The 56933-nt window shown below is 66.9% G+C and carries 54 protein-coding genes and 1 pseudogene (1 of these 55 running past the window's edge); 24 read left to right on the forward strand and 31 right to left on the reverse strand.

The genetic code is table 11. The features are described 5' to 3' along the window. Positions 1–82: 82 nt before the first annotated feature. Complete coding sequence (locus tag AC4ELH_RS09660) at positions 83–1585, forward strand: HNH endonuclease signature motif containing protein (RefSeq protein ID WP_448446578.1); 1503 nt, start codon at positions 83–85, stop codon at positions 1583–1585. Between the two features lie 129 nt (positions 1586–1714). Here AC4ELH_RS09660 and AC4ELH_RS09665 read toward each other — a convergent pair whose 3' ends face one another. The 4 genes from AC4ELH_RS09665 to AC4ELH_RS09680 form a co-directional block, all read right to left on the reverse strand. Next, positions 1715–3964 carry a molybdopterin-dependent oxidoreductase gene (locus AC4ELH_RS09665; RefSeq protein WP_498884258.1) on the reverse strand — a complete coding sequence of 750 codons (2250 nt, stop codon included), beginning with the start codon at positions 3962–3964 and terminating at the stop codon, positions 1715–1717. 90 nt (positions 3965–4054) lie between these two features. Further along, positions 4055–4543, reverse strand: coding sequence for a transcription antitermination factor NusB (nusB, locus tag AC4ELH_RS09670; RefSeq protein ID WP_498884260.1), 489 nt, complete (start codon positions 4541–4543; stop codon positions 4055–4057). A 2-nt stretch (positions 4544–4545) separates the two neighbouring features. Further along, positions 4546–5109: an elongation factor P gene (efp, locus tag AC4ELH_RS09675; protein WP_029107488.1), complete on the reverse strand. Its 564-nt coding sequence runs from the start codon at positions 5107–5109 to the stop codon at positions 4546–4548. Positions 5110–5133: 24 nt separating this feature from the next. After that, positions 5134–6219: an aminopeptidase P family protein gene (locus AC4ELH_RS09680; protein ID WP_064960464.1), complete on the reverse strand. Its 1086-nt coding sequence runs from the start codon at positions 6217–6219 to the stop codon at positions 5134–5136. A 33-nt stretch (positions 6220–6252) separates the two neighbouring features. On the opposite strand from AC4ELH_RS09680, the gene AC4ELH_RS09685 reads away from it, so the two are divergent. Next, a complete protein-coding gene (locus tag AC4ELH_RS09685; RefSeq protein ID WP_064880459.1) occupies positions 6253–6822 on the forward strand; it encodes a B-4DMT family transporter in 570 nt (189 codons plus the stop codon). 56 nt (positions 6823–6878) lie between these two features. On the opposite strand, the gene aroB is transcribed toward AC4ELH_RS09685, so the two are convergent. From aroB to AC4ELH_RS09740, 11 genes and pseudogenes are all read right to left on the reverse strand, one after another. Next, complete coding sequence (gene aroB, locus AC4ELH_RS09690) at positions 6879–7958, reverse strand: 3-dehydroquinate synthase (RefSeq protein ID WP_064929967.1); 1080 nt, start codon at positions 7956–7958, stop codon at positions 6879–6881. Positions 7959–8151: 193 nt separating this feature from the next. Then, positions 8152–8670, reverse strand: a pseudogene (locus AC4ELH_RS09695) (shikimate kinase); the annotation flags it as partial. Beyond that, positions 8670–9878, reverse strand: coding sequence for a chorismate synthase (gene aroC / locus AC4ELH_RS09700; protein ID WP_064887074.1), 1209 nt, complete (start codon positions 9876–9878; stop codon positions 8670–8672). The gene aroC and the pseudogene AC4ELH_RS09695, both read right to left, overlap by 1 nt. Before the next feature lie 61 nt (positions 9879–9939). After that, complete coding sequence (locus AC4ELH_RS09705) at positions 9940–10302, reverse strand: hypothetical protein (RefSeq protein ID WP_064887066.1); 363 nt, start codon at positions 10300–10302, stop codon at positions 9940–9942. An 82-nt stretch (positions 10303–10384) separates the two neighbouring features. Then, positions 10385–10810, reverse strand: coding sequence for an A24 family peptidase (locus tag AC4ELH_RS09710; protein ID WP_448446568.1), 426 nt, complete (start codon positions 10808–10810; stop codon positions 10385–10387). Positions 10811–10861: 51 nt separating this feature from the next. After that, positions 10862–11740, reverse strand: coding sequence for an LLM class flavin-dependent oxidoreductase (locus AC4ELH_RS09715; protein ID WP_448446566.1), 879 nt, complete (start codon positions 11738–11740; stop codon positions 10862–10864). A gap of 24 nt (positions 11741–11764) precedes the next feature. After that, positions 11765–12580, reverse strand: coding sequence for a shikimate dehydrogenase (locus AC4ELH_RS09720; RefSeq protein WP_448446564.1), 816 nt, complete (start codon positions 12578–12580; stop codon positions 11765–11767). Beyond that, complete coding sequence (locus AC4ELH_RS09725; protein WP_064887063.1) at positions 12570–13814, reverse strand: endolytic transglycosylase MltG; 1245 nt, start codon at positions 13812–13814, stop codon at positions 12570–12572. Before AC4ELH_RS09725 ends, AC4ELH_RS09720 begins: the two co-directional genes overlap by 11 nt. Further along, positions 13807–14325: a Holliday junction resolvase RuvX gene (gene ruvX, locus AC4ELH_RS09730; RefSeq protein ID WP_055113549.1), complete on the reverse strand. Its 519-nt coding sequence runs from the start codon at positions 14323–14325 to the stop codon at positions 13807–13809. The genes AC4ELH_RS09725 and ruvX overlap by 8 nt, the downstream gene beginning before the upstream one ends. Positions 14326–14329: 4 nt before the next feature. Beyond that, positions 14330–17020, reverse strand: a complete 2691-nt coding sequence (alaS, locus tag AC4ELH_RS09735) for an alanine--tRNA ligase (RefSeq protein WP_448446562.1) — start codon at positions 17018–17020, stop codon at positions 14330–14332. 108 nt (positions 17021–17128) lie between these two features. Further along, the gene (locus AC4ELH_RS09740) at positions 17129–17518 is read right to left on the reverse strand and encodes a secondary thiamine-phosphate synthase enzyme YjbQ (protein ID WP_110777841.1); all 390 of its coding nucleotides are present in this window, start codon (positions 17516–17518) and stop codon (positions 17129–17131) included. Positions 17519–17645: 127 nt separating this feature from the next. Between AC4ELH_RS09740 and AC4ELH_RS09745 the strand changes: the two genes are divergently transcribed. After that, on the forward strand, positions 17646–18266 hold the full coding sequence (locus tag AC4ELH_RS09745) for an antibiotic biosynthesis monooxygenase (RefSeq protein WP_498884265.1): 621 nt from the start codon (positions 17646–17648) through the stop codon (positions 18264–18266). 89 nt (positions 18267–18355) lie between these two features. Next, positions 18356–18664 carry a GlsB/YeaQ/YmgE family stress response membrane protein gene (locus AC4ELH_RS09750; protein WP_064887059.1) on the forward strand — a complete coding sequence of 103 codons (309 nt, stop codon included), beginning with the start codon at positions 18356–18358 and terminating at the stop codon, positions 18662–18664. Positions 18665–18731: 67 nt separating this feature from the next. On the opposite strand, the gene AC4ELH_RS09755 is transcribed toward AC4ELH_RS09750, so the two are convergent. Next, on the reverse strand, positions 18732–20069 hold the full coding sequence (locus AC4ELH_RS09755; protein ID WP_064887058.1) for a replication-associated recombination protein A: 1338 nt from the start codon (positions 20067–20069) through the stop codon (positions 18732–18734). Positions 20070–20099: 30 nt separating this feature from the next. After that, positions 20100–20933, reverse strand: coding sequence for a DUF3097 domain-containing protein (locus AC4ELH_RS09760; RefSeq protein ID WP_448446558.1), 834 nt, complete (start codon positions 20931–20933; stop codon positions 20100–20102). A 57-nt stretch (positions 20934–20990) separates the two neighbouring features. Here AC4ELH_RS09760 and AC4ELH_RS09765 point away from each other — a divergent pair, with 57 nt between their 5' ends. Continuing rightward, positions 20991–22307, forward strand: a complete 1317-nt coding sequence (locus AC4ELH_RS09765; RefSeq protein ID WP_498884267.1) for a serine hydrolase domain-containing protein — start codon at positions 20991–20993, stop codon at positions 22305–22307. On the opposite strand, the gene AC4ELH_RS09770 is transcribed toward AC4ELH_RS09765, so the two are convergent. Genes AC4ELH_RS09770 through AC4ELH_RS09780 form a run of 3 tightly spaced genes read right to left on the reverse strand, consistent with a single transcriptional unit; the run spans position 22294 to position 26949 of the window. Continuing rightward, positions 22294–23319 carry a zinc-binding metallopeptidase family protein gene (locus AC4ELH_RS09770; RefSeq protein ID WP_448446554.1) on the reverse strand — a complete coding sequence of 342 codons (1026 nt, stop codon included), beginning with the start codon at positions 23317–23319 and terminating at the stop codon, positions 22294–22296. The genes AC4ELH_RS09765 and AC4ELH_RS09770 overlap by 14 nt on opposite strands. Further along, entirely contained in the window at positions 23312–24241 is a 930-nt protein-coding gene (locus AC4ELH_RS09775; protein WP_448446552.1) for a transglutaminase family protein, read from the reverse strand. The genes AC4ELH_RS09770 and AC4ELH_RS09775 overlap by 8 nt, the downstream gene beginning before the upstream one ends. After that, on the reverse strand, positions 24238–26949 hold the full coding sequence (locus AC4ELH_RS09780) for a circularly permuted type 2 ATP-grasp protein (protein ID WP_498884270.1): 2712 nt from the start codon (positions 26947–26949) through the stop codon (positions 24238–24240). The genes AC4ELH_RS09775 and AC4ELH_RS09780 overlap by 4 nt, the downstream gene beginning before the upstream one ends. A 134-nt stretch (positions 26950–27083) precedes the next feature. Between AC4ELH_RS09780 and AC4ELH_RS09785 the strand changes: the two genes are divergently transcribed. Continuing rightward, positions 27084–27803, forward strand: coding sequence for a GAP family protein (locus AC4ELH_RS09785; RefSeq protein ID WP_448446548.1), 720 nt, complete (start codon positions 27084–27086; stop codon positions 27801–27803). A 13-nt stretch (positions 27804–27816) separates the two neighbouring features. Here AC4ELH_RS09785 and AC4ELH_RS09790 read toward each other — a convergent pair whose 3' ends face one another. From AC4ELH_RS09790 to AC4ELH_RS09800, 3 genes are read right to left on the reverse strand one after another with little or no spacing between them, the layout of a single operon-like run. Further along, positions 27817–28728, reverse strand: a complete 912-nt coding sequence (locus AC4ELH_RS09790) for a DUF389 domain-containing protein (RefSeq protein ID WP_064960753.1) — start codon at positions 28726–28728, stop codon at positions 27817–27819. An 18-nt stretch (positions 28729–28746) separates the two neighbouring features. Then, positions 28747–30096 (reverse strand): DUF4253 domain-containing protein, encoded by a 1350-nt coding sequence (locus AC4ELH_RS09795; RefSeq protein ID WP_498884273.1) that lies wholly within the window; start codon positions 30094–30096, stop codon positions 28747–28749. Continuing rightward, positions 30093–30581, reverse strand: a complete 489-nt coding sequence (locus tag AC4ELH_RS09800) for a winged helix-turn-helix transcriptional regulator (RefSeq protein WP_276029082.1) — start codon at positions 30579–30581, stop codon at positions 30093–30095. Before AC4ELH_RS09800 ends, AC4ELH_RS09795 begins: the two co-directional genes overlap by 4 nt. 81 nt (positions 30582–30662) lie before the next feature. Here AC4ELH_RS09800 and AC4ELH_RS09805 point away from each other — a divergent pair, with 81 nt between their 5' ends. After that, the gene (locus AC4ELH_RS09805; protein ID WP_498884458.1) at positions 30663–31850 is read left to right on the forward strand and encodes a thiolase family protein; all 1188 of its coding nucleotides are present in this window, start codon (positions 30663–30665) and stop codon (positions 31848–31850) included. Positions 31851–31926: 76 nt separating this feature from the next. Here AC4ELH_RS09805 and AC4ELH_RS09810 read toward each other — a convergent pair whose 3' ends face one another. Continuing rightward, on the reverse strand, positions 31927–32388 hold the full coding sequence (locus AC4ELH_RS09810; protein ID WP_448446543.1) for a nitroreductase family deazaflavin-dependent oxidoreductase: 462 nt from the start codon (positions 32386–32388) through the stop codon (positions 31927–31929). A gap of 84 nt (positions 32389–32472) precedes the next feature. Beyond that, positions 32473–34272, reverse strand: coding sequence for an aspartate--tRNA ligase (gene aspS / locus AC4ELH_RS09815; protein WP_498884275.1), 1800 nt, complete (start codon positions 34270–34272; stop codon positions 32473–32475). 119 nt (positions 34273–34391) lie between these two features. Between aspS and AC4ELH_RS09820 the strand changes: the two genes are divergently transcribed. Together AC4ELH_RS09820 and AC4ELH_RS09825 are read left to right on the forward strand one after the other, a co-directional pair. After that, a complete protein-coding gene (locus AC4ELH_RS09820) occupies positions 34392–35288 on the forward strand; it encodes an oxidoreductase (RefSeq protein WP_498884460.1) in 897 nt (298 codons plus the stop codon). A 36-nt stretch (positions 35289–35324) separates the two neighbouring features. Next, complete coding sequence (locus tag AC4ELH_RS09825; RefSeq protein ID WP_448446541.1) at positions 35325–35828, forward strand: SRPBCC family protein; 504 nt, start codon at positions 35325–35327, stop codon at positions 35826–35828. 4 nt (positions 35829–35832) lie between these two features. Here AC4ELH_RS09825 and AC4ELH_RS09830 read toward each other — a convergent pair whose 3' ends face one another. Then, positions 35833–37308, reverse strand: coding sequence for a carboxylesterase/lipase family protein (locus AC4ELH_RS09830; protein ID WP_498884277.1), 1476 nt, complete (start codon positions 37306–37308; stop codon positions 35833–35835). Between the two features lie 74 nt (positions 37309–37382). On the opposite strand from AC4ELH_RS09830, the gene ypfJ reads away from it, so the two are divergent. The 8 genes from ypfJ to AC4ELH_RS09870 all read left to right on the forward strand — a co-directional run bounded on the left by ypfJ (position 37383) and on the right by AC4ELH_RS09870 (position 44856). After that, a complete protein-coding gene (ypfJ, locus tag AC4ELH_RS09835; RefSeq protein ID WP_064885379.1) occupies positions 37383–38276 on the forward strand; it encodes a KPN_02809 family neutral zinc metallopeptidase in 894 nt (297 codons plus the stop codon). Next, positions 38269–39903: a DUF885 domain-containing protein gene (locus AC4ELH_RS09840; RefSeq protein ID WP_448457973.1), complete on the forward strand. Its 1635-nt coding sequence runs from the start codon at positions 38269–38271 to the stop codon at positions 39901–39903. Before ypfJ ends, AC4ELH_RS09840 begins: the two co-directional genes overlap by 8 nt. Positions 39904–39923: 20 nt before the next feature. Next, positions 39924–40448, forward strand: a complete 525-nt coding sequence (locus AC4ELH_RS09845; protein WP_448446534.1) for a DinB family protein — start codon at positions 39924–39926, stop codon at positions 40446–40448. Between the two features lie 83 nt (positions 40449–40531). After that, entirely contained in the window at positions 40532–41413 is an 882-nt protein-coding gene (locus AC4ELH_RS09850) for an RNA polymerase sigma-70 factor (RefSeq protein ID WP_498884462.1), read from the forward strand. Beyond that, on the forward strand, positions 41413–41859 hold the full coding sequence (locus AC4ELH_RS09855) for an SRPBCC family protein (protein WP_448446532.1): 447 nt from the start codon (positions 41413–41415) through the stop codon (positions 41857–41859). The genes AC4ELH_RS09850 and AC4ELH_RS09855 overlap by 1 nt, the downstream gene beginning before the upstream one ends. Before the next feature lie 32 nt (positions 41860–41891). Then, positions 41892–42482: a TetR/AcrR family transcriptional regulator gene (locus AC4ELH_RS09860; protein ID WP_498884280.1), complete on the forward strand. Its 591-nt coding sequence runs from the start codon at positions 41892–41894 to the stop codon at positions 42480–42482. Beyond that, a complete protein-coding gene (locus AC4ELH_RS09865; protein WP_498884282.1) occupies positions 42479–44038 on the forward strand; it encodes a flavin-containing monooxygenase in 1560 nt (519 codons plus the stop codon). Before AC4ELH_RS09860 ends, AC4ELH_RS09865 begins: the two co-directional genes overlap by 4 nt. Then, positions 44035–44856: a mycofactocin-coupled SDR family oxidoreductase gene (locus tag AC4ELH_RS09870; protein WP_498884284.1), complete on the forward strand. Its 822-nt coding sequence runs from the start codon at positions 44035–44037 to the stop codon at positions 44854–44856. The genes AC4ELH_RS09865 and AC4ELH_RS09870 overlap by 4 nt, the downstream gene beginning before the upstream one ends. Before the next feature lie 76 nt (positions 44857–44932). On the opposite strand, the gene AC4ELH_RS09875 is transcribed toward AC4ELH_RS09870, so the two are convergent. Next, the gene (locus AC4ELH_RS09875) at positions 44933–45832 is read right to left on the reverse strand and encodes an acyl-CoA thioesterase (RefSeq protein WP_498884286.1); all 900 of its coding nucleotides are present in this window, start codon (positions 45830–45832) and stop codon (positions 44933–44935) included. Between the two features lie 14 nt (positions 45833–45846). Continuing rightward, the gene (locus tag AC4ELH_RS09880) at positions 45847–46680 is read right to left on the reverse strand and encodes an LLM class flavin-dependent oxidoreductase (RefSeq protein WP_064885363.1); all 834 of its coding nucleotides are present in this window, start codon (positions 46678–46680) and stop codon (positions 45847–45849) included. A gap of 91 nt (positions 46681–46771) precedes the next feature. Here AC4ELH_RS09880 and AC4ELH_RS09885 point away from each other — a divergent pair, with 91 nt between their 5' ends. The 4 genes from AC4ELH_RS09885 (at position 46772) to AC4ELH_RS09900 (ending at position 51221) form a co-directional block, all read left to right on the forward strand. After that, positions 46772–47410, forward strand: a complete 639-nt coding sequence (locus AC4ELH_RS09885) for a TetR/AcrR family transcriptional regulator (RefSeq protein WP_498884289.1) — start codon at positions 46772–46774, stop codon at positions 47408–47410. Between the two features lie 112 nt (positions 47411–47522). Further along, positions 47523–48752 (forward strand): amidohydrolase family protein, encoded by a 1230-nt coding sequence (locus AC4ELH_RS09890; RefSeq protein ID WP_498884290.1) that lies wholly within the window; start codon positions 47523–47525, stop codon positions 48750–48752. Between the two features lie 37 nt (positions 48753–48789). Continuing rightward, entirely contained in the window at positions 48790–49950 is a 1161-nt protein-coding gene (locus tag AC4ELH_RS09895; protein ID WP_498884292.1) for an acyl-CoA dehydrogenase family protein, read from the forward strand. After that, positions 49947–51221 (forward strand): acyl-CoA dehydrogenase family protein, encoded by a 1275-nt coding sequence (locus AC4ELH_RS09900; RefSeq protein ID WP_498884294.1) that lies wholly within the window; start codon positions 49947–49949, stop codon positions 51219–51221. Before AC4ELH_RS09895 ends, AC4ELH_RS09900 begins: the two co-directional genes overlap by 4 nt. Before the next feature lie 112 nt (positions 51222–51333). On the opposite strand, the gene AC4ELH_RS09905 is transcribed toward AC4ELH_RS09900, so the two are convergent. Beyond that, positions 51334–52344, reverse strand: coding sequence for an Rv2578c family radical SAM protein (locus AC4ELH_RS09905; protein ID WP_498884296.1), 1011 nt, complete (start codon positions 52342–52344; stop codon positions 51334–51336). A gap of 174 nt (positions 52345–52518) precedes the next feature. Between AC4ELH_RS09905 and AC4ELH_RS09910 the strand changes: the two genes are divergently transcribed. Continuing rightward, the gene (locus AC4ELH_RS09910) at positions 52519–52812 is read left to right on the forward strand and encodes an alpha/beta fold hydrolase (protein WP_498884298.1); all 294 of its coding nucleotides are present in this window, start codon (positions 52519–52521) and stop codon (positions 52810–52812) included. Positions 52813–52982: 170 nt separating this feature from the next. On the opposite strand, the gene AC4ELH_RS09915 is transcribed toward AC4ELH_RS09910, so the two are convergent. Next, entirely contained in the window at positions 52983–54137 is a 1155-nt protein-coding gene (locus AC4ELH_RS09915) for a hypothetical protein (RefSeq protein WP_498884300.1), read from the reverse strand. A gap of 143 nt (positions 54138–54280) precedes the next feature. On the opposite strand from AC4ELH_RS09915, the gene AC4ELH_RS09920 reads away from it, so the two are divergent. Then, the gene (locus AC4ELH_RS09920; RefSeq protein WP_498884302.1) at positions 54281–55717 is read left to right on the forward strand and encodes a hypothetical protein; all 1437 of its coding nucleotides are present in this window, start codon (positions 54281–54283) and stop codon (positions 55715–55717) included. Between the two features lie 15 nt (positions 55718–55732). On the opposite strand, the gene AC4ELH_RS09925 is transcribed toward AC4ELH_RS09920, so the two are convergent. Further along, positions 55733–56158, reverse strand: a complete 426-nt coding sequence (locus AC4ELH_RS09925; protein ID WP_498884304.1) for an Rv2576c family protein — start codon at positions 56156–56158, stop codon at positions 55733–55735. 255 nt (positions 56159–56413) lie between these two features. Here AC4ELH_RS09925 and urtA point away from each other — a divergent pair, with 255 nt between their 5' ends. After that, positions 56414–56933, forward strand: the start of a protein-coding gene (gene urtA / locus AC4ELH_RS09930) for an urea ABC transporter substrate-binding protein (protein ID WP_448446508.1). It continues 749 nt past the right edge of the window; only the first 520 of its 1269 coding nucleotides appear in the window; it begins with the start codon at positions 56414–56416; the stop codon falls past the right edge of the window.

Here is a 56933-nt window from a genome sequence, read left to right on the forward strand (position 1 = left end):
CCTCAATGATCTACCTCTGCCTCGGCGGCCTGAACCCTCAACTACCCACAAGAACATGAGGAGTAGCACTAGTGTTCGATACATGAAGGTCGGGTTGGCGCAGAACCGGGGCGCGGCACAGACCGCGTTGGCCGACCACCTGGCCGCGACCACGACGCTCCTCGATGTCGATTTCACCGGGTTCGACACTGCGGAGTTACTGGCTATCCAGTCCGAGCGCGAGCGGCAGGCCCGCGCGCAGGCGACGGTCGATCACCGCATCCAGTCGGCGCTGACGGCTCGGACCAGTCCACGCGAGATCGGCGGAAAGTCATGGACTGACGTCCTTGCCACCCGGATGCGGATCAGCCGCAAGGAAGCCTCGCGCCGAGTGGCCGCGGCCGCAGATCTCGGGCCCCGATATGGCCTCACCGGCGAGGTGTTGGAGCCCACGCTGCCTGCATGCGCGGAGGCGCTTCGGTCAGGGTCGATCAACACCGAACACATCACGATCATCCGCCACACGGTGGCGGAAGCGGAAAAGTACGTCGGCCCAACCGAACTCGCCTCCATCGAGTCGGACCTGGTGGCCGCGGCGACCCGCGACACTCCCGAAACCCTCAAGGCCGCTGCCGACAAACTTCTGTACCTGCTGAACCAGGACGGCGATAGTCCCGATGTCGCAGCACACCTGCGTGGGCTGCGTATCGGCAAACAAGATGCCGACGGACTGGTGCACGTGCAGGGCTGGCTGGACCCCGAGACTGCGTCGTATCTGACCACCGTCACCGGCGTGTGGGGCGCACCGGGCATCAACAACCCCAATGACCCACAACCGGTCCACAACCCGACACCCAACCCACTGGACATTCCAGATGCCCCCGATGCCGAGGCCGCTGACGTTGAAGCCGAGCCCGAAGCGGCTGCCGCCGGCACCACCGCCACATCGCCAGACCAGCATGCTCAGCAAGAGCAGCAGGCCGCCGCCGACCGCGACACGCGAACCCAGGCGCAACGCAACCATGACGCACTCAAAGCCGCGCTGCGCGAACTACTGATGTCCAAACGGCTGGGCCAGCACGGTGGCCTCCCGGTCACCGTGGTCGTCTCCACCACCCTGGCCGAACTGGAAGCCGGAGCCGGCATCGCCGTCACCGGGGCGGGCATCCGGATGCCGATGACAGACCTCCTCCGGCTGGCATCGCACAGCTACCACTACCTCGTCGTCTACGACCACCACACCGCCGAACCGCTCTACATGGCCCGCACCAAACGATTGGCCACGAAAGCGCAGCGGCTCCTGCTCTACAACCGAGACCGCGGATGTACCCGCCCGGGTTGCACCGCACCGGCAGACTACTGCGAGGCGCACCATGCCAAAGCCGACTGGCGACACGGCGGACGCACCGACGCCCCCGCCCTCGCCCTGAGCTGCGGTCCTGACAACCGCCTCGTCGGACTGGGCTGGACCACCAGCGTCGACCCCGACACCGGCCGCATCCACTGGCATCCACCGCCGCTGATGGACACCGGCCAAGACACCCTCAACCACCACTTCCACCCCGAAGAACTATTGATACCCCCGGACGAAGCCGCTGACGGGTAGAACCGGCCCGCTTATCGCAACCACGCTGACGCACAAAGTGATTGAGTCCGCGGCTCGTCCCTCGCCGCTAGATCGTCGTCCGGCTGGGCCTGACTTGCCGCACTCCTCAGCGCAGCTCGTCCCTCGCCGCTAGATCGTCGTCCGGCTGACTGTCACCGGGATGCCATTGAGCGCACCATTACCGGACGGCTCGTCGATGAAATCCGGCAGCGACAGGATGTTGGTGTTCACCCCGGGTGCGGCGTTGGCGACGCCGAGTCGGGTACCGGGCTGGCCGTGTCCCCAGCCGTGCGGCATGGACACCACACCGGGTTTGATCGCGTCGGTCACCTCCACGGGCACCACGATCTTGCCTGCGGTCGACGCCACTTCTGCGGCGTCGCCGTCGGAGATACCGCGCTCGGCGGCGTCGCGGCTGTGCATCAGCAGGGTGCACCGGTCTCGGCCCTTCATCAGCGAGCCGACGTTGTGCAACCAGGAGTTGTTGGAGCGCAGATGTCGCCGGCTGACCAGCACCAGATCGTCGGAGGCGCGATCCAGTCGCTCGGCCAACCGGGGCAGGTCGTCGAGCAGGTATTGCGGTGCAATCCGGATCTTCTTGTCAGAGGTGCCGAGCACCTCGGGCACCCGGGGCACCATCGGGCCGAAGTTGATTCCGTCCGGATGGGACTTGAGCTTCTCCAATGTCAGGCCGTCCGGGTTCTCGCCGTACCGGTCGCCGAACGCGGCGGTCCGCAGCGTCAGATCGAGCATGCGTTCCGGCCCGCCGTGGTCGTAATGCTTACGGATCTCGGCGCCGTCGAGCCCCTGGGTGAAGCACAGGTAGTCGAACCAACCGTCGTCGAGCGCGGCGACGTCGACGTCCTCGGCCGCAGTGCCGGTGCACAACCCGGTCAGCCGGATCAGGATCTCCCATTCCTCGGGAGCATCTGGGTCTTCGCGATGGAACACCGGCGGCGAGTAGCGCGCGAAGCTGTTGATCGCCGCACCCAGCAGCAGATCGGCGGAATGGGGCTGCTCCAGCGCCGAGGCACCGGGCAGGATCACATCGGCGTGCTTGGTGGTCTCGTTGAGCCACAGATCCACCGAGATCATCGCGTCGAGCTGCGGCAGCGCCTCGTCGAGCTTGTCGCCGCCCGGAGTGGACAGCACCGGGTTTCCGGCGACCGTGATCAGCGCCTTTAGTTGCCCCTCGCCGGGAGTGACGATCTCTTCGAGCATGCACGACACCGGGACCTGGCCCATCACCTCTTTGGCTCCGCGCACACGAGTGCGGTAGCGGCCGAAGTTCGGCGCCCCGTCCTCCAGGCCCGGGATCGGCTGACTGGTGACGGTCCACGCGGTCGGGGTGGCGAACATGGAGCCGCCGGGAGTGTCGAAGTGGCCGGTGACGATGTTGACCACATCCACCAGCCAGCTGGCCAGGCTGCCGAACTCCTGGTTGCAGGTACCGATCCGGCCGTAGACCACTGCGCGCGGTGTGCCCGCCAGTTCACGGGCCAGACCTCGAATCCGCTCTGCATCGATACCTGTTGCGGCAGAGACTTTTTCGGGTGACCATTCGGCCACCACCTGTTGCAGCGTCGACACCCCGTCGAGGTGGCGCTCCAGGTCGCCGAGGTTGACCAGGTCTTCGTCGAACACGGTGTGGACGATCCCGAGCAGCAGTGCCGCATCGGTGCCGGGCGTGATCGGCAGCCACTCGTCGGCCTTGGCGGCGGTGGCGGTGCGCACCGGGTCGATGACGATCACCTTGCCGCGCTTGCGGATACCGCCGATGATGCCCATCACGTCAGGCGCGGCCAGCAACGAACCCTGTGACGCCGCGGGATTGGCGCCCATCACCACCAACAGATCGGTGCGCTGGATGTCCGGGGTCGGGAATGCCCACCAACTGCCGTACATCAGGTGCGACGAAAGATTCTTCGGCCACTGGTCGATGGTCCCGGGCGAGTAGGTGATCGGCATCCCGGACAGGCCGAGCAGGACAGCCGAATAGCGCGACAGTGAGAACGAGTGCGCCAGTGGGTTGCCGGTGTACGCCGCGACCGCACCGACGCCGTACTTCTCGATGACGGGCGCGAGCAGTTCGGTGCAGCGGCGGAACGCGGTGTCCCAGTCGACCTCGTGCCACTGGCCGTCGATCTTGATCATGGGCCGGCGGATCCGGTCCGGGTCGTCGTGCAGCGCGGCCAGCGACGCGCCTTTCGGGCAGATGTGCCCCGCGCTCCACTCGTCGGACTTGTTGGGCCGGACGCTCGCCACCAAACCGGCGGAGACCTGAATCTCCAAGCCGCACATTGCCTCACACAGCGGGCAGGCGTGGAGATGCAGGCCGTCCTCGCCGATATCCGCGATACTTCCCGGCTCATGTCCCATCAGCGGCCTCCGATGTTGTTACGTGTGACCACACACGTAACAACATCGTGGCACCGAACGACGCCGGTATCCCGTTGTTCGGGACAGCTACTACTGCTCGGGGCGATCCTGAGCCGCGCCCTGCACGGCCGCGGCGGCAGCCCGGATCTGCGGGGTCACCAGCATCACCTGCCCCAGAACGCCATTGACGAAGCCGGGTGACTCATCGGTGGACAGCTCTTTGGCGAGCTCGACGGCTTCGTCGACTGCCACCGGCTCGGGAACGTCCTCGGCATGCAGCAGCTCCCAGACGGCCACCCGCAGGATGGCCCGGTCCACGGCGGGAAGTCGCTCCAACGTCCATCCCTGCAGATGCGCCGAGATGAGTTCGTCGATGTGGGCGGAGTGCTCGGTGACGCCGCGCGCCACCGACACCGTGTAGGGGTTGAGCGGGGTGACGTCGGGCTGATCCTCGGCCAGCGCGGCACGGCCGTCGGCCACCGCCTCCGGCGTCAGACCGCGGGCCTCGGCCTCGAACAGCAGGTCGACGGCGCGCTTGCGGGCCTGGTGACGGCCCCGGTCGCCACGGCGATCAGGCATGCTCAGCCATTCACGCGGCCGAGGTAGCTGCCGTCGCGGGTGTCGACCTTCAGCTTGTCGCCGGTGTTGATGAACAACGGAACCTGGATCTCGGCACCGGTCTCCATGGTGGCGGGCTTGGTGCCGGCGCTCGAGCGGTCACCCTGCAGGCCCGGCTCGGTGTGGGACACCTCGAGCTCGACGGACACCGGCAGTTCCAGGTACAGCGGAACACCGTCGTGGAAGGCGATCTGCACGGGCAGGCTCTCCAGCAGGAAGTCGGCCAACCGGCCGACCAGCGCCTCGGACAGGGGATGCTGGTTGAAGTCTTCGGAATCCATGAAGACGAAGTCGCTGCCGTCGCGGTACAGGTAGGTGGCGTCGCGCCGGTCGACGGTCGCCGTCTCCACCTTCACGCCGGCGTTGTACGTCTTGTCGACGACCTTGCCGGACACCACGTTCTTCAGCTTCGTCCGCACGAAGGCCGGACCCTTGCCCGGTTTGACGTGCTGGAATTCGACGATCTGCCACAGCTGTCCGTCGATCTGCAGGACGAGCCCGTTCTTGAAGTCGGCAGTCGATGCCATGAGGGTGTAGCTCCTAAGCTTTTGTCACAAAATGGCCAGTTCCTTGGGGAACCGGGTAAGCAGGTCGGGTGCCGACTCTCCGACGACCAGGGTGTCCTCGATCCGGACACCGCCGCGATCGGGCAAGTAGACACCAGGCTCAACGGTGACCGCAGAGCCAGCAAGCAGTGTACCGGCGGCAGCGGCATTGATTCCCGGCGCTTCGTGGATCTGCAGCCCGACACCGTGTCCGAGTCCGTGGCCGAAGTTGTCGCCGTACCCGGCATCGGCGATGACCTGGCGTGATGCGGCGTCCACCGCGCTCAGCGACACTCCCGGGGCCAACGCGTCGCACCCCGCCTGCTGCGCGGTGGCCACCAGCCCATAGATGTCGCGCTGCCAGTCGGCCGCCGGGCCCAGCACGAACGTGCGCGTCATATCGGAGTGGTAGCCGGCGACGAGCGCACCGAAATCGATCTTCACGAAGTCACCCGCGGCCAGCACCGCATCCGTGGGCCGGTGGTGCGGGATGGCGGAATTCGCGCCCGCCGCCACGATCGTCTCGAACGACGGGCCGTCGGCGCCGTGATCGAGCATCAGGGCCTCCAGCTCGTTTCGAACCTCGCGCTCGGTGCGGCCGGGACGCAGGCCACCACGCTCAAGCAGGTCCATCAGCGCCGCGTCGGCGGCCTCACAGGCCAACCGCAGCATCGCGATCTCCCCCGCGTCCTTGACCTCACGCAGCGCCTCGACCGTGCCCGCCGCGCGGATCCACTCGACCGTGTCGCCGGCAGCCTTCTTCAGCGCCGCATAGGCGTCCACGGTCACCACATGGCTCTCGAAACCCAACCGCAGGGCACCGGCGCGGGCGGCGCGCCCGGCCAGATGCGACCCACATGCCCGCTCGATGACCACTTCGGCGTCCGGAGACTGCTGCGCGGCCTGCGTGCGGTAGCGCCCATCGGTGGCCAGCACCGGCACGACATCCTCGGCGAGGATCAGCAGGGCCGCATTCGACCCGGTGAATCCGGACAGATAACGCACGTTGACCAGGTCAGTTACCAACATCGCGTCCAGACCCCGCTCGGCCAGTCGACGCCGCAGTCGGTCCCTGCGCTGGGAAATAGTCACGGTCTGTGACGCTACTCGCTACAGTGTGCCCCCATGAGCAAGTGGTTACTGCGCGGAGTGGTGTTCGCAACAGCGATGGTCATCGTGCGCTTACTGCAAGGAGCACTGATCAACGCCTCGCCGGGTAATGCCACCTGGTTCAGCCTGGGCCTGGTCACGTTGTTCGGAATCGGCGTGCTGATCTGGGGCCTTCTCGACGGCCAGAGCGACGCGCGCGCCAATCCGGATCCGGATCGTCGTGCCGACATGGCGATGACCTGGCTGATCGCCGGCCTGTTCGCCGGCGTCGTCAGCGGCGCCGTGGCGTGGTTCATCGGCCTCTTCTACAAGAGCCTCTACACCGACGCGCTGCTCAACGAGGTGACCACGTTCGCGGCGTTCACCGCCCTGCTGACGTTCCTGCTCGGCGTGGCAGGCGTGACGGTGGGCCGCTGGCTGGTGGACCGCAAGGCTCCCCCGCAGCCCCGCCAACGTCACCACGGCCTGGCCGCAGAAGACCGCGCCGACACCGATGTGTTCGCCGCCGTGAGCGCCAACGGCGCCACCGAGAGCACCGACGACACCACCCAGGCCATCGAGTACCCCGAGCAGCCCAAGCAGTAGCCGGTCCGCTGCCCACAAGGGCAGAACGAGAATTCAGTCGCGAGTGGCGCGGGCGATCAGGCCCGCGCCACTTCTGCGTATGCGGCCGCCAACAGTGACGGATCCGGGCCTTCCAGCCGGCCCGGCTTGGCGAGCCCGTCGAGCACGACGAACCGCAGCACTCCCGAGCGGTTCTTCTTGTCGCCCGCCATGTAGTCCATCAGCTGGGGCAGCGCGTCGCCGTCGTAGCTGACAGGCAACCCGAGTGCGGTCAGCACCGAGCGGTGCCGCTCGGCGGTCTTGTCGTCGAGACGGCCGGCCAACCGGCCCAATTCGGCCGCGAACACCAATCCGACCGACACGGCGGCGCCGTGGCGCCACTTGTACCGCTCGCGGCGCTCGATGGCGTGTGCGAGGGTGTGGCCGTAGTTGAGGATCTCGCGCAACTGCGATTCGCGCTCGTCCGCAGCAACCACCTCGGCCTTGACCGTGATGGCCCGACGGATCAGTTCGGGCAGGACGGTTCCGGATGGATCCAGGGCCGCTTCCGGATCGGCCTCGATCAGATCGAGGATCACCGGGTCGGCGATGAAACCGGCCTTCACGATCTCCGCCATACCGGCGATGATCTCGTTGCGCGGCAAGGTCTCCAGCGTTGCGAGGTCCACGAGGACCGCTGCCGGCTGATGGAACGCGCCGACGAGGTTCTTGCCGGCGTCGGTGTTGATCCCGGTCTTGCCACCCACCGCCGCGTCGACCATGCCGAGCAGCGTGGTGGGTACGTGCACGATGTCGACACCGCGCAGCCAGGTGGCCGCAGCAAAGCCCGCGACGTCGGTGGCCGCTCCCCCACCGAGGCTGACGACGGCGTCCTTGCGGCCAATACCGATGCGCCCCAGCACTTCCCAGATGTAGCCGACGACGGGCAGCTCCTTGCCCGCCTCGGCATCCGGAATCTCGATGCGGTGAGCATCAATTCCCTTGTCTGCCAGGTGTTGCCGGACAGCTTCGGCGGTCTGGGTCAGCACGGGCTGGTGCAGGATCGCCACCTTGTGACGGCCCTCGAGCGTGTTTCCCAACTCGCCGAGCAAGCCGGTTCCGATGATGACCGGGTAGGGCCGGTCCACCAGTACCTCGACGATTACCGGGTCAGTCATCATGTCGCTCCGCGTTGCGAGCGGCCAGGGCCGCGGGGGTGGGTATGGCTGCAGATTCAGTATTGGAAGAAGTGGACGGGGTCTTACCGCCCGTGGCCTCGGAACCCGACGAGGACTGCGAGGAAGCCGCACCACGCCGCCACGGCGGCCGACGCCGGCGCCGCTTGGTGGTCCGCGCCGAGGGTTGGGACTGTTTCTGGGGCTGCGGGTTTTCCAGTCGCGTGACAATGGTGCGCACGACCGCGCCGGGATTGCGACGGTTGGTGTTGATCCGCATGGTCGCGACGCGACGGTAGAGCGGCACCCGCTCGGACATCAGGGCGCGGTACTTCTCGGCCCGGTCGGGCCCGGCCAGCAGGGGACGGACGGTGGAACCACCGGTTCGGCGGACCCCCTCGGCGGCGCTGATCTCCAGGTACACGACGGTGTGCCCGGCAAGGGCCGCTCGCACTCCCGCGGTGGTCACGGCGCCGCCGCCCAGAGACAGCACACCGTCGTGGGTGGCCAGCGCCGAGCGGATGACCTCTTCCTCGATACGGCGGAACTCTGCCTCGCCGTCGGTGGCGAAGATGTCGGCGATCGTGCGGCCGGTGGTCTCCTCGATTGCGGCGTCGGTGTCGAGCATCGTGAGGTTCAGCGCCTTGGCCAGCCGGCGGCCGATCGTCGACTTGCCCGAACCTGGCAGGCCGATCAGTACCGCCTTGGGGGCCATCAGCCCAGGGCCTGCGCCGCCGGCTCGCGCTCGGCGACGGCCCGCAGGTAGGCGTCGATGTTGGCGCGGGTCTCGGTCAACGAGTCCCCACCGAACTTCTCCAGCACCGCGCGGGCCACCACGAGCGCCACCATGGTCTCCACCACCACACCGGCGGCAGGCACCGCGCACACGTCGGACCGCTGGTGAATGGCGACGGCCTCTTCACCAGTGGCCATGTCGACGGTGGCCAGCGCCCGCGGGACGGTCGAGATCGGCTTCATCGCGGCGCGGACCCGCAGCGCCTGGCCGTTGGTCATGCCGCCTTCCAGACCTCCGGCCCGGTTGGTCGAGCGCAAGACCCCGTCGGGGCCGGGGTACATCTCGTCGTGGGCGACGCTGCCTCGCCGGCGCGCGGTCTCGAAGCCGTCGCCGATCTCCACGCCCTTGATCGCCTGGATGCCCATGACTGCGGCGGCCAGTTGGCTGTCGAGTCGGTTGTCACCGCTGGTGAACGAGCCCAACCCGATCGGCAGACCCGCGACGACGACCTCGACGACGCCGCCGAGGGTGTCACCGTCCTTCTTGGCGTCCTCGATCTCGGCGATCATCGCGGCCTCGGCGTCCTTGTCGAAGGCCCGGACCGGGCTGTCGTCGATCGCCTCCAGGTCGGAGAACTGCGGCGGAGGTCCGTCGTAGGGCTTTGACGCGCCGATGGAGATGACGTGCGAGACGACCTCCACGCCGAGCGCAGCTCGCAGGAAGGCACGGGCCACGGTGCCGGCCGCCACGCGCGCCGCAGTCTCGCGGGCGCTGGCGCGTTCCAGCACGGGGCGGGCATCGTCGAAGCCGTACTTGAGCATGCCCGCGTAGTCGGCATGGCCCGGTCGCGGACGGGTCAGCGGGGCATTGCGCGCTGCACCTTCTGCGGCAAGCTCGGCTTCATCGACCGGGTCCGGAGACATCACCGTCTCCCACTTGGGCCATTCGGTGTTGCCGATCTCGATGGCGATCGGCCCGCCCAGGGTGGTGCCGTGACGCACCCCGGCCAGCATGGTGACCTGATCCTTTTCGAACTTCATCCGGGCACCCCGGCCATAGCCGAGTCGACGACGCTTGAGCTGCGCCCCGATCTCCTCGGAGGTGATGGGCACGCCGGCAACCATCCCTTCGAGCATGGCCACCAGGGCGCGGCCGTGGGATTCACCAGCTGTGGTCCATCGCAACACGGCTGTCATTCTCCCACGTCGGGGTTTGCCTCCCGAAATCCGTGGTCACTCGTGACACGACCTACCGCTGTTGCGGCTGCTGCGATCCGTTTTGGTGCCGGCCGTACTGGTACCACCACTGTGCGTAGGCCTGCGCCTGTTCGACTTCCTTGCGCAGGGTGGACCGCGCACCCGCGTTGCTCAGCAACGAGAGCCAGTTCATGAACAGGATCGACAGGAAGCTCCACCAACCCAGGACGAGATTGTGCCGCTGGGCGCTGGTCAACGCGGCCTCGCACTGTTCGGCGGTTCCGGTCACCACGCGGGTCTGGTTGAACCACAAGACCAGCAGACCGGTGTGCCGAGTCGTCTCCACTCGGAACACCGGGACCGTGGGCGGCGGCGGATACTGCGGCGCGGCCTGCTGCCAGTGTGGTTGTGACACGCGAACCCCCCGGGACGACTGATTACCGGTGATGAGCGTAACCACGGAATTCGCGGGTCATTCGCACCAATTCGGCCGTCGGCTACACCAGCACCAGAGCGACCGCGACGGCACTGGCCGCGCACATCGACGGTCCGTGCGGCACGGTGCGGATACCACGCATGGCTGCCCAGAGGGCCAGGCCCGCGGTGAGCAGGGGTGCGGCCAGCGCGGCGAGCAGCCACACATCGATACCGAACGCACCGGTCATCGCCCCCATCCCGATGGCGAGTTTGACGTCTCCCCCGCCCAGCGACCGGGGCGCCACCAGGTGCATCACCAGATACAGCACAGACAACGCCAGCGCCCCGGCCAGCGCGGCGCCACCGCGCCCGGCCACCGCCGCCACAACCGTGATCAGTACCGCGCCCGGCAGTGTCAGCCAATTCGGCAGCCGGCGTTCCCGGACGTCGTAGCCGCTCAGTGCAAGGAGCCAAACCACCACGACGGCGGCTATCCCTACCCCCATCAGTCGAGGCTAAGCGCGGCCGCCGGCCCACCAACGCGCTTCTTTTGCGGGTCATCCCGCGCGCAGCGCGGTCCCCACCGCACCCGCCGTTTGGGCGAAGCTGTCGAAATCGACGTCTGACCCCAACGGCTGGAGCACCACGGTCTGGGCGGCGTAACCGGCGATACCGGCGACGATCTGGTCGACGGATCCGGCGACGCCGTATCCGGCTGCCAGACCACGCTTGGCGGCCTCCTCGTCGAGACGTCGCCGTCCGTCCGCACCCGGAACACACGCCAGGTACTGCACAGCCGCGAATTCCGTCGCACTGTCCCGCTCGGCCAGCCCGGCAGCGACATGACCGAGCGATTCACCCGCAGAGTCCGGCGTGTTGGTGCTGTCGATGATCACACCGTCGGCGATCTCGCCGGCGAGCCGCAGCGTCTTCGGCCCGGTACCGCCGATGAGCAACGGAACGCGTTGAGGCGGAACCCAATCCAGTTGCACATCATCGAGATGCACGAAGCTGCCGCCGGTACTGACCGATTGGCCGGCGAGCAGTCGCCTGAGCGCAGTGTGGTATTCGCGCAAGAGCGTGAGCGGTGACGGCACCGCGGCCCCGGCCTGGCGCATCCAGGCCTGCACGCCGTGACCGATACCCACCCGGACGCGGCCGGGGTAGACCGTGGCCAGGGTCGCGAGCTCCATCGCGGTGGACACCACGTTGCGCAACGGTGCCGGGAGCACGCCGATCCCCACGGTCAGCGTGTCGCTGCAGGCGAGCGCAACCGCGGCCTGCGCGATGCCGCCCTGCATGAAACAGTCTTCCCACAGCCAGAGTTCGTCGATACCGGCTCGTTGTGCGGCAGCCGCGGTGCGGGGCAGGCTCTCGGGTGAGCGGTCGGGTCGGAACACCACACCGACACGGGGCGGTTGGCCTGTCTGGATCATGTTCGCCACCCTACGAGCGAGGGCTCAGCCCAGTGCGGCGCGCATCGCCTCTTCGGGAGCGGGCATCCCGGTGAACTGTTTCACCTGAGCGAAGGCCTGGTTCAGCAGCATCTGCAGCCCGTTGATCGCCTCGCCGCCCGCCGCCTCGACAGCTTTGGCCAGTGGCGTGGGCCACGGATCGTAGATCGCGTCGAGTACGCGCGGCACTCGAGCCAGCTTGTCTGCGTAGGCCGCTGCCGCGTCGGCCGGAATGGTGCTGACTGCCGAGTCCGCGCCGGCCACCGCATCGGTCAGAGCTGCACCGCCGATGTCACACCAACTGCTGTGCGCCCCACAGCGACCGGCCAGATCGACCAGCCTCGAGGCCTTACCCTCGTCGCGCGCCACGATGGTGATCTGCTGCACGCCGAGTTCGGCCAGGGCGACCACTGCGGCCGGGGCAGTGCCACCGGATCCGATGACCAAAGCCGAGTCGCCGGCCGTGCCGAGCGCTCCGGTGACCCCGTCGACATCGGTGTTGTCGGCTCGCCAGCCACCGGTCGGCATCCGGACCAGGGTGTTGGCCGAGCCCACCAGCTGGGCGCGGTCGGTGCGTTGATCGGCGAATTCCAGGGCAGCGAACTTGCCGGGCATGGTGACCGACAGCCCGACCCATTCCGGGCCGAGCGCGCCGACGAGGCCCGGCAGTTGTTCGGCGGTGCACTCGATGCGCTCGTACGTCCACGACGTCAGCCCCAGCGCCCGGTAGGCAGCGAGGTGCAGCTGCGGCGAGCGTGAGTGCGTGATCGGCGAGCCCAGGACGGCCGCGCGCCGGTCTCCGCTGTCTGACCTACCTGGCACTGTCGAGGACACCGTTGTGCTGCGCCTGTTCGATGTTCGCCAGATGCTGGTCGTAGTCACGGGTGAACAGCGTGGTGCCCTGCAGGTCGATGGTCACGAAGTACAACCAGTCCCCTGCCGCCGGATGCTCGGCCGCGGCCAGTGCGTCAGTGCCCGGCGAGCAGATCGGTGTCTGCGGAAGCCCTTGACTCATATAGGTATTCCACGGAGTCGTCTTGGCGCGGTCGTCATCGGTGGTCGCCACTTCCTGGCGGTCCAGCGGGTAGTTCACGGTCGAGTCGAACTCCAGCTTGCGGTGTTCGGCCAGCCGGTTGTAGATCACCCGGGCAACCTTGTCGAAGTCCTGTGGCTTGGCTTCGCGTTGCACCAGGGATCCAACGGTGAGGATCTGATACGGCGACATCTGCATGGCCGCGGCGGTGTCGAGCAGACCGCTCTGGGTGTAGACGGTGGCGCTGCCGCCGATCAGGGTCGAGAGGATGTCCTGCGGTGTCCCCGCGGGGTCGACATTCCAGGTGCCGGGCGCGATCAGCCCCTCCAGCCGCCGGTGATCGTTGGGCATCGCCGCAACGGGAGCAGCCGCCCATTCGGGTACCGCCAACGCGGCCGCCGGTGCCGATTGCGCAGCGGCCCGGAGCTCATCGACCGGCACACACCGCTTCTCGCCGTCGAGTTCGACGCAGGAGGCCTGGGAGATCAGCGTGAAGATGCCTTCGGTGACGGCCTTGGTCTTCACATCGGCGGTGTCGTCGAGCTGGCGCCCCTCCGGGATGGTGAGTTTGCCCACCCGGTTCTCCGGATCAGCCAGGCGTTCAACGGCATTGGCCGCCGGAATCTCGGTACGCAACTTGTAGAACCCGGGCTGGATCGCCGAGATCGCCTCATTCTTGTGGGCTGCCTCGACGAACACCTTGACCGTGGCGACCACCTTCTTGTCCTGCAAGGTCTTGGCGATGGCTGTCGTTGAATCGCCGTCGTGGACCTGGATGACGACATCGGCAACCCCGTCGCCCGCATAGTCGCCGGAGCTGCCGGACATGCTGTGCCACAGCTTGGACCCCAGGAACACCGCACCGATCACCACCATGATGAGCACGGCGAGAGAGAAGCCCCTGGTGGTGCGTCGCTTCCGGTCCTTGCGGGCTTTGCGGGCCCGCTCGGCCTTGCTCAGCCCGCGGCGCGGTGGTCCGACCACCTCGGGCTTGGCCTTGTCGGCACCCCACTTCTCAGCCATCCATGCCCTCTCCGCGCGCAGCCAGAGCCGCACGCCGCTGATCCAGCCAGGACTGCAGAATGCCAACCGCAGCGGCCTGGTCGATCATCGCCTTCTGTCCCTTTGCCCGAACGCCCGCTTCGCGCAAAGACCGTTGCGCCGACACAGTAGTGAGCCGCTCGTCAGCCAACCGCACCGGTATCGGAGCGATCCGGCGGGCCAGCAGATCCGCGAGTTCGATGGCGTCGACGGCCGAGCTGCCGGCCCGGTCGGCGAGCGTGCGCGGCAGTCCGACGACGACCTCGACGGCCTCGTACTCGCCGATCAGCGCCACCAGTCTGCGCAGATGTTTGCCCGACCGGTCGCGCTTGTCCCGCTGAACGGTCTCGACCGGGGTCGCCAGTATCCCGTCTGGATCGCAACTGGCCACACCGATCCGCACGGTGCCGACGTCGACGCCGATGCGCCGGCCACGTCCGGGGTCATCGTCCCCTGGGCGGTCCGGTAGCCGGTCGTCGACCGTGTCGGACACGAAGCTAGCCCCGGCCGATCTCGGCGCGCAGCGCGGCCAATGCCGCGTCGATACCCGCCGCCCCCTTACCGGAACCTTGTGCCATGTCCGCCTTGCCGCCCCCGCGGCCGTTGACCGCCGCGCCGAACTGCTTCACGAGTTCGTTGGCGCGCAGGCCGAGATCCTGAGCAGCCGGGTTGACCGCCACCACGAACGGCACCGCGTCGTCCTCGCCCTCGGCGATCAGCGCAACCACGCCCGGGTCCGAGCCGAGCTTGCCCTTGATGTCGCCGACCAGGCTGCGCAGGTCACCGGCCGACATGCCGCCGGCCATGCGTTGGGCGACCACCCGTACCTTGCCGATGGTCTCGGCGCCAGCAGCGGCATTGGCCGCCGCGGCCCTGGCGTTGGCCAACCGGGCCTTGTCGAGTTCCTTCTCGGCGGCCTTGAGACGTTCCACCAGGTTCGCGACGCGAGCCGGCACCTCTTCGGAGGGCACCTTGAGCGACGAGGCCAGCCCGGCCATGAGGGCCCGTTCCTTGGCCAGGTGGCGGAAGGACTCCAGCCCTACGTAGGCCTCGACCCGGCGCACACCCGAGCCGACCGAGGATTCACCGAGGATGGTCACCGGGCCGATCTGGGCCGAGTTGTGTACGTGCGTACCACCGCAGAGTTCCAGTGAGAACGGGCCGCCGATCTCGATCACCCGGACCTGGTCCGGGTAGTTCTCGCCGAACATCGCCATCGCGCCCATCGCCTTGGCCTTGTCGAGCGCGGTGACGAACGTGTTCACCTGGTAGTCGGCCTCGACGGCCTCGTTGGTGACTTCTTCAATCCGGGTGCGCTGGTCTTCGGTGAGCGCGCCCTGCCAGTTGAAGTCGAACCGCAGGTAGCCGGGCCGGTTCAGCGAACCGGCCTGAACGGCGGTGGGGCCCAGCACCTGTCGCAGCGCGGCGTGCACCATGTGGGTACCGGAGTGTCCCTGCGTGGCACCGCGACGCCACTTCGGATCGACGGCGGCGGTGACGGTGTCGCCCTCGACGAACTCTCCGGACTCCACGTTGATCCGGTGCGCCCACAGGGTTTTGGCGATCTTCTGCACGTCCGTGACGGCGGCCTTCGCAGCGCCCGAGGCGCCTGTGCCGGTGATCGCACCCTCGTCGGCGATCTGGCCGCCGGCCTCGGCATAGAACGGCGTGCGATCCAGGATGAGTTCGACGCGATCGGCGTCCAGGCCTTCGTGGGTCACCACGGGCACCCGCTTGCCGTCCACGAAGATGCCGAGAATCCTTGCTTCAGTGGACAATTCGTCGAAGCCGGTGAACTCGGTGGGCCCGGCGTCGACCAGCTCGCGGTATGCGGACAGATCGGTGTGGGCCTGCTTGCGCGCGGCGGCATCGGCCTTGGCGCGCTGACGCTGCTCTGCCATCAACGACCGGAAGCCCTGCTCATCCACGGAGAGGCCGGCCTCGGCGGCCATCTCCAGCGTGAGGTCGATCGGGAAGCCGTAGGTGTCGTGCAGGGTAAATGCGTCGTCGCCGGACAGCTTGGAGGCTCCCGCGCGCTTCGTCTTGGCGGCGGCGTCGTCGAACAGCTTCGAGCCGGCGACGAGGGTCCGGTTGAACGCGGTCTCCTCGGCGACGGCGATCCGGTTGATGCGCTCGAAGTCGGTGACCAGCTCCGGGTACGACGGGCCCATCTCGTCGCGCACCGTGGACATCAGCCGGCCCATGATGGGCTCCTCGACGCCGAGCAGTTTGGCCGCGCGGATGATGCGGCGCAGCAGGCGGCGCAGCACGTAACCGCGGCCCTCGTTGCCGGGGCTGACCCCGTCGCCGATGATGATGGCCGCGGTGCGGCTGTGGTCGCCGATGATGCGGTAGCGGACGTCGTCCTCGTGGTTGCCTGCGCCGTATCCGCGCGGGGCGATCCCGGCGACCAGATCGATCACCGGACGCACCAGGTCGGTCTCGTAGACGTTGTCCACGTCCTGCAACAGGCACGCGATGCGTTCGACGCCCATACCGGTGTCGATGTTCTTGCGCGGCAGCGGGCCGAGGATCTCGAAGTCGTCCTTCGAGGTGCCCTCACCGCGCTCGTTCTGCATGAACACGAGATTCCAGATCTCGATGTAGCGGTCCTCGTTGGCCTCCGGCCCGCCCTCGATCCCGTATTCGGGGCCGCGGTCGTAGTAGATCTCCGAACACGGGCCGCACGGCCCGGGGATGCCCATCGACCAGTAGTTGTCGGCCATGCCGCGGCGCTGGATGCGCTCGAGCGGCAGCCCGGCGACTTCCTGCCACAGTTGGATTGCCTCGTCGTCGTCCAGATAGACCGTTGCCCACAGTCTTTCCGGGTCGAATCCGTAGCCACCCTCACTGACCGGGTTGGTCAGCAGGGTCCAGGCCAGCTCGATGGCGCCCTTCTTGAAGTAGTCACCGAACGAGAAGTTGCCTGCCATCTGGAAGAACGTGTTGTGCCGGGTGGTGATGCCCACCTCGTCGATGTCAGGGGTCCGGATGCACTTCTGCACGCTGGTGGCGCGGTCCCACGGCGGGGTGCGGGCACCGAGGAAGTAGGGCACGAACTGCACCATGCCGGCGTTGACGAACAGCAGGTTGGGGTCGTCGAGGATCACCGAGGCACTGGGCACCTCCGTGTGGCCTGCCTTCACGAAATGATCGAGGAAGCGCTTCCTGATCTCGTGTGTCTGCACGTTGCTCGTGTCCTCGTGTTCGTGGGTGGCTGGGGTTGCGCAGGCAACTACCAGTTAGACCGCTTTACATTACCGTTCTGCGCGTTCACCCCGAAAAGGCGACGAACGTCACGCCCCCAGAAAGCTCAGCCGCACGTGGCGCTGCGGGTTGTCGCGGTTCAGATCGACCAGCACCACGCTCTGCCAGGTTCCCAGGAGCAGGCGGCCCGCCTGGACCGGCAACGTCACCGACGGTGACACCAGCGCAGGCAGCACGTGATCTGCGCCATGGCCGAACGAGCCGTGGCTGTGCCGGTAACGGTCGTCGCGCGGCAACAACCGTTCCAGGGTATCGAGCAGATCGTCATCCGAGCCGGCACCCGTCTCGATGATGGCCACGCCCGCGGTGGCGTGCGGCACGAACACATTGCACAGGCCGTCACGGTGAGCGCCGCAAAACTGCCGTACCTCGTCGGTGAGGTCGACGATGCGACGCCGCGAGGTGTCCACGTCGATCATGCCGGTGTCCATCTGCCCAGCCTACGAGGCACACGCCGACCCATTGCCACCTCCGGCGCACCAGAGGATGGTGGTAGTGGAACCGGTGGCGCCACCGGGGCGCCGCCCTGGCAGGAAGGGGTGGATCGTGTTCGCACGTTCAACCACGATCGCGGCGCGCACCAAGGCGATCGACGCCGGCATCACCCATGTCCGCGACGAGGTGATGCCTGCTCTCGACGATGTCGACGGCTGCATCGGCCTTTCGCTGATGGTGGACCGGGAATCAGGCCAGTGTGTCCTCACGACGGCGTGGCGGTCCGAAGAGGCCATGCATGCCAGTGCCGCCGCGATAGCGCCGATGCGCCATCGGGTGGTGGAAACGTTCGCCGGCACTGCCACGGTCGACGAATGGGAGATCGAAGTGGTTCACCGCGAGCAGTACTCCGGGCCGGGCGCCTGTGTGCGGGCGACGTGGCTGCGAACCCGCCCCGAACTGTTCGACCGGGCCGTGGACTTCTACCGGAGCTCGGTGTTGCCTGCGATGGAAGACCTCGAGGGCTTCTGCAGCGCCAGCCTCATGCTCGACCGCGGATCTGGTCGGGCAGTGTCCTCGGCCACCTTCGAGAGTGCCGCTGCGATGGACCACAACCGCGATCAGGCCAGGGCGTTGCGCACCGCCCGCCTGCGCGACCTGAGCGCCGATCAGATCGATGTCGGCGAGTTCGAACTCGTGCTGGCTCACCTCCGGGTACCCGAGATGGCCTGACCGAGAACGCGTCCAGAATTGACGGCACCGTTTGGACGGTGATCGCCCGGGGTATCTCCCCTCCAGCCCAACACAGCCCTGGAGGAGAAATGACCATCACCGGCATCATCAGCGCGATCCTGATCGGCATTGTCGTCGGCGTGATCGGCCGGCTGATCGTTCCCGGCAGACAACCCATCGGCATTCTGGTGACGATCCTGGTCGGCATCGTCTCCGCGTTCATCGGTACCGCCCTCGCCCGCGCCATGGGCGTCCCGACGGCGACCAGCGGCGTCGACTGGCTCGAGCTCCTCGTCCAGGTCATCGTGGCCGCACTCGGGGTGGCCCTGATATCCGCTCTGATGGGACGCAGGAGGACCGGCATCCTCGGAACCCGACGGTCCGGTCTGCTGCGCTGACCAGCTGCCCCCGCACCACGGTCCCGGTTGAATATTCAACCGGGACCGTGGTTTTCGTCCGGGAGGGTCAGCGGCGGGCGCGGCGGATGATGGCCCGCAGCTTGTCCACCCGGGTGACCAGCTCGCGTTCGAATCCACGTCCGGTCGGCTGGTAATAGTCCGTCCCTACCAGCTCGTCGGGCGGATACTGTTGTGGCACAACACCATCGGGGTGATCGTGGGCGTATTTGTACCCCACGGCATTGCCGAGCTTCTGCGCTCCCGAGTAATGCCCGTCCCGTAGATGCGGGGGCACCAAACCGGCCTTGCCCGACCGGATGTCGTTCATGGCCGCACCCAATGCGGTGGTGACCGCGTTGGACTTGGGTGCGGTGGCCAGGTGCACGGTCGCGTGCGCCAACGTCAGCTGCGCCTCAGGCATGCCGATCAGCTGCACGGTCTGGGCAGCGGCGACCGCGGTCTGCAGCGCGGTGGGGTCGGCCATCCCGATGTCCTCACTGGCCAGGATCATCAACCGGCGCGCCACGAACCGGGGGTCCTCCCCCGCCACCAGCATCCGGGCCAGGTAGTGCAGCGCCGCGTCCACGTCCGATCCGCGCACTGATTTGATGAAGGCGCTGACGACGTCGTAGTGCTGGTCGCCGTCACGGTCGTACCGCACGGCGGCCTTGTCCAACGATTGTTCGATGGTCTCGACCGTGACCCGTTCACGGGGCTCGGCAGCCACCTCCAGCGCGGTCAGCGCCCGCCGCGCATCCCCGGCGGAGAGCTGCACCATGAGGTCGACGGCGTCGTCGGTGACCTCGACCGCACCGCCGAGCCCGCGCGGGTCGGTGATCGCGCGGCGTAACACCGTCTCGATGTCCTGCGGGGTCAGCGGCTGCAACTGCAGGATCAACGAACGCGACAGCAGCGGCGCGACCACCGAGAACGACGGGTTCTCCGTGGTGGCCGCGACCAGCAGCACCACCCGGTTCTCGACCGCCGCCAACAGCGCATCCTGTTGGGTCTTGGAGAAGCGGTGTACCTCGTCGATGAACAGCACGGTCTGTTCGCCGTGGACGGCCGCGCGCCGGGCGACATCGATCACGGCGCGGACCTCTTTGACGCCGGCGCTCAGCGCCGAGAGCGCCTCGAACCGGCGGCCGGTGGCCTGTGAGATCAGCGAGGCCAGAGTGGTCTTGCCGGTGCCGGGAGGGCCGTACAGGATCACCGACGCCGCGCCGGACCCCTCCACCAGTCGGCGCAGAGGCGATCCGGCCTGCAACAGGTGCGACTGGCCGACGACCTCGTCGAGGCCGGCCGGGCGCATCCGCACCGCCAGCGGTGCCGTGCCGGGCGCGGCAAGCGCGCCGGGGTCACCCGGCCCCGGGTCGCCTGGCACGTCGAACAAACCGTCGGACACGCCTTCTGCTTACCACGCCGACACGACGGGCTACGCCGGTGCGGTGACGAAATCGATCAGTTCCTCGACCCGGCCGATCAGCGCGGGCTCCAGATCGTTCCAGTCGCGCACCTGCCCGCGGATCCGCTGCCACGCGCGGGCGATGTCGGCCTGGTCCCGGTGCGGCCAGCCCAGCGCCTCGCAGATGCCGTGCTTCCACTCCACACTGCGCGGGATCGTCGGCCAGGCCTTCATCCCCAGCCGGGCCGGTTTGACGGACTGCCAGATGTCGACGAACGGATGTCCGACCACAAGGGTGTGCTCACCGCCGGGGCCGCGCCGCACCGCCTCGGCGATGCGCGCCTCCTTCGACCCGGTGACCAGGTGATCGACCAGCACTCCCAGCCGCCGGCCCGGCCCGGGCGCGAACTCCGCAACGATGTCGGTCAGGTCGTCGACGCCGCCCAGGTATTCGACGACGACACCTTCGATGCGCAGATCGGCTCCCCAGACCTGCTCGACGAGTTCGGCGTCGTGCCGGCCTTCCACGTAGATCCGGCTGGCCAGCGCGACCCGGGCCTTGGCATTCGCCACCGCCACCGAGCCCGACGCCGTACGCGCGGGTGCGGTGGTCCGCTTCGGCACCACCAGGCTCACCGGCTTGCCGTCGATCAGGAAGCCCGGGCCCATCGGAAACGTCCGCACCTTGCCCCTGCGGTCCTCGAGCTCCACCCGACCACCCTCGATCCGCACCACGGCGCCGACGTAACCGCTCTGGGCGTCCTCGACGACCAGTCCCTTCTCCGCAGGCTGGTCGGTCGATCGAGTCAGCTTCGGGGTATGTGGGTTTCGGGACAGGATGTCGGAACCGTAGCGATCAGTCACGCGGCGATCCTAGAAACGTCTGCAGCGACAGCGGGGTTGCGACATACCATCGTGATCGTGCTGTTAACTCGCACGCTCGCCGCGGCGTCGGCGCTGATGTTGATGGTGTCGGCGAGCGCGTGCAGTCCGCGAACCGAACCCGACTGCGGGGTCGCGGGAATGACGGTATGCCCCAAGCCGAGCGATCATGATCTGCCGGACGTCGCGGACATGCTCACCTGGAATCAATCGGAGCGGGTGGTCGGGTTCCGCAACGACTACCGGGCTTATCCCGGTGATCTGTTCCGCCACGGTGACCCGTTCCCACTGCCCACGGCCGATCGCCGACTGACCGACGCGTCCTACACGATCGGCGGCATCACCCACGATCTCGACGACTACCTGAACCGGCAGAGTGTCACCGGGATGCTGGTACTCAAGGACGGCAAGATCGCCTACGAGCACTACGGCGCCGGAAACGACTCTTCCACGCTGTGGACCTCGCGGTCGGTCGGCAAGTCCGTGGTGTCCACGCTCGTGGGTATCGCAGTCAAAGAAGGCAAGATCGCCTCCCTCGACGACGCCGTGACCAAGTACGAGCCCGATTTCGTCGGCACCGCGTTCGACGGCGTCACCGTGCGCCAGCTCATCACGCACACTTCGGGGATCGCGTGGAACGAGTACTACACGGACCCGAATTCGGATTTCGCCAAACTCACGGCGTGCGAAGCGGCTGATGACACCTACCGGTGCGTGTACTCACTGGTTCACGGGGTCAAGCGGAAACCCGGCGTCGCACCGGGCGAGGTCTGGTCGTACACCACGGGCGGTGCCTGGTTGCTCGGTGACCTGCTGGAGAAGGCCACGGGCACCAATCTCGCCACGTACCTGCAGGACAAGATCTGGAAGCCGTTCGGCATGGCCGATGACGGTGTCTGGCATTCCTACGAGCTCGGGCGCCATGACATGGGCGGGCACGGGGTCAACGCCACGTTGACCGACTGGGGACGCTTCGGGCTGTTCGTGATGCGTGACGGTGAACTGCGCGACGGCACGAGGACGCTGCCCGACGGTTGGGTGCGCGACGCACGGACCTGGACGACGGCGCGCGGCTCGGTGACGCCGAGTCATCCTGAGGGCACGTACGGGTACCAGTGGTGGAACAACAGCATCGCGGCCGACGCGGGTGACGTGCGGCCGCCCCGAGCTACCGGCATGGACGAAAACCTCTGGGCACTCGGCATATTCGGGCAGGTGATCATGGTCGATCAACGGCAGAACCTCGTGATGGTGCAATGGTCGACCTGGCCGCAGGCCGAACCCGCGTTCAACACCCTGCCGCTGGAGATGTCGCTGATGTTCAGCGCGATCGCGGCCGAACTCAACCGCCGGTGACCTCGTCGATGACGGTGTGAACAAACCGCATCTTCTCCAGGACGGCGGGTGCCAGCACGAACGGGTACAGATCGTCACGGCCCATCGACCGGTTCACCATGTTCAGTGACCACGCCAGCGGCAGCCACATTTCGATGATTGTGTCGAACGCGGCCGGACCCAACAGACGCCGACCGAAGATGCCTCCGGCCGGAGCGAATCCAAAAGCCGCTGCGGTGTCGAGCGTGTCGCGGATGTGCAGATAGTGGGCGAAGGTTTCGGCCCAGTCCTCGGCAGGGTGCATCGTCGCGTAGGACGAGACGAAGTCGTCCTCCCAACCCGACGGCGGCCCGTCCTCGTAGTGGCGGTCCAAGGCGGCCTGATAGTCGGCGTCCGGATCTCCGAACAGTTCGGTGAATCGCGCAGCGTAGTCGGGTGACGGCGCCACCAGACGATAGAAGTAGCAGTGCCCGATCTCGTGGCGGAAATGGCCGAGCAGCGTTCGGTACGGCTCGTCCATGGCGATCCGCAACTGCTCGCGGTGCACATCGTCGCCTTCGGCGAGATCCAGTGTGATGACGCCGTTGTGGTGACCGGTGAACACCTTCTCGGATTCGCTGGAGAGCAGGTCGAAGGCCAATCCGAATTCCGGATCCTCGTCGCGGCCGATGATCGGCAGCTTCAGCTCGTGTAGTTCCGCGATCAGTCGGCGCTTGGCCCGCTCGGCCTCGGCGAATGACGTCATCGCCGCGGTATCGGCATCTGCGGGCCGGGTCCTGGTCAGCCTGCACGACGCGCACAACGGATCCTGGCCGATCCGTACCAGCCAATTACATTCGGCCAGATGCAGATTCGCGCACAGCCGGTACTGCTTCTCGTCGACGGCACCGGCGTGGCCGGCCTGTTCGGTGGCGGTGATCACCAACAGCGCCATGTCATCGAGGGAGAAGCCCAGCGCACTGCGGCATGACAGGCACAGCGAGTTCTCGAACGCCAGACGCTGGCCGCAGTTCGGGCAGTTGAAATCACGCATGCAGCAACGGCTCTCGATCGGGCGGGCAGGGTGTCACATCTACCGACACCTCGATCACGCTGCTGAGAGAGTCCGTGTAGATGATGCCGCGCAGCGGGGGGATGTCGGCATAGTCACGGCCGAATCCGGCCACGATATAGCGCTCGTCGACCATCTGGTCGTTGGTGGGATCCATTCCCAGCCAGACGTTCTGCGGCGTCCACACCGACGCCCAGGCGTGGGTGGCGTCGACTCCGATCATGCGTTCCTTGCCGGGTGGCGGATCGGTGGCCAGGTACCCCGAGACATAGCTGGCTGCCAGGCCGTTGGCCCGCAGGCAGGCGATCGCCAGACGGGCGAAGTCCTGGCAGACGCCCTCACGTGCGTCCAGCACCTCGGCCACCTGGGTGGACACTGTCGTCGAACCCGACCGGTAGGTGAAGTCGGAGTAGATCCGCGACGTCAGTTCGCGAAGCACCTCGATCAACGGTCGTCCGGGCACGAAACTGGGCGCGGCGTACTCCCGCACCGCGTCGGTGATCTCCGGCGGTGAGAGGTCAAGGGTGAACTCCGCGGCCAGCGCACCATCACCGCCGACCGGGCGGGCCAGCTCCCACGGCGCCCCGGCAGACGCACCTGAATAATGCTCGGGTGCAAACGGTTCCACCTCCACCACGGATGCACCGGTGATACTCAAGGTGCGGTGGCGTTCGGTCACGTGGAAATACGAGCTGACATTGCCGTACGCGTCGCGGCTGGTGGAGCTGTCTGCCGCCTCCGGCTCGATCGTCAGGTGGTGGGACAGGCAGCGCTGCCAAGGCAGATCACGCGGCGTGAGGAAACCGCGTCCGTAGGAGCTGGTGACATCGTCGGAATAGCGATAGACGGTGCGGTGGATGATCTCGTAACAGCGGGTTCCCGCCACGCCGGCAGGTCCGGTCATGGCATCACCCGCCGCTCGTCCGGCCCCCACAGCGGTTGCATCCCACCGGGCAACGACAGGTGCGCCGCGGTGATGACACCCGAGAGATCGCGCAGGCCGGCGTGCACTCCGTCGAGTAATCCGGCCAATTCCGCCCGAGTCCCGTCCTCGCTGACCTCTTCGAGATCTGCCGGGTCCAGGCGGCGCAGTCGGGTGGCAAGTTCGTCGATCAGTCGTTCGGGACGCGACGACCCCGATGCTCCGGGCAGGGGCTTGAGGTCGGATCGGATGCGCTCCAACTGGTAGATCAACGACCTGGGATTCTCGGCGTCGAACAACAGCAGTTCGGCGATCGCGGCGATGCTGATCAGCCCGGGATTCCGCCGCCGATAGATGACCGACGATTCACAGACCACCAGGGCCGACTCGGCCACGGCACGTTCGGCCGCCGCACTGCGCACCGCAGTCAAGGTGGCGCGCAGCAGCGCGGTCAGCGCCAGCCCGCGCTCGATGCGCTTGCCGAGATCCATCACGGTCCAGCCGACATCCTGCACCATCGATTCCGCAGCCACCCCGGACAACGCCAACATCCCGGCCAGGGTCTGGCTGTGCGCGGCGGCGAGGTATCCCTCCGCGACATTGGGCGACTGAGGCGGGGCGGCCGACGGCCGCAGCACCGCGCGTTCGACGCCGGCCAGCACCATCCAGGTGTCGTTGGACATCTGGTCGCGTACCGCCCTGGCCGCCAACCCGAGCCGCTCCACCGATTGGGCGAGGGATCCCGACCGATGCCGGTCCGCGGTGGCCGACCACAACGTGCTCGGGGCGATCGCGATCATCTCGTGGGCATCGGCGGAGTCACCGGTGTCGGTTCCCGTGATCGAACCGACCGCAGCGAGCAGTACCGGAACACACTGGCTTTCATCGAGGTCCAGTCGGTATCGATACTCGTGGTAGCGCTCCCGGGTGACGGTGAGCAGCCGGGCCATGCTCTCGGCGCGTTCGGCATACCGGCCCATCCAGAACAGGTCGGCGAGCACGCGGGGCGAGCTGACGGCCCGGGTCGGGCTGGGCACCGCAATCGCGGAGCCGAGCTCGACCGAGACCGGCGGGATGCGCTCGGCGGTGACACGCTGCGGCGCGTTCACCCAAACATCCTTGGCGGCAATGGTGTTCATCCGGTAGGCGGCATTCCCGGGAGCGACCACGTAGCCCAGCCCACCGATCATCGGCGCATATCCGCCGCGCTGAGCCACGGTGAACAACCGCATTCCGACATTTCCTGCCGACAACCCCTTGGACCGGTAATTGGTTGGTGCGGTGGAGAACTGGGGCAGTTCCTGCCCTACCCACCGGGTCGGGTCGGAGTCGATGCGGGCGGCCAGCTCATCGCGCTCCGCGGCCGCAACCATCGGCCCGACAATCGTGGTACCGCCGCTCACCGGCCGGATCAACAACGACGACAGCTTGGTGAGCAGATGAGAGCGCTCGATGTCGATTCCGCCCCAGTACATCGGCGCCGTGGCCAGATGTGGTTTCTCGCCGAGCAACAGCTCGGCCAGATCCGGCAGAAACCGTGCCAGCCCGGGACTTTCGAGAACTCCGCTGCCCAAGGTATTGACCACCGTCACCGAACCGCGCCGCAACGCCTCGACCAGCCCCACCACGCCGAGCCGGGAATCGGGGCGAAGATCCAGCGGATCCACATAGTCGGCGTCGACTCGACGCAACACCACATCGACGCGTTTGAGCGTGCCCAGCGACCGCATCCACACCGTGCCGTCGCGGACCACCAGATCGGCACTCTCCACCAGCGGGAAGCCGAGTACCCCGGCCAGGTAGGCCTGGTCGAAGGCGGTCTCGGAATGGATGCCGGGACTGAGCACCACGACCATGGGCTCGTCGGCGGCCTCCGGAGCCGCGTCGAGCAGCGCCAACCGCAATGCCTGAGCCCACGGCGAGGAGGGCCGCGGACCTACCCGTTCGTAGAGGTCGGGAGCAGCGTGCGCGATGACGCGGCGATCCGCCAGGGCGTAGCCGGCACCTGAGGGCGCCTGTGTCCAGTCCGCATTCACCAAGAAGGCGCCGTCGTCACCCCGGCTGACGTCGCATCCGTGGAGGAACAGCTGATGACGTCCGGGCACCACGATGCCGCGCGCGGCCCGCACATATCCGGGATGGGCGAACAACAACGGCGCGGGCAGCACCCCGCTGGTGAGCGAGCGGCGGGCGCCGTACAGATCGGTCAGTACCGCATCGAGAAGCCTGGACCGCTGCACCAGACCTGATTCCAGGCAATCCCAGTCCGCCGCCGAAAGCACCAGGGGCACGGCGTCGAGATGCCAGGGGCCCGGCACGGCGGTGCCGTCGTCGTCGGTGACCACCTCCCCGTGGTGATCCATCTCGATGTAGGTGATGCCGTCGTTGTCGACAAGGCCGCGCACCGTGGCACGCAGCCGGTCCAGGCCGTCACGGCCACGCTCGCCGACGCCGGCGGCCAACTCGCGCCAGGCCGGGCGGACGTTGCCCGAGGCGTCGATCAACTCGTCGTAGCCGGCACCCACGCCATCGTCGCGCACCTCGAACAACGCACGCTGGGCCCGGGAACGGCGGTAGGCGGCCACCACACCGTCCACGTCCATCCCGTCGGCGGCGCCAGTCGCACCGGTGTCCAGGGCAACACCGGTGGCCTGAGCGGACTCCGGTGAGCCGTTCGCGCGAAGAACCATCAGTGAAGAACGGTACGCACCCTCCGATGATCCGGGCTTGCTTGGCGCACCGTGCGCACGATCACGCCGCCCAGATTCGGCCGGATTTGCCCGGCGCTGGTTGAATTCAGCGGTGAGGTAACCGAGGCGAAGGGATGTGGCCGCCGGCGATGTGGAGCACCGTGCTGGTGATGGCCGTCGTGGCGGCAGTCGATCCGCTCAGAATCGGGGTCGTGGCCTTCATGCTGTCTCGGTCACGGCCGGTGCGGTTGCTGCTTCCGTTCTTCCTGTTCGCTTTCACCGCCAACGTCGCGGTCGGCGCCGCGGTGGTGTTCGTGTTCAAGAACGTCACCGGCGACGGTGGGAGCAGCATGCCTCCGGGCCTGGAGATCGGCATCGGTGTGGTGGCGCTGGCGATCAGCGTCCTGTCCATCACTGGTGTGCTCGAACGCCTGGTCACGAGGGCGCGCGCGCGTCGGACGGCTCCGGGCGCAGCCTCGGCGGACTCGGTGCCGGGCCTGTCGAAGCTGCCGGATGGGATGCAGGCCGCGCTGCGGGGCGAGGCGCCCTGGGCCGCCGGACTGCTGGGCCTGATCAACGGTTTTCCCACCCCGTACTACTTGGCCGCGATGGCTGCCGCCCTGACCTCGGGCGCGGCGGTGACCGAGCAGATGGCCGCGATGGTCGTGTTCAATCTGGTCGGTTTCCTCGCGGCGATCATCCCGATCATCAGTTTCTGGGTGGCTCCGGCCGCCACGAGGTCCGGCGTCGAGCGGATCTACGAGTGGATGGGAATTCACCATCGGCTGGTCGTGGCCGTGATCGCCGGCGCGGTCGGCGTGTACTTCCTGGCCACGGGCATCAGCCACCTGTGAGGTTGCGGTCCCGTCAGCGGGTCGCGAATCTGCGATAGATCGCGAGCATCAGGACACCCGCCATGGTGATGCCCACCAGGTTCACGCCCAACTGCAGTACCGACCGGGCCGCGATGTCCCATTCCCCGACCGTCGCGGCGACCACCGCGAAACCGGCGGCGGGAACCGTCGTCACCGATATGAAGACACCCACGAGTGCCGCGGATTTCGCCGACACGAGCGACAACATCCCGGCCGCGCCGGCCAGCAGGGCCACCACCAACGAGAACGGGCCCACCTGGAAGATGAAATCCACCTGCTGCAGGTCACGGAAGCTGGTCAACGACACCCACCCCAGAGCTTCGAAGCCCAAGGTGGCGAGGGCGGTGACGGCCATCGCGAAGGGGAAGCCGATCAACAGCGCCGCGCCCGCGCGGCGGGCCAGCGACATCCGTCGCTGCACCAGCGCGACTGCAAGTGCCGCCAGCGGCCCGAATTCGGGCCCGACGACCATGGCACCGACCACAGTGACCGCGGAGTCGGTGATGACGCCGATTGCGGCAAGCAGGCACGCGATGCACAGGAACATCAGATACGTCGCGTTGAGGCTGGACTCCTCGCGGGTCCGCGACACCAGCTCGTCCCAGATCACCGCATCGGCGCCGTCTCCCTCGGTGGCATCCTCGGCATGAAAGGCCGACGCGGACAGGACGGTGTCGAGAGGCTCGAGGGTGATGGCCCCCAAGTGCGGCACATCAAGGGATTTCAGCCGCTCCACCACATCGTTGGCCGCCTCCCGGACCAGGATGGCCGTGATCTCGTCACCGGCCGGATCCCTCGCATCCCCGGCGTGCACCACCACATTCGTGACGCCGGCTTCCCGGTCGAGGACGTTCAGGATCGGCTGTCGCAGATCGGTCGGCGCGATGACGCGTAAGTGGAGCACGGGCCGAGAGTAGCGTTCTCAATCCCACCAGAAGACCCACAGCGGACGCGCCAGCATGCGCGCCAGTGCATCGAGCGAACCGGCCTCGGTGTTGACCGCGTCGTCGCAGTACAGATAGGCCTCCAGGGCGGCGGTGAGCGCGTCCTGGAGCCTTCGTGGTGGCTGATCGACCACGAGCACCAGAGATTCGTCGTCGAGGGCCAACACCTCGGTCCCGTAGTGGGCGGACCAGCGCCTCAAGATCGCCGCGTGCTCGGCACCGAGGACGCCCGAATTGATCGCGCCCGACCACTGCAGCAGTCCGGGAACCAGCCAATCCGCAGGGGTGGGAATCAACGCCAGCCGCGTGTACTCGCCGCGAGAGTCGAAGTCGGCGAACTGCTGCCGCCAGTCCCCCGGGTCGCCGGTGTCGAACCCGGACGGATAACGCGGGATGTCGTACCCGGCAGTGCGGATCTCGAACTCGCGTTCCAGCCATCGAGTGCCGTCGAGTTCCGCTGCCAATACCGGTGTTTCGTCGGCCACACCGTCCATCCCGATCCGGTGCCAGGCCATGTCGGTGAGCAGCACGGGCCACAATCCCGTCACCGGAAACTGCGCGCGAACCGCAACCCACGCCTCCGCGGCAGGAACACCCGGCGGCACCGGGACTGTCCACATGGGTGCGCGGTGGGCCAGCACGTCGTCGTGGCGTTTCAGTTCGCCCAGGACGACCCCCGTCGCGGCCAGGGCGGCGCCGGGATCGCGTGGTGGGGCTACCGCCGGCGGCGGCACGTTCACCGGATCGGGCGCGAACGGCGGCGCGTCCAGCTCCGGCACGTCCGGCGCGGGTGGCGGCGCCGGCAGGAACGGAGGATCGCCGACAGACGAGGGTGACGTCACGGGCTGACCGGTCAGCAACTGAGCCAGTCCGATCAGGTCCGCGGCCACGGCAGTGACTCCCCGGCCGCCGTCCTGGACTGCCCACACCGGGTGGGCACCCGGCCCCTGCTTCAGAAACGCCACCCCGTAGACCGGCACCACCCTGGGTTCTTGGGCGAGTTTGGCACTGGCCAGCTTCAGCGCCGCGTCGCCACCCGGATTGTCACCCCAGGCGGGGTGCCACAACCCACCCTCGCGGACGGCGCGCAGCAACTCACGCACCGGCCGGCCGATGTGCGCCCGAAGCGTGACTTCGTCGGCGTTGCGCCAGTCCGGCCAGCCGTCCCCTACCGGCAGCCCGGCGGACAGGAAGTCGCGGTGAGTATCGTTGAGCCACAAGGAGAATCGCGATTCGAGTGTGCTCAGTTCGGCCTCGGTGAGCCCCGGGTCGATACGCCACTGACCGTGCTCGGCCAGGATCTCGACCGCACGTGCACCTACGGTCACGACGTGGGACGCTCGAAGCGCACGACAAGCTCGTCGGCCGGCACTGGGTGCCCTTCGTCGCAGCGGATCTCGACGCCGGCCAGTGCGCCGCACCCGTCGTGCGCTAGGCGCAGGCCCGTGTCGCCGAGATGCTTGCGACCCCACTCGAACATCGCCCACACCACCGGCATGAAGTCGGTTCCGGAGTCGGTGAGCACATACTCGTCGCGTTCCCGCTGGCCGGGCTCACGATAGGGCCGCTTCGCCAGCAGTCCGGCGGCCACGAGGTCGGACAACCGCGCCGATGTCGCTGCCTTGGTGATCCCGACCCGGCGGGCGAAATCGTCGAACCTGGTGGTTCCGTAGAAGGCCTCGCGCATGATCAACATCGCCGACTTGGTCCCCGCGAACGCCATGGTCCGCTCGATCGGGCAGTGCCCCACCGCCGACCAGGCGTCTCGGTCGGCCAGCTTGCCCTGCAGCATTCCCACGGAATCAAACCCCATCCCTGAGTTGTTCTAACTATACCCAGGTGCTATATCTGGGTAGTCATCACAATACTCAGCGTGGAGCATCAGGAGGTCAAGATGACCGGATATGCAGACCGGGACGCAGTCATCGTCGGAGCGGTCCGGACCCCGATCGGCAAAGGCAAAGCCAACGGCGCGCTGCACGGCGTCCTGCCGACGGACCTGCTGGCGCACAGCCTGCGGGAGCTGATCGCCCGCACCGGCGTCGACCCGGTACTCGTCGACGATGTCATCGCCGGCGCAGTGACCCAGGTCGGCGACCAGGCGGTGAACGTGGCCCGCAACGCACTGCTGGGCGCAGGCTTCCCCGAAACCGTTCCCGGGACCACCGTCGACCGCCAGTGCGGCAGCAGCCAGCAGGCGATCAGCTTCGCCGCCCAGGGGGTGCTGGCCGGCGCCTACGACATCGTGATCGCCGCAGGTGTGGAGTCCATGTCGCGGGTACCGATGGGCAGTTCGGTACTACCGGGCAGCGATCCGTTCGGCCTGGACTTTGCGAAGCGCTACTCCGAAGGCCTTGTACCGCAAGGGATCAGTGCCGAGCTGATCGCTGCCAAATGGGGATTCTCCCGCGCTCAGCTCGACGAGTTCTCTGCAGGCAGTCACGAGAAGGCCGCCCGGGCCACGAAGGACGGACTGTTCGAGGCCGAACTCGCCCCGGTCGCCGGGCTGAGCACCGACGAGATCATCCGGCCGGGAACGACGGTGGAGACCTTGTCCGGGCTGAAGCCCGCGTTCTACAACGAGGCCTACGCCGCGCGCTTCCCCCAGATCAAATGGGAGATCACCCCGGGCAATTCGTCACCGCTGTCGGACGGCAGCGCGGCGGTGATGATCACCAGCGGTGCCACGGCGCGGAAGCTCGGACTCAAGCCGCTGGCACGTATCCACACCACGACCGTCGTGGGATCAGACCCGCTCTACATGTTGACCGGTGTCATCCCCGCCACCGAAAAGGTCTTGGCGCGTGCGGGTTTGACGCTGGCGGACATCGACCTGTTCGAGGTCAACGAGGCGTTCGCTCCGGTGGTGCTGGCCTGGGCGCACGACACGGGCGCCGATCTCGGCAAGACCAGCGTCAACGGCGGGGCCATCGCGATCGGACACCCGCTGGGCGCCAGCGGAGCGCGCATCATGACCACCCTGGTCAACGCGCTCGAGCAGCGCGGCGGACGATACGGCCTGCAAACGATGTGTGAGGGCGGCGGCATGGCCAACGCCACGATCATCGAGCGGCTCGCCTGATCCCCCGCCGAAACCGCATTCCAGCAGAGAAAGTGCGAGTAAGCGCCTGCTGGAATGCGGTTTCGGCGCAAGGATATTAGGCGCGAACCAGCTCGAAAAGCGGGATGGCCCGGCTGGTCTTCGACTGGTACTCGGCGAACACCGGGGCGCGCTCGACGATCTTCGGGTAGGCGGCGTCGCGCTCGTCGTCGGGCAGTTCGCGTGAGACCACGTCGTAGGCCTCGGCACCGATTTCGATCCGGGCCTGCGGGTTGGCCCGCAGGTTGTGCACCCATGCGGGGTCCTTGGGCCCACCGGCGTAGGAACCGACGATCAGCATCGAGCCGTCGATGTCCAGATACGCCAGCGGCGACAGCCGGGGCTGCCCGGATTTGGCTCCCGTGGTGTGCAACAGCAGCAGCGTGCCGCCCTCGAAGGGCCCGCCCACCTTGCCGTCATTGGCCCGGAATTCCTCGACGACGTTGCGGTTGAAGTTGTCGAGGGCCGCCACGTCGGCGACCAGTTCGGTCTTGTCGATGTTCGGATCGATGTCGCTCATGCCTTCTCCAGCTTCTCCGGTGGGGCCTTCTATTCCAGACTCGAACTTCGCCGTGGTGAACCGCGCGCAGAGAGCCGAGAGGGGTTAGGCCTTCACCTGCGGCTTGTCCTCGGCCTTGGCCTTCGACTCGGGCTTCGCGTCGATCCCCGATTCCTTGCGCTGCTGTGCGGTGATGGGCGCCGGGGCGTCGGTCAACGGGTCGACGCCGCCGCCGGACTTGGGGAACGCGATCACCTCGCGAATCGAGTCGACCCCGGCCAGCAGTGCGGTGATGCGGTCCCAGCCGAAGGCCAGGCCACCGTGCGGCGGTGCGCCAAAGGCGAAGGCGTCCAACAGGAATCCGAACTTGTCCTGGGCCTCGGCATGGTCGATGCCCATCATCGCGAACACCCGCTCCTGGATGTCGCGCCGGTGGATACGGATCGAGCCGCCGCCGATCTCGTTGCCGTTGCAGACGATGTCGTAAGCGTCGGACAGCGCGCTGCCGGGGTCGGTGTCGAAGGTGTCCTCCGATTCGACCTTCGGCGCCGTGAAGGCGTGATGCACGGCCGTCCAGGCACCCGAACCGACGGCCACGTCGCCCGAGGCCGTCGCCACGTCGGCCGGCTCGAACATCGGGAAGTCCACCACCCAGGTGAAGGCCCAGGCGGCCGGGTCGATCAGATCCAGGCGCTTGGCGATCTCGATGCGGGTGGCCCCCAGCAGCGCGCGCGCCGTGCGGGCCGGACCCGCCGCGAAGAACACGCAGTCACCGGGCTTGGCACCGACGTGGGCCGCCAGACCGTCGCGCTCGGCGTCGGTGAGATTCTTGGCCACCGGACCGCCCAGCGTGCCGTCCTCACCCACGAGTACATAGGCCAGGCCCTTGTGGCCGCGCTGCTTGGCGAATTCCTGCCAGCCGTCGAGGGTGCGACGCGGCTGTGACGCTCCGCCCTCCATCACGACCGCGCCCACATACGGGGCCTGGAACACCCGGAACGGGGTGTCCTTGAAGTACTCGGTGCACTCGATGAGTTCGACGCCGAACCGCAGGTCCGGCTTGTCGGAACCGAACCGGCGCATCGCCTCGTCGTAGCTGATCCGCGGCAACGGCAGGGGCAGTTCGTAACCGATGGTCGACCAGACCGCCCGCAGGACCTGCTCGGCGATTCCCATCACATCGTCGGCGTCGACGAAGCTGAGCTCCATGTCCAGCTGGGTGAACTCCGGCTGTCGGTCGGCGCGGAAGTCCTCGTCTCGGTAGCAGCGCGCGATCTGGTAGTAGCGCTCCATGCCCGCGACCATGAGGAGCTGCTTGAACAGCTGCGGGCTCTGTGGCAGCGCGTAGAACGAGCCGGGCTGCAACCGCGCGGGCACCAGGAAGTCGCGCGCGCCCTCCGGAGTGGAGCGGGTCAGCGTCGGGGTCTCGATCTCGACGAAGTCATGCTCGGCCAACACGTTGCGAGCGGCGGCGTTCACCTTGGAGCGCAAGCGGATTGCGTTACCGGGGCCCTCGCGGCGCAGATCCAGGTAGCGGTACTTGAGCCGGGCTTCCTCACCGGCGGTCTCGTCGAGCTGGAATGGCAGCGGGGCGCTCTCGGACAATACGGTCAGCGAGGTGGCGTTCACCTCGACCTTGCCGGTCGGGATGTCAGGGTTTTCGTTGCCCTCCGGACGTACCTCGACGACGCCGGTGACGGCGATGCAGAACTCGGCGCGCAACCGGTGGGCGGCGGAGAGCACGTCGCCCGCGCGGAACACCACCTGCGACACCCCTGACGCGTCGCGCAGATCGATGAAGATGACGCCGCCGTGGTCACGGCGACGCGCCACCCAACCCGCCAGTGTCACGGTCTGACCGGCATCGGTGGCCCGCAACGAACCGGCGGCATGACTGCGCAGCACGAAAACTCCTGAGTGTTGAGTCGAGAAAGACTGGTGGTGACGAGTGAACAGTCTAGAGAGTCGACCGGCGGCGCTAACGTGGCGATGTGGATGAGCGCTCGCGCGAAGGCCAGAAAGCACTGAACTCCCCCATCGCGGTCATCGGCCCGGGCGCCATCGGATCGACCATCGCGGCGCTCCTGCACGCGGCCGGACGGTCGGTTCTGTTGTGTGGCCGCACCCCGCGCGACGGCGTCGAAGTCCGGCCCGACGAGGGGGAACCCATCCGGGTACCGGGGCCGGTGCACACCGATCCCAACAGCGTGGAAGGCCCGCTCGACGTGGTCTTTCTTGCCGTAAAGGACACCCAGAACGCGCAGGCGGGGGCGTGGCTGGACCGGCTGTGCGACGAGAAGACCGTGGTGTGCGCGCTGCAGAACGGCGTCGAGCAGGTCGAGCGGGTCAGCGCCGTCGGCCCGCACACCGACGAGGCGCACGTCGTGCCGGCGGCGGTGTGGATCTCCTCGGAGATGCAGCCCGACGGCTGGGTGCGCCTGCGCAGCGAGGCCCGGCTGGTACTGCCCGACACCCCGGCGGCGACGATCGTGGCCGACGCACTGGACGGCACCGCGATCACCGCCGAACTGGATCCTGATTTCCGTAGCGCCACCTGGCGCAAGCTGCTGGTCAATGCCGTGGTCGGGTTCATGGTGCTGTCCGACCGGCGAGCGGGCATGTTCCGCCGTGACGATGTGGCCGCGCTGGCGCGGCGCTATCTGTCCGAGTGCCTGGCGGTTGCCCGCGCGGACGGCGCCGACCTGGGTGACGAGGTGGTCGGCGAGATCGTCTCCATGTTGGCCGCAGCGCCCGAGGACCTGACCACCTCGATGCTGACCGACCACCAGGCCGGCCGACCGCTGGAGTGGGATGTCCGCAACGGCGTCATCGTCCGCAAGGCGGCCGCCCACGGCCTGCCGACACCGATCAGCGACGTGGTGGTCCCGCTGCTGGCGGCGGCCGGCGACGGGCCGGGCTGACCCACCACTAGACACTCTCCCCTAGGGTGTCTACCCATGGCCCGGACCTACCAGTGCGAACGCGTCGAGTTGGATTTCATCGACCGTGCGCCGTTCCGCTTCGTCAGCACCGTCGACCTCGCCATCACTCCAGAGCAACTGTTCGAGGTGCTCAGCGACGCGACCTCGTGGCCGCACTGGGCCACCGTGATCACCAATGTGGAATGGACCAGCCCAGAACCCCGCGGCATCGGCACCACCCGCACCGTCACGATGCGCGGGCACATCACCGGCGACGAGGAGTTCCTGGCCTGGGAACCCTTCTCCCACATGGCTTTCCGGTTCAACACCAGCACCTCGAACGCGATATCGGCCTTCGCCGAGGACTACCGCGTCGTGGAGACCGGGGACGGCTGCCACCTGACCTGGGTGATGGCCATGAAACCCAGCGGACTGGCCGGCCGACTCGGGATGACGCTCGGACAGCCCGTGATGGCATGGTTGTTCCAGCGGTTCCTGCACAACCTCCGCCGGTATACCGACGAGCGCTACGGCAAGTAGGCCGCTAACCGAGCCCGTCCCACACCTGGCGTCGCACCGCGTCGGGATCGGCCACGGTCTCGTCACGCGTGGACCGGATCACCCGGGTCAACCGGCGGTCGGTGTCGTATTCCGGCCAGTCAGCGATCTCGGCCCGGGCGAAGTCCAGCCAGGTACGTTGCATTCGCCGGCCGACCGACGGCTGTACCCGGCGACCCAACGGGTGCAGCTTGCGTCCCAGATATGACCCGTAGCTGTGCTGGATGTGCACGATCTCGCTGCCGTGGGTGGCGCCAAGTCCCAGCACCCTGAGCGTCCACGTGGTGTGGTCGAACCGGTACACGTGAGTGGGCGCATGTGCACTGTAAGCATCGGCGAACGCCCAGGTGGGTGCACCGAACATGACGTCGGAGCCAAAGGCGATCAGCGCCCGGCGGCGCGGAAAATCGGGATAGGCGGCCAGCACCCGATCGCGGTCATCCGGACCGTGGCGCCGCAGATAGTCCTCGACCCCGGCCAGGGTGGTCGGCAGCATCGGCGGCTTACCCCAGGCGAACATCGACGCCTCGTGGCTGTTGGTGCCGATGATCAACGGCACCGCGGACACCGCACCCGCGCGTGCCGCCTCGGTCGGATGCAACGGCAGCAGATCGACACCGTGGGTCAGCCCGTAGGCCAACGTCGGTGTCTGCTGGGCACTCTCGAGCTGCAGTTGCCCCGCGGCCCGGCGCAATTGCCGCTGTGGCAGCACCTTGAGCTGCTCGGCCCCCACCCCGAGCAGTTGCATGAAGCGGCGCGACTGACGGGCCCGGTCTTCCCGGTCGGCGATCAACGGCAACGCCGGACTCTGCGCAATCGCCCGGTCGAACAACCCGTCGGCCGCCGGGCTGGCCAGCAGTGCCAACACCGATGTGGCACCGGCCGATTCACCGAACACCGTCACCTGCCGGGGATCGCCGCCGAATGCGGCGATGTTGTCGCGCACCCATTGCAGTGCGGCGATCTGGTCCCGCAGACACAGGTTGTCGTCGAATCCCTCACCCAGATCGCCGAGCTCGAATCCCCCGAACACGCCGAGTCGATACGTGACGTTGACGACCACCACGTTGCCGTTCTCGGCCAGCCGCGAGCCGTTGTACAGCTGCAGCTGGCCCGCACCGTAGACAAAGGCCCCGCCGGGGATCCACACCATCACCGGCAACGAGCCGCCCGTGTCCGGGGACCAGACGGTGACGGTCAGGCAAGCCTCGTCACGCACCTTGGGGTCGTCTCGGCCTCCCCCGACGAACGAACGGCCTTGTGGCGGCAACGGGCCGTGCTCGACGGCGTCACGCACTCCGGTCCAGGGCACCACCAGCCGCGGCGCCAGGAAACGCAGTGCGCCGACGGGCTGCTGGGCGTACTCGACACCTCGCCATACGCTGACCCCGCCTTCACGGGTACCGCGTAGCCGCCCCAGCGAGGTGTGGGCAATGGTCGAATGTTCCGCAACGACGGACACGTCTGAATCGTAGTGTGAAAAGCTTAACGGGCTGTTGAGCACGCACCTACCGGCGAATGCGATGGAGTGACGGGATGACCTTCAACGAGGGTATGCAGATCGACACGAGCACCACCTCCAGTTCCGGCGGTGGCCGCGGCCCCGGCCGTGGCATCGCGATCGGTGGAGGTCTCGGCGGTCTGTTGATCGTTGTGCTCGCGATGTTCCTGGGCGTCGACCCCGGCACCGTCATGCCGCAACAGCAGCAGCCGATGGACACCAGCAGCGCGGGCGGTGAGGGTTTCGACCTCAGCCAGTGCAAGACCGGCGCCGACGCCAACAGCAAGGTCGAATGCCGGGTGGTCGCCACCGGCAACTCCGTCGACGGCGTGTGGTCCCAGCTGCTCAAGGGATATACCCGTCCGCACGTCCGACTGTTCAAGGGACAGGTCCAGACCGGGTGCGGTCCGGCCACCAGCGACGTCGGCCCGTTCTACTGCCCCGTCGACAAGACGGCGTACTTCGACACCGACTTCTTCCAGGTGCTCGTCGATCAGTTCGGTTCCAGCGGAGGGCCCCTCGCACAGGAGTACGTCGTCGCCCACGAGTTCGGCCACCACGTGCAGGACCTGCTCGGCGTTCTCGGCCGGGCCCAGCGGGACCCCGAGGGCGCCACCGGTGCGGGCGTGCGCACCGAACTGCAGGCCGACTGCTACGCCGGCGTCTGGGCGCATTACGCGTCGATCACCCGGCAGGAGGGCACCGACGTCCCGTTCCTACAGCCACTGAGCGACAAGGACATCACCGACGCCCTGTCGGCGGCCTCCTCGGTCGGCGACGACCGCATCCAGAAGCAGGCCACCGGCCGGGTCAACCCCGAAGCGTGGACCCACGGTTCCTCCGAGCAGCGGCAGAAGTGGTTCACCATCGGCTACCAGACCGGTGATCCGAACAAGTGCGATACCTTCGCCGCGAACAACCTTGGCTAGGGCCGCCACCGCCGTCGACGCGGTAGCCGAGCGCTACCTCGATACCTATGCGCGGCTTGATCCTTGCGCCGCAACGGAACTCGGTATCACCGGCCACGACGACGAGGTGACCGACTACTCCCCAGAGGGAGTGGCAGCCCGCGCCGAAGCTGCCCGCGCAACGCTGCGGGAACTCGACGGGCTGGAGCCCGCCGACGATGTCGATGTGGTCACCGTGGCCGCGTTGCGCGAGCGCCTCGGAGCGGCGGTCGACGTTCACGATGCAGGCCTGGACCTGGGCGAGCTCAACGTCATCGCCTCACCGCTGCAAACCATGCGCGACGTATTCGACCTGATGGCCACCGACACCGAGGACGACTGGGCGCTGATCGCTGCGCGATTGGCGAAGGTGCCCGAACGTGTCGCCGGCTACGCGGACGCCCTACGTGCCGCGGCCGGCAGCAGTCACGGACCGGCCCTGCGCCAGGTCACCCGAGGAGTCACCCAGGCCCGGCAGATCGCCCAGTTGTTCGCCGAGATGGTCAGCGGAGCGGCACCGGAGAACCGGCAACTACAGGCGCAGCTAAAGCGGCGCTCCGAAGCCGCGGCCGACGCCTACCGACGACTGGGCGACGTGTTGCGGGAGGACATCGCCCCGCGTGCGCGCCAGTCCGATGCCTGCGGGCGGGACACCTACCGGCTGATGTCACGGCAGTTCCTGGGTACCGCCGTCGATCTCGACGAGGCCTACGAATGGGGCTTGGGCCTGCTCGATGCCGTTGTCGCCGAACAGGAATCGATCGCTCAGCAGCTCTACCCCGGGGCCACCGTGGCCGAGACGCTGCGCCGGCTGGACGACGAACCGCGCTACGTCATCACCGGTACCGATGCGCTGCAGGCCTGGATGCAGGATTTGTCCGACCGTGCGGTGGAGTCTCTGGCCGGCACCCACTTCGACATCGACGGGCCGCTTCGCACGCTGGAGTGCCGGATCGCGCCGACCCAGACCGGCGGAATCTACTACACCGGGCCGTCCGAGGACTGGTCTCGGCCCGGACGCATGTGGTGGTCGGTTCCACCCGGCGTCGAGCGGTTCCACACCTGGCAGGAAACCACCACGGTGTTCCATGAAGGTGTTCCCGGCCATCATCTGCAGATCGGCCGCGCGGTGGCGCTGGCCGACCGGCTCAACAGGTGGCGCCGGCTGGGCTGCTGGGTGTCGGGCCACGGTGAGGGCTGGGCGTTGTACGCCGAGCGGCTGATGGCCGAGCTGGGCTGGCTCGACGATGCCGGCGACCGCATGGGAATGCTTGACGCCCAACGGTTCCGAGCGGCCCGAGTGGTGCTCGACATCGGCGTTCACTGCGGCCTCACGGCTCCCGACGGCGAGGTGTGGGATGCCGAGCGGGCATGGAACTTCCTGACCTCGCATTCGGCCATGGCCGAGGAGAACCTGCGCTTCGAGCTCGACCGCTACCTCGGCTGGCCGGGCCAGGCTCCGTCGTACGCCATCGGGCAACGAATCTGGCACGAACTGCGCGACGACGCCCTGCGCCGGGGAGCATCTCTGCGGGAATTCCACAGCCGCGCTCTCGATCTGGGCGGATTGCCGCTCGATGTCCTCAGATCGGCGTTGTCAGCCGGCTGACCGGCGACAACACTGTGAGTATGGAAGCCCTGGAGCCTGACACCAAGGACTGGACCTGGGTACTGTCTCGCACCTGCACAGAGTGCGGGTTCGACCCGGCATCGGTGCACCACAGCGAGGTCGCCGGCATGATCCGCGACGATGCCGCACTGTGGGTACCCCGACTGCACGGCACCGGGGTCGATGTGCGGGCCCGTCCGGACCGCTGGTCAATCCTGGAGTACGGCTGCCACATCCGCGACGTGCACCGGATCTTCGAGCATCGGGTCCAGTTGATGTTGACCGAGCACGATCCCCGGTTCCCGAACTGGGATCAGGACGCCACCGCCATCGCCGACGACTACGGGTCGCAGGATCCCGGGGTGGTCGCGACCGAGCTGTACGAGGCGGCCGGGGTTGTCGCCGACACCTATGACCGGGTGCCGGCCGACGCGTGGTCGCGCCGCGGGTTGCGCAGCAATGGCAGCGAGTTCACCATCGCGACGATCGCGATCTACCACCTGCATGACATCGTCCACCACGCGTACGACGTCGCCGGGATGTGATGTGGTTCACAGCCGAAGGCTGTCACGGTTCGGAGCCCCAGCGGTGTCTGAGAGTGTGACGACCAACGGCACAGGGGGATCATCTGAACGACACCGAGGTATTCGCCGGCTACCGCCCGCTGCTCTTCACGCTGGCCTACGAGATTCTGGGTAGCGCCGCAGACGCCGAAGATGTGGTGCAGGAAAGCTACCTGCGCTGGATCGCGGCGGCCGACGTGACGCATCCGCACGCATATCTCGTGCAGGTCGTGACGCGGCAGGCGCTCAATGCACTGCGCGCCAGCAAGCGCCGACGTGAGGACTACGTCGGCAATTGGCTACCCGAGCCGATCCAGACCGAGTCCGACGTGAGCGAGGACGCCGTCCTCGCCGAGTCCGTATCCATGGCAATGCTGCTGGTCCTGGAGACACTCAGCCCCGACGAACGCGTGGTCTTCGTCTTGCACGAGGTGTTCAGCTACAGCTATCCCGAGATCGCGCCCGTGGTGGGCAAGTCCGATGCCGCGGTGCGCCAAATCGCCCACCGCGCACGCGAACACGTACACGCCCGACGACGACGCTTCACGCCGGACAAACAGCTGGCACGGACTACTGTCACCAGATTCCTGCGGGCCGCACACACCGGTGACATCGATGGCCTTGTCGCGGTGATGGCCCCCGACATCGTGGCGCTGTCCGACGGCGGCGGAAAGGTATCGGCGGCCCGCCGGCCGGTCGTCGGGCCACACCGCGTCGCACAATTCATGGCCGGGCTTGCCCAGGGCGCGATGGCCGAGTTCGACATCTCGTTCGGAAGTTACAACTCGATGCCCGCCGTGTCGTTCCTCCGGGACGGAGTGCTGGATTCGATCCTGCTCATCGAGCTGACCGGCGGACTCATCACCGCGCTCTACGCGATGCGCAATCCCGACAAGCTCCGCGACACCGCCACCACCCGCAGCCTGACCAGACAGCAGGAGAACTGATGCAGACCGTCACCGTCGAACGCTTTATCGGAGCACCGCAGGATGAGGTGTTCGAGTTCATGAGCAACGCAGCCAATTTCACGCGTTCTCCGTTGGTACTTCGACAGCGGCTGGCCGAGCCTGGCCGGCAAGCCCCCTACGGACAAGGAGCGGTACGCATCCTGGTCTGGGTGATCGGCTGGTTCCGGGAACGCATCACCGGTTACGACGCGCCGCACTCCTTCGACTACTCGGTCGAACGCAGCTTCCCTCCCTCGGAGCACCGGCATGGACGGGTGAGCTTCACCGCGGTGGATGGCGGCACCCGCGTCGTGTGGACCACGACGTTCCGGGTGAAGTTCCCACTCATCGGCGGAACTCTGACTCGTCGGGTTGGCCGTCCGATGCTGACCAGGGTGTTCAACGACGTGCTGGACGCCGCCGCGACGGATCTGGCCAAACTCTGACCACATTGAACAGATTTCGTTAATCTGTTCAAATGCGCGATACGGGCCGAGCGGTGTCACCCGCACTGCTCACCGCCACCGCTGCGACGCTCAGACTTTTGGGCCCAAGGCAATTCAGTCTCACCGCAGTCGCTGAACATGCGGGTGTATCCCGCGGCACCGTACATAATGCGCTGGGCAGTCGCGACAACGCGATCAGAATCGGGCTCGACCACCTGGCGGGCGCGTTCATCGAGACCATTGCCGCCGAAGTGGACCGTCACGACACGCTCGCGGAGCAGGTAGCTGCAGCCGCGGTCGTCATCTGCGCGCACCGGCAGCAGTCGGATTCCGTGGCGCCGCGCGGCATCAACGAGAGCATCCTCGTGCTACTGCTACGCAGCACCGGTGACGATCTGATGCGACGCTCGATCGAACTGTGGAAGCCGGCCGTGCAGGCGGCCCGGGAACGCGGGGAGGTCGGTCCAGGCGTCACCCCGGCACGGGCCGGCGAATGGATCGTGCGCCTGTTGCTGAGCTTCGAACTTCTCCCACCGATCGGCGTGAACCTCGACAGTCCACGTGCGGTCAAACGATTCGTGTCCGACCACATCGTCGTCGGCCTGACCGGAAGGCAGAAATGACCGAGCCAGATTACGAGGTGGCGATCATCGGCGCCGGCCCCGGCGGCATCGCGACGGCACACCTCTTGCGCCAGAAAGGTATCCACGACTTCGTCATCATCGAACGCGGCGACGACTTCGGCGGAACCTGGCGCGACAACCACTACCCGGGTCTCGCCGTCGACATCCCCACCCTGTGGTACCAACTGTCGTTCGCTCCCAACCCGAACTGGAGCAGGTTCTTCGCACCCGGCCCGGAAATTCACCGTTACCTGCAGGACACGGCGGCCGGTCTCGGACTCTATGAACACCTGCGGCCCGACTCCGAGGTGATCCGCCAGCAGTGGGACGACGAACACGGCCTGTGGCGATTGCAGATCCGCGGCGGGGAACCGGTGACGGCACGTTTCGTGGTCAGCTCGGTCGGCGGGTACGTCAATGCCAAGACCACCGTCGACATCGAAGGTGTCGACGACTTCACCGGGACGGTCCTGCGCCCCAACGCCTGGGACGACACCTACGACGCCAAGGGCAAGCGCATCGCCGTGATCGGCACCGGTTCCTCCGGCGTCCAGATCACCGCCGCGCTGTCCGCGGAAGCCGCCAATCTCGATGTCTACCAACGCACCCCCGCATGGGTGCTACCGAAAGTCGACTTCGACTTCGCTCCGTGGATGCGCCGACTGATGCGCTTACCCGGCGTCGTTCCAGCGGTGAACACAGTCGGTCGGCTGGCGATGGACATCTTCATGGTGGCACCCATCGTCCACGTCTTCTCCCGACTGCCGGACAACTGGCTCCGCCGCCTGATGCCGCTCTACGACGGTTGGTCCCAGATGCTGTACCGGTTGCTGCTGCGCGCCGTCGTCGACGACGCGGCCACCCGCCGAAAACTGGTGCCGCGCTATGGCATCCTGGCCAAACGGCCGGTGATCTCCAGCGCATTCCTGCCGGCACTGAACAACCCCGGCACCAACCTGATCACCACGCCGATCGAACGGATCACCGCGACCGGAATCCGCACCACCGACGGCGTCGATCATCCGGCCGACCTGCTGGTGCTGGCCACCGGTTACGAACTGTGGATCGATCCGGAGACCTACCGGCCAGACACCATCGTCGGCCCCAACGGTTTCGATCTCGCCCAGTACTACCGCGCGCACGGTCTGCAGAGCTACGCCGGGACAGCCCACCCACGGCTGCCCAACCGCTGGGAGATCGTCGGCCCGCTCGGCTTCGTCGGATTCGCCTGGCTGGACTATGTCGAGACCGTGGCCGCCCACGCCGTGCGGATCATCCACGAGACCCGCCGCCGCGGTGCACAGGTCGCGACCGTCAGCCAGGACGCGTTCAACCTGTGGAATGAGCGGATGCGTCGCGACGGCCGGGTCGCACACCTGTACTACACCGCTACGTCGGGCCTGAACAGCTATTTCGTCAACTCCCAGTACGAGACTCCGTATTACCGGCCGCAGACGATCACCGGATCCCGACAGTTCGCCCGTCACTCCCCGCTGTCCGACTACCAATTCACCAATGTCCGCGTCACCGCACTACCCGAGGAGCAACCCGCATGACTGATCTTTCACTGGCCGGGCGGGTCGCCTATGTCACCGGTGCCGCGCGCGGCCAGGGCCGTTCGCACTGCGTGCGACTGGCCCGAGCCGGAGCCGACATCGTCGCGCTCGACGCCTGCGCACCCGTCGCCGCCCAGAACGGTTACGCCGCAGCCACTCCGGAGGACCTCGCCGAGACCGTGGCCCTCGTCGAGGGCGAGGGGCGCAAGATCCTGGCCCGGGAGGTCGACGTGCGGGATGCCGAGGGCCAGAAGCGGCTGGTGGCCGATGCGGTCGAACAATTCGGCCGGCTCGACATCGTCGTGGCCAACGCCGGTGTGCTCAATTGGGGCCGGCTGTGGGAGATTCCGGCGCAGCAGTGGCAGGAGATCATCGATATCAACCTCACCGGAGTGTTCAACACGGTCCAAGCGGTGGTGCCGCCCATGATCGAGGCAGGCAACGGCGGTTCGATCATCGCGGTCAGCTCGGCGGCAGGCATCAAGGCGGTGCCCGGGTGCGGCCACTACTGCGCAAGCAAGTTCGGTGTCGTCGGGCTCACCAATTCACTGGCGGTCGAGCTCGGTGAGTTCGGAATCCGAGTGAACTCGATCCACCCGTACGGCACGGACACCCCGATGGGTAACGACCTGTCGATGTATCAGATGTTCGCCGACCATCCGAACTACATCCACAGCTTCTCCCCCGGGGCCCTGCCGACGGATTCACTCGCCCCGCCCGACAACATCTCGGACATCGTGCTGTGGCTCGCCAGCGATGCGTCGTCGTTGGTCACCGCCGCTCAGATCCCGGCAGACAAGGGGTATCTGAAGATCTAGTTCTCCTGCCGAGCAGACGCGTAGGTACCCTTGCAAGCACATTTCGGGGTGCCTACGCGTCTGCTCGCGCAAGAAACTACAGCCGCGAGTGCTCGGAGATGTTGGTGTCGGTGGTGCGCAGCGGACGGATCAGCGCGTCCTGGCTGAATGAGGCGATGAGTTCGCCTTCCTCGGTGTGCACCGCGCCGCGCACATACGACATACCCGCGCCCACCTGGGTGCTCTCGTGGCTGTAGAGCAGCCACCCGTCCCACCGGACCGGCTCGTGGAAACTCACCGTGACCGTCATCGGCGCGGTCGAGACAGTTAGGTGGGCCTGCGCGGTACCGATGCCCTCATGCGCTCGCATCGTGGTCGAAATGCCCAGGTGCCCCGTGAAATATGCGATCAGCGCCTTGGCCAGATCGTCTCGGGCCGGCACCGGATCGTAGCGCAGCCAGGCGTACAGCTCGGGCGGTCCGACCTCGTCGGGGCTGTTGACGTCGACAACGTCGACCACACGCAGTTCCCGTCCGATCATCGGCATGTGCGAAACATTCGAGTCCGCCGGGCCGGCGACCTCGGGCCGCGGCAGGTGATGCCGGATCACGTCGCCGGAGGGCACATCGGTGAACACCGTGATGGTGATGCAGCGCTTGCCGTTCTGTGACGCCGCGATCACCGCGGTAGCTGTCGACCGGCCTTCGCTGATCACATCGACGTCGAGCTCGACCGGTGGGCCCACCATCACAGCCCGGGCGAACACCGCGTGAGCCGACCGCACCGACTTGTCCGGAAAGCGTTTCGCCGCCGCGACGATCGCGGCGCCCACGATCTGGGTGCCTTCGACCACCTGACGCTCGTCGACACCGGCGATGCCGGTCTGGACGGTGAAACGGTTCTCCCCCGTGGGTTCGGCATCGAACAGGTCCAGCAGCATCTGCAGTGTCCACTGGGTCGGTTCGGCCTCTTGGGGTGCCTCGGATTCTGCGGTCATGACTTCCTCTCTTTTCACGCGTTGATGACTGTCTCGGCGAATTCCGAAATGGTTTGGGGTGCGGCAAAATCGGCGAACCACACATAGAAGCGTTCGACGCCCTGCGCGGACAGCTCTGCGAAGTGGGCGGTGAGTTCAGCGGCGTTGCCGCACACCAAGCCGTCGCCGAGGTGCCCGAACAGTCGGGTGCTACGTTCGGTGACTGCCGTGCGATCGGCGTCGCGGCCGACGAAGCCGACCATCTGTTGCAGGGAGGCTCGTGCCGAGCCCACTGTCGGCAGCAACGCGGGCAGCCGATCGAGCTGATGCGACGGAATGTTCCACCAGTCGGCGTGGGCCCGCACCAGTTCCATCATGCGCTTGCCGGTTCCGCCCAGCACCAACGGAATTGGATGGGACGGACGCGGGACCTGCCCACGCTCACCGTCGCCCCAATACTGGTGCAGCAGATCCAAATTCTCGCCGAGCCTGCGTACCCGTGCTGCCGCGTCGCCGCTCTCGATGCCGAACCGCTCGAACTCCTGGGGCCAGGACCCGGATCCGAGGCCCAGTTCGAAGCGCCCGCCACTGGCCTCGGAAAGAGTGACGGCCTGCTTGGCCAACACCGACGGATGACGGAACGCATCGCACAACACCAGGTGGCCGATCCGCAGCCGCTCGGTGCGCGCCGCCACCCACGTCGCGACGGTCATTGCCTCCCAGATGTTTTGGTGAGTGGCACCGGGTGCCTCCAGATGGTCGATGAAGGCAATGCCGTCGAAGCCACTAGCCTCGGCCACCTGGGCACGTTCAACGACGTCGTCGACGGCCAGCCGGACCTGGGGCAGGAACAGGAACCACTCACTCATCGCTGCAACACATAATCACAAGCCGCCTATTGCTTCTACAGAAACGGTAACGTCATTCTCGCAAGTGCAGCATGACGGAGGTGATGGCGCAATGGCTAGGCCGGCCGGACGACCACCCGAAGGCGCGCGCGCCGAGGCACAAGCAGACCGGGCCCGCAGGTTCATGAAATCGGCGTTGGCAATCCTGGGCGAAACCGGACGCACCGACTTCACGGTCCTGGAGGTGGTGGAACGCTCCAAGACCTCCTTGCGATCCTTCTACCAGCATTTTTCCACCAAGGATGAGCTTCTACTGGCACTCATCGACAAGATCATGGCCGAGTCCACGCAGCGCTGGCACGCCGATACCGACGGGCTCGCCGGCCCCGAAGCACTCCGGTCGTTGATCGAGCGCATCACCATCCCGGCGTCGTCGAGCACCCAGGACAGCATCAACCGCGGCCTGACCTTCTACAACGACCATCTCGCCGAGTCGCTACCGCGCGAATACGCGCGGGTGCTGGCACCACTGCACGAGCTCATCGGCGACATCCTGCGGCGCGGAATGGATTCGGGGGTGTTCCGGTCCGACATCGACGTCCAGAGCACCGCCGCCCTGATCATGCAGTCGGTCCTGGGTGCGATGCGGCTGCGTTCACTGGGAGTCGAACTCAATGGCGCGCCGATCGACGGGGAGCACATCTACGAGTTCTGCGTGCGCGGTCTCCTGACCCTTCAGCGCCCCGTCTGACCAGCAGCTTTCCGATCAATTGAGCGATCGCCCGAATGGGCTCGTCGACCCTGCTCATCCCGTGGTAACGTCATTACCAGTTTCGGAAATCACACTCTTTCAGGAGGCGAACATGCCCTCACGCGAGCTTCCCTACCCGGTGTTCGACGCCGACAACCACTTCTATGAGCCCAAAGAGGCGCTCACCCAGTTCCTGCCCGACAATCGCAAGGGCGTCATCGACTACATCGATGTGCGCGGCCGTACGAAGATCGTGGTGCGCAACCAGATCAGCGACTACATCCCGAACCCCACGTTCGAGGTCGTCGCGCGGCCGGGTGCCCAGGAGGAGTATTTCCGGCACGGCAGCGGAGGCAAGAGCTACCGCGAGGTGATGGGCAAGCCGATGAAGGCGATCCCGGCATTCCGCAATCCGGAAGCGCGCCTTGAGGTTCTGGACAGCCTCGGCCTGGACTACACGATCATGTTCCCGACATTGGCCAGCCTGGTCGAGGAACGGCTGAAGGACGATCCGGATCTGATCCTCGACATCATTCATGCGCTCAACGAATGGATGTACGAGACTTGGCAATTCAACTACTCCGACCGCATCTTCTCCACCCCGGTCATCAATCTCGGCGTCGTGAACCGTGCCCTCGAAGAGCTTGAGTGGTGCCTGGAACGCGGGGCGAAGACCGTGCTGGTCCGCCCGGCGCCGGTACCCGGTTACCGCGGTACCCGCTCGATGGGCCTTCCGGAGTTCGACCCGTTCTGGGACGCCTGCGTGAAAGCGGGCATCCCGGTGTGCATGCACGCTTCGGACAGCGGGTACGCGCAGTACCTCAACGACTGGGAGCCGGCCGACGAGTTCCTCCCGTTCAAGCCGACATCGTTCCGGATGGTGGCGATGGGCAAGCGTCCGATCGAGGACACCATGGCCGCGCTGGTCTGCCACGGCGCACTGACCCGCAACCCGGACCTGCGAATCCTGTCGGTGGAGAACGGCGCCTCGTGGGTGCCGTACCTGTTCTACCAGTTCAAGGACGTCTACTCGAAGATGCCGCAGGAGTTCCCCGAGGATCCGATCGAGGCGTTCAAGCGCTGCGTGTACGTCGCCCCGTTCTGGGAGGACGATTTCAAGAAGATGGCCGACCTGTGCGGCATCGACCGCATCATCTTCGGATCGGACTGGCCGCACCCCGAGGGACTGGCCGATCCGATCAACCTCGTCGATGATCTGGTGGCACACGGCCTCGACGACGAGGGCGTCCGAAAGGTCATGGGCGGCAACCTGGTCGACCTGTTCAAGGTCGAGAACAAGAAGGTGTACCGACCCGATGTTCCCGCACTCGTACTGAACTGATCCAGTCCCCTCCACCCCTACGAAGCTGGGCGACTACATGACAGATGTGGCAAATCCCGAACAGATGCTGTTCACCTCCACCGCACAGGCCTTCCTCGAGAAGGAGGTGCCGCTGAGCCGCGTGCGTGAACTCCATGCCGAGGGCAACGCCTTCGACACCGGTTGGTGGGGACGCGCAGCCGAATTGGGTTGGGCCAGCCTGCTCGTACCCGAGGAGCTGGGCGGCGGGAGTCCGTCCGGAGACGGTGTGACCGACCTGGCGCTGCTTGCCGAGCAGGCCGGCCACACCGTGGCCCCCGGTCCGCTGCATCCGGTCAGTATCGTGCTGGCCGGCCTCGTCGAATCACCGGACGGGCACGAGGAACTCATCGAATCACTGGTTGCCGGCGAGACCGTGGCATCGTGGGCGGCCTACGAACCCAAGCGGCCATTCGGAGCCCTGCAGTCCGTCACCGGCGTCGGCACCACGGCCACCCGTACCGACGCGGGCTACCGCATCGACGGCGTCAAGGACCGCGTCGAAGCCGGCGACCAGGCCGGCACGGTCCTGGTGGTTGCCGTCTGCGACGGCCAGATCCGGCAGTTCGTCGTGCCGACCGACGCCACCGGCGTCACCGTCAGCCCCCAGAAATCGGTGGACCTGGTCAAGCGTTATGCCCGAGTGCAATTCGATGGCGTGGAGGTCGACGAGTCCGCCGTGGTGGGGACGGCCGAGGACACCCCGTCGATCATCGAACGCCAGCGCCAGGTCGCCCTGGTGCTGCAGTGCGCCGAGATCGTAGGAATCCTCGACGCGGTACTCACGATGACCAATCAGTGGCTCAGCGACCGGCACAGCTTCGGCCGTCCACTCGCGTCGTATCAAGCTCTCAAACATCGCGCCGCCGACATGAAGATGTGGTTCGAAGCAGCGCGCGCCACCACCATCGGAGCCGTGGCGGCAGTGGCCGAACGCTCACAGGAAGCACCGAAACTCGTCAGCGTCGCGAAAGCCTATGTGGCCGAACGGGCACCGGTGATGCTGCAGGACTGCGTGCAGTTACACGGCGGCATCGGGGTGACCTGGGAGCACGACCTGCACCTGTTCCTGCGGCGGGTCGCGCTCTACCGGGCGCTCTACGGATCACCCGAAGACCACCACCGCGCCGTGTACGCGTTGAGCCGCAAGACCCGCGCAGCCGAGGAGATCGGGGCATGACCGACACCGTGAGCACCGCAGCAACAACAGAGTCCGTCGAACAGTTCGCACTGCGCGCCCGGACCTGGCTGGCCGAGAACATGCCGCCCATCAACCCCGACAACCCGCCGTTCGCGGTACGCGCCGAGAATGAATCCTGGGAGCGGGCCAAGGAACTGCAGAAGCGCCTCTACGAAGGCGGCTTCGCCGGCATCTGCTTCCCGAGCGAGTACGGCGGCCTTGGCCTCGATTACGCGTACCAGAAGGCATTCAACGACGAATGCCGGAACTACGAGATGCCGTTGATCCTCAACACCCCGTCGTTCACCATCTGCGGCGCAACCATTCTCGACATGGGCAGCGAAGACCAGAAACGTGAGCGCATCTCGGCCGCGATCCGAGGCGATGAGGTCCTGTGCCAGCTGCTGTCCGAGCCCAGTGGCGGATCGGATCTCGCCGGTGTGATCACCCGAGCCGAGCTCAAGGGCGACACCTGGATCATCAACGGCGCCAAGACCTGGAGCACCAGCGCTTTTGCCGCCGACTACGGGTTGATGCTGGCCCGCACCGACTGGACCGTGCCCAAACACGAAGGTCTGACCATGTTCCTGGTGCCGCTCAACGCGCCGGGCATCACGATGCGCCGCATCACCGAAGTGAACGGCAACGAGGAATTCTGCGAGGAGTTCTTCGACAATCTCGAGCTGCCCGCTGACGCCGTGGTGGGCGACGTCAACGACGGGTGGACCGTCGCCTCGCGTCAGCTGCACCATGAGCGTCGGGCAGTCGGTGGCGGTTCGGAGTTCGCCAGTGGGACCGGGGCCGAGAACGCGAACGAGATGCCGCCGGACCACGTCGGGCTGGCCGAGGCCACCGGGCAGGGCGACGACGCCCGGGTGCAGGACCTGGCGGGTCGTGCGCTCGTGCGGCGCATGGTCAAGAAGCAGCTGATCGATCACGTCGGCAAGGCGATCGGAAACGGTTCGCTGCCACCGAATGCGGGGACGTTGATCCGGCTGTTCCATGCCGAGACCACCGAACTTGAGGTGGACACCGCGCTGGCCATCGCCGGTACGGCCGGCGTCGTCGACGAGGGTTCTGACGACGCCCCGGAGTTGGCCGGGCTGATGGAGATCGGAGTGCGCTACCTGTCCCGGCAGACCGGGTCACTGGGCGGCGGCAGTTCGGAGATGGCGCGCAATGTCATCGGCGAGCGGATCCTCGGCTTCCCCCGTGAGCTCGCGGCCGACCGCGGCGTGCCGTTCAATCAGGTCAAACGCAACAAGAGCTGACTGCGTCGCGGCGTACAGCGGGCATCACACGACGCACGGTTCCGAAGTTGTTCGTCGACGCCGAGCCGGGCCCCCTCGGCGCGGTCGCCGACTTCGTTCGCGGCCTCGCCCACTAGAAGAGAGCCGGTTGGGTCGGTGCCGGGGCTTCGTGTACCGGCCCGACGCGCGCGGCGGGCGCCGGGCCCGTCAGACCGTGCCGGGCGACCAGTGGCCGCACCCGGGCCCGAAGCATGTCGCGGTAGTCGGGCGGCAGATACGCTCCGCGCCGGTACAACCGCTGATAATCGGCAACCAGTTCGGGACGCTCACGCTGCAGCCAGGACATGAACCAACCGCGGGTCGTCCCCCGCAGATGCAGACCGAACACGGTCACGCTGCCTGCCCCGGCAGCAGCGATACGACCCAGCAGGTCGTCGAGTTGCTCAGCCGAATCGGTGAGATATGGCAGCACCGGCGCAACCATCACATGACACCGCAGCCCGGCGTCGCGTATCGCCGCGATGAGACCCAACCGCGCTTCGGGCGACGGGGTTCCGGGTTCGACCGTGCGGTGCAGCTCCGGATCGCCGACCGCCAGCGACACCGCCACGCTCACGTCGACGCGACGAGATGCCTCGGCGATCTGCGGCAGGTCACGACGAAGCAGCGTGCCCTTGGTGAGTATGGAGAACGGGGTACCCGAATCAGACAGCGCCGCAATGATTCCCGGCATCAAGGCGTATCTGCCTTCGGCGCGCTGGTAGGGATCGGTGTTGGTACCGAGCGCAACGGTCTCGCGCGTCCAGGACCGGCGCCGCAACTCGCGGGCCAACACCTCGGCGACGTTGGTCTTCACCACGACCTGAGTGTCGAAGTCCGTGCCGCTGTCGAACTCGAGATACTCATGGGTCGGACGGGCAAAGCAGTACCGGCAGGCGTGGCTACAGCCGCGGTAGCCGTTGACCGTGTACCGGAAGGGCAACATCGACGCTGTCGGCACCTTGTTCAGCGCCGATTTGCACAGCACCTCGTGAAACGTGATGCCCTCGAACTGCGGCGTACGCACGCTGCGTACGAAACCGAGCCGCTGCAGACCGGGCAGCGCCCCGTCGTCAGCGCGCACCGCCTGGTCGTCCCACCGCATACCGACATCGAACAATTGTTCGATATGAATGTCAAGGTAATTCCATGCGTGTGTCGATGTTCCGCCCGAACAGAGGAACACCGTCGGCCACAACGGGGTTGCGTAGCAGGTGGGCCGCCGAGCGATCAGCAGCGGCACCGGAATTCGACATTTCACGATTGGACTTGCGCCAGAATGACATTCACGCAATCGCAACCCGGCACGATCGACTACCACCGGGCCGGCACCACACTGAGTTGCCAGGTTCGCCCCGGTATCGGCACTCCCCTGCTACTTGTCCCAGGTGTCATGGCCGACGCAGCGACATGGAGTCCCGTGGTCGACGCCATCGAGCTACCCAACCCGGTAATCACACTCAACCGTCGTGGCCGAGTCCCCAGCGGTGCCCTGGGCACCGACTATTCAGTGGACGTCGGGGTGGCCGATCTGCGGCACATCCTCGACCAAGTCGGCGAGGCCCACAGATAGGACTGGGTGCGCCGATGCCGCGGTTTCGGGTACGGCATCGGCGCGCGCCGTGGGCGCTTGCCCAGTCAATCGCCCATCGGATCGGAAGCGGAACCGCCCGACGCGCACTCACTTATCGAACAACAGTTCGAGTACGTCGTCAACACTGTTCCCAGTCCGTGGGATCACGTTCAGTCTGCCGAGCCGGGTCCCGGCTCGAGCGCCAGCCGAACCTGGGATTCGATCGCGGCGACGACCGGACGCGGCAGGTGTACCCGGCCACGCCCGTCGAGGTCGACGACTATCTGCTGCACCTTGCGCAGATATGACGTCTTCTCCCCTGGCTGGTCGGTGGCTTGCGCGTGGTTGTAGAGCTTGGCGGCGGTATCCAAGTCGGCGCGGTCGTCGTCGGCCAAGTAACTGGTCCCGGTGGCTTTTCCGTCGCGCTCGCACCGAACCCATTGGCGCCGCAGCGCATCGACCGCCGCGCGGTAACGCCCGGCGAATGCGGCGTCCGGGTAGGCGTCGGTGGCCAACGCCTGGGCCTCCTCCAACGCGGTATGGAAATCCATCACGTGCTCGCGGGTGATGTCGGTGACGCCGGGATAACGCAGGTACAGCGCGGGCTCCAGTTCGTAGGCGCCGTATTCGGACAACACCCGCCGGTGGACCGCGCGCGCAGCCTCCCACAGCCGGACGTCGGCCGCCGGGGACACGGGTGGCTCAGCCGCCGGGGACACAGGCGGCTCCTCCACCCTGGCGGCGACGGGCTCCGCCGGCGCGCCGGGCTGACCACCTGCCGGCCTCATCTGCTTGTACTTGCGCGGCTTCTCGGGGACCGCGCGCCGCAGACGCCGCAGGATCTCGGCGGCGACCGGATCGTCCTCCAGGACCGCGACGTGAAAGTCGGCGCCATCGCGGAAGGTCAACTGCAGATAGCGCACACCTTGGACTCGAAGGTCACGGTCAGCGAGCGCGATGCGGGTCTCGGGCGACTCTTCGGCGGAGAGGCCCACATCGACGAGATCGGACAGCGAGCGCACGACATCCTCGCTGTCTTCGGTTCCGATCAGGACCTGCCCGTCGACAAGCGCGAGTCGAACCGCGGCTCGTCGACCTGCCATTCGACCGACGACGCTGTACAGCACCGAACTGGTCAGTGACGCACCGACAACCACGATGACGATCGCCGGGGGCACCCCACTGGCCACGAGGATCAGCAGCAAGGGCGCTGCTGCCAACAGCAGCGCTGCGCAGACACCCCGGCGGATGCGGGTTGGAGTGTCGAGGTATTCGGTGCGGGAGATCAGCGCGAGATTCTCACCGGCCGGCGCGTCCACGCTCATGCCGCCGCAACCGTCCAACGCACCCCGCCGACACTACCGTGCAACCACTGGCCAGTGGCATCTGCGTATGGTTGACCCATGGCTGACGACCCGCAGCAACGCCGCCGGGCCCGGCTGGACCGCCGAAAGGTCGTTGAGTAGAGGTGAATTCGATTCTTCGCTCGATCGCAGGTGGCGTGTGCGTCGGCTCCGGCATCGCGATCGGGGCCTACTCGGGTGGCTGGTTCCTGGTGCTCGCGGTCGTTCTCGCGACGTTGGGGATCGGGATGGTGGCCGGCACGTTCACGCGGTCGGTCACCGCCGCGCCCGCCGGTGCACTGGTCCCGGTGGCCGTGGACCTGATCGACCGCTCGGCGCCGGCTCCGGCGGTCGCGTCGACCGTCGTCGCGGGCGAGGCACGGCCGCCCCGAGACGTACCGTTCCGGTTTCACCGTCACGCCAACCTGTCCCGCGCGCAGATCGCCGGCCTCGTCGCCGATGGTCGCGGCGAATTGCCGTCGGAGGCAATCGGAACGCCTGGCAGCACTGCGGTCATCGAGCACGGTCCCACGCGGGCCCACGCACCGGCGGCTCTGACGGCGGTGGCGGCGATGTGGGCCACGATGCTGCTCCCTCCGAGCGACATCTGGGATCTCAAGCCGTTGACCAGAAGTGTGTCGACCGCGGTTCCCGGCATCACCTCGGACGACCCCGATACGAAACCGCTGTGGCAGTGGTACGACGAACTTCTCGCCCACCTGCGTGCGGAGTCGCCGGATCTGCTCGATGCGCTGCTGGAGATCGACATCCGCGACAGCTATGTCACCGCAATTGTGTACCTCGGTGGAGACCGGAGCCGGAGCTACGAAGGCCGTACCCGCGGCTGGGAAACCACCGAGTCCACGACCGGCGGACGCAGCCGCGACACCTTCAGTGTCGGGGAACTGCAGGCCTTTTCGGCGAGGAACTATCTGTCTACGGCAATGGCGATGCTGCCGCCGGACAACAACGAGCCCACGCGCCTCGCCATCTCCCGTGAGGACGACGACATCTTCGGGGCCGAACGGCCGGTGCTGATCGACGGCTGGTTCGGCAACCCCAACGTCACGGTGATGGGCAAACCCGACGGCACCGTCGCGCCGTGGTGGCCCGCCGACGATGTCGGCGCCGGGCTGGCGCAGGCGGAGGCCGCACTGGTCGCCCGCGGGCTGTCGACCTCAGAACCGATCCTCAAGAACATCGAGCTGTCGGACGACAAGGGCGGATTCTGGCTCACCTTTTTCCGGGGCGACTACTACTACCGCACGCATGTGAACGCCGGCGGATTCACCACGCCGGATGATCCGATGAGCGACGACACCCGGTCACCCCGGTTCAGGTTCACCGACATTTCCCCCACCGTCGTGGCACAGGTGCGTGAGGATGCGATGCGCCGCTATGGAGTCGACCCGGTGGACCGCGGGAAAGCCAAGATCACCATCGGTGCGTGGGGCAGCGACGCCGGTGACCGCGAGGATCAGGTCGTGATCAAGGTGGACTACCACGACGCGCACGGCGACGAGGCGGTCTACGCGTTATCCGGCGAGTACCTCGCCGGATAACGCGGGCGGGTCAAACTACCACTGACCGAGCTGGCAGCGCGGGCTGTAGGGATGATCGTTCTGGACCGCGATCTGACCGTCGACGGAGATCTCACAGTGCGCGTTGGGCTGGGCCTGGCCCCCGTGCGTCGTGCTCGCGACCGTGAAGACAGCCCACTGCGGATCGGCGAGCGTGGTTTCGAACACCCAGGGCGTGTCGGGACCGACGTTCACCGTCGCCTTCTGCAGGTACTTGTACGCATCAGCGTTGTAGGCGTCTTTGCTCGCAGGCTGCGTCGTCAGGTAGTAGAGGTCGAATTCGTACGGCGCACCGGAGGTGAGCGTGTACTTCACCTGATGGCCCTGGTCCGACGGGTCCGCATACGACGTTGCGTTGGAGACCGCCATACCCGCAGCCGCCAGTACGAGCGCCGCACCGACCGTGGTTGTCGCTTTTCGCATATTCGTCACATACGTCATATCCGAGCACGCTACCGCCTTGTTACAGGTGCGACTACTGGGTGTCACAGCGTCCCGCCAACGGCAAACCAACTCGGCCTAGCTTGAGGTTAATTTGTTTGTCACACACAGACATTTCCCAGTAACAGCGGCGCTCTAACGTCCCGATTCGACACCCGCACTCCGGTGTTTAGCCTCTTGCACCGCCGCCGGCACCGATCGGCTGAGAAGCGCTGCAATCAAAGGGAAAGGTCGCCCATGCGAGTTCCAGGACGTGCCCCGTTGCGTCGGTCTGCGCTTGCCGCAGGGAGTTTGATCGCAGTCACCAGCCTGCTCCTTGCCGGTTGCGGCAGCCGGGCGAGCGAAACCGACACAGCAAACACTGCTTCCTGTGTGGACACCTCCGGCCCCAAGGTCAAGGTCGGATCGTTGAACTCGCTGTCAGGCACGATGGCCATTTCCGAGGTGACGGTGCGCGATGCGATCAAGCTCGCGGTCGAGGAGATCAACGCCAAGGGCGGTGTCCTGGGCAAACAGATCGAGCTGATCGGCGAGGACGGGGCCTCCGAGCCCACGGTGTTCGCCGAGAAGGCCGAGAAGCTGATCAGTAGTGACTGCGTGGCCGCGGTGTTCGGTGGCTGGACCTCGTCGAGCCGCAAGGCCATGCTGCCCGTGTTCGAGAGCGCCAACGCCCTGCTCTACTACCCCGTGCAGTACGAAGGTCTGGAGTCGAGCAAGAACATCTTCTACACCGGCGCCACCACCAACCAGCAGATCG

The sequence above is a fragment of the Mycobacterium shunyiense genome (assembly GCF_058270075.1).

What these genes read in the sequence shown, in the direction of transcription:
- AC4ELH_RS09715 (WP_448446566.1), bottom strand. Translation starts at nt 11,740, where the DNA reads ATGATCCAGACAGGCCAACCGCCCCGTGTCGGTGTGGTGTTCCGACCC.
- AC4ELH_RS09915 (WP_498884300.1), bottom strand. Translation starts at nt 54,137, where the DNA reads ATGAGCGTGGACGCGCCGGCCGGTGAGAATCTCGCGCTGATCTCCCGC.
- AC4ELH_RS09780 (WP_498884270.1), bottom strand. Translation starts at nt 26,949, where the DNA reads ATGGTTCTTCGCGCGAACGGCTCACCGGAGTCCGCTCAGGCCACCGGT.
- AC4ELH_RS09865 (WP_498884282.1), top strand. Translation starts at nt 42,479, where the DNA reads ATGACCGAGCCAGATTACGAGGTGGCGATCATCGGCGCCGGCCCCGGC.
- AC4ELH_RS09825 (WP_448446541.1), top strand. Translation starts at nt 35,325, where the DNA reads ATGGCCCGGACCTACCAGTGCGAACGCGTCGAGTTGGATTTCATCGAC.
- nusB (WP_498884260.1), bottom strand. Translation starts at nt 4,543, where the DNA reads ATGCCTGATCGCCGTGGCGACCGGGGCCGTCACCAGGCCCGCAAGCGC.
- AC4ELH_RS09860 (WP_498884280.1), top strand. Translation starts at nt 41,892, where the DNA reads ATGCGCGATACGGGCCGAGCGGTGTCACCCGCACTGCTCACCGCCACC.
- AC4ELH_RS09875 (WP_498884286.1), bottom strand. Translation starts at nt 45,832, where the DNA reads ATGACCGCAGAATCCGAGGCACCCCAAGAGGCCGAACCGACCCAGTGG.
- AC4ELH_RS09740 (WP_110777841.1), bottom strand. Translation starts at nt 17,518, where the DNA reads ATGATCGACGTGGACACCTCGCGGCGTCGCATCGTCGACCTCACCGAC.
- AC4ELH_RS09895 (WP_498884292.1), top strand. Translation starts at nt 48,790, where the DNA reads ATGACAGATGTGGCAAATCCCGAACAGATGCTGTTCACCTCCACCGCA.
- AC4ELH_RS09890 (WP_498884290.1), top strand. Translation starts at nt 47,523, where the DNA reads ATGCCCTCACGCGAGCTTCCCTACCCGGTGTTCGACGCCGACAACCAC.
- AC4ELH_RS09900 (WP_498884294.1), top strand. Translation starts at nt 49,947, where the DNA reads ATGACCGACACCGTGAGCACCGCAGCAACAACAGAGTCCGTCGAACAG.
- AC4ELH_RS09925 (WP_498884304.1), bottom strand. Translation starts at nt 56,158, where the DNA reads ATGCGAAAAGCGACAACCACGGTCGGTGCGGCGCTCGTACTGGCGGCT.
- ypfJ (WP_064885379.1), top strand. Translation starts at nt 37,383, where the DNA reads ATGACCTTCAACGAGGGTATGCAGATCGACACGAGCACCACCTCCAGT.
- AC4ELH_RS09665 (WP_498884258.1), bottom strand. Translation starts at nt 3,964, where the DNA reads ATGGGACATGAGCCGGGAAGTATCGCGGATATCGGCGAGGACGGCCTG.
- AC4ELH_RS09710 (WP_448446568.1), bottom strand. Translation starts at nt 10,810, where the DNA reads ATGGGGGTAGGGATAGCCGCCGTCGTGGTGGTTTGGCTCCTTGCACTG.
- AC4ELH_RS09685 (WP_064880459.1), top strand. Translation starts at nt 6,253, where the DNA reads ATGAGCAAGTGGTTACTGCGCGGAGTGGTGTTCGCAACAGCGATGGTC.
- AC4ELH_RS09845 (WP_448446534.1), top strand. Translation starts at nt 39,924, where the DNA reads ATGGAAGCCCTGGAGCCTGACACCAAGGACTGGACCTGGGTACTGTCT.
- AC4ELH_RS09905 (WP_498884296.1), bottom strand. Translation starts at nt 52,344, where the DNA reads ATGCGGTGGGACGACCAGGCGGTGCGCGCTGACGACGGGGCGCTGCCC.
- AC4ELH_RS09910 (WP_498884298.1), top strand. Translation starts at nt 52,519, where the DNA reads ATGACATTCACGCAATCGCAACCCGGCACGATCGACTACCACCGGGCC.
- AC4ELH_RS09800 (WP_276029082.1), bottom strand. Translation starts at nt 30,581, where the DNA reads ATGGGGTTTGATTCCGTGGGAATGCTGCAGGGCAAGCTGGCCGACCGA.
- AC4ELH_RS09660 (WP_448446578.1), top strand. Translation starts at nt 83, where the DNA reads ATGAAGGTCGGGTTGGCGCAGAACCGGGGCGCGGCACAGACCGCGTTG.
- AC4ELH_RS09770 (WP_448446554.1), bottom strand. Translation starts at nt 23,319, where the DNA reads ATGCGTGATTTCAACTGCCCGAACTGCGGCCAGCGTCTGGCGTTCGAG.
- AC4ELH_RS09725 (WP_064887063.1), bottom strand. Translation starts at nt 13,814, where the DNA reads ATGGCTGAGAAGTGGGGTGCCGACAAGGCCAAGCCCGAGGTGGTCGGA.
- efp (WP_029107488.1), bottom strand. Translation starts at nt 5,109, where the DNA reads ATGGCATCGACTGCCGACTTCAAGAACGGGCTCGTCCTGCAGATCGAC.
- AC4ELH_RS09885 (WP_498884289.1), top strand. Translation starts at nt 46,772, where the DNA reads ATGGCTAGGCCGGCCGGACGACCACCCGAAGGCGCGCGCGCCGAGGCA.
- AC4ELH_RS09855 (WP_448446532.1), top strand. Translation starts at nt 41,413, where the DNA reads ATGCAGACCGTCACCGTCGAACGCTTTATCGGAGCACCGCAGGATGAG.
- AC4ELH_RS09810 (WP_448446543.1), bottom strand. Translation starts at nt 32,388, where the DNA reads ATGAGCGACATCGATCCGAACATCGACAAGACCGAACTGGTCGCCGAC.
- AC4ELH_RS09775 (WP_448446552.1), bottom strand. Translation starts at nt 24,241, where the DNA reads ATGACCGGACCTGCCGGCGTGGCGGGAACCCGCTGTTACGAGATCATC.
- AC4ELH_RS09750 (WP_064887059.1), top strand. Translation starts at nt 18,356, where the DNA reads ATGACCATCACCGGCATCATCAGCGCGATCCTGATCGGCATTGTCGTC.
- AC4ELH_RS09785 (WP_448446548.1), top strand. Translation starts at nt 27,084, where the DNA reads ATGTGGCCGCCGGCGATGTGGAGCACCGTGCTGGTGATGGCCGTCGTG.
- aroB (WP_064929967.1), bottom strand. Translation starts at nt 7,958, where the DNA reads ATGACTGACCCGGTAATCGTCGAGGTACTGGTGGACCGGCCCTACCCG.
- AC4ELH_RS09805 (WP_498884458.1), top strand. Translation starts at nt 30,663, where the DNA reads ATGACCGGATATGCAGACCGGGACGCAGTCATCGTCGGAGCGGTCCGG.
- AC4ELH_RS09880 (WP_064885363.1), bottom strand. Translation starts at nt 46,680, where the DNA reads ATGAGTGAGTGGTTCCTGTTCCTGCCCCAGGTCCGGCTGGCCGTCGAC.
- AC4ELH_RS09870 (WP_498884284.1), top strand. Translation starts at nt 44,035, where the DNA reads ATGACTGATCTTTCACTGGCCGGGCGGGTCGCCTATGTCACCGGTGCC.